Annotated in this window: 56 protein-coding genes (2 of these 56 only partly in view); 33 read left to right on the top strand and 23 right to left on the bottom strand. The window is 59.1% G+C overall.

What is annotated here, in order from left to right; all coding sequences use genetic code 11:
• The 6 genes from bamA to lpxB all read left to right on the top strand — a co-directional run.
• On the top strand, positions 1-742 hold the end of the coding sequence (gene bamA, locus TRM7557_RS18640; RefSeq protein ID WP_058291736.1) for an outer membrane protein assembly factor BamA. The gene continues 1,643 nt to the left of window position 1, outside the view; only the last 742 of its 2,385 coding nucleotides appear in the window; its start codon lies off the left edge, out of view; it ends in the stop codon at positions 740-742.
• A gap of 5 nt (positions 743-747) precedes the next feature.
• Complete coding sequence (locus TRM7557_RS18645; RefSeq protein WP_235811515.1) at positions 748-1,401, top strand: OmpH/Skp family outer membrane protein; 654 nt, start codon at positions 748-750, stop codon at positions 1,399-1,401.
• 87 nt (positions 1,402-1,488) lie between these two features.
• A complete protein-coding gene (gene fabZ / locus TRM7557_RS18650; RefSeq protein ID WP_058291738.1) occupies positions 1,489-1,971 on the top strand; it encodes a 3-hydroxyacyl-ACP dehydratase FabZ in 483 nt (160 codons plus the stop codon).
• A complete protein-coding gene (gene lpxA / locus TRM7557_RS18655) occupies positions 1,971-2,756 on the top strand; it encodes an acyl-ACP--UDP-N-acetylglucosamine O-acyltransferase (RefSeq protein ID WP_058291739.1) in 786 nt (261 codons plus the stop codon). The genes fabZ and lpxA overlap by 1 nt, the downstream gene beginning before the upstream one ends.
• 12 nt (positions 2,757-2,768) lie before the next feature.
• Entirely contained in the window at positions 2,769-3,557 is a 789-nt protein-coding gene (locus TRM7557_RS18660) for an LpxI family protein (RefSeq protein WP_058291740.1), read from the top strand.
• Complete coding sequence (lpxB, locus tag TRM7557_RS18665) at positions 3,554-4,726, top strand: lipid-A-disaccharide synthase (protein WP_058291741.1); 1,173 nt, start codon at positions 3,554-3,556, stop codon at positions 4,724-4,726. Before TRM7557_RS18660 ends, lpxB begins: the two co-directional genes overlap by 4 nt.
• Positions 4,727-4,809: 83 nt before the next feature.
• Here the strand turns inward: lpxB and mnmA are convergent, their stop codons facing one another.
• Positions 4,810-5,970 (bottom strand): tRNA 2-thiouridine(34) synthase MnmA, encoded by a 1,161-nt coding sequence (gene mnmA, locus TRM7557_RS18670; protein ID WP_058291742.1) that lies wholly within the window; start codon positions 5,968-5,970, stop codon positions 4,810-4,812.
• Positions 5,971-6,124: 154 nt separating this feature from the next.
• On the opposite strand from mnmA, the gene sciP reads away from it, so the two are divergent.
• The 5 genes from sciP to TRM7557_RS20400 all read left to right on the top strand — a co-directional run bounded on the left by sciP (position 6,125) and on the right by TRM7557_RS20400 (position 12,021).
• Positions 6,125-6,403, top strand: a complete 279-nt coding sequence (gene sciP / locus TRM7557_RS18675) for a CtrA inhibitor SciP (RefSeq protein WP_058291743.1) — start codon at positions 6,125-6,127, stop codon at positions 6,401-6,403.
• A 126-nt stretch (positions 6,404-6,529) separates the two neighbouring features.
• On the top strand, positions 6,530-7,249 hold the full coding sequence (ctrA, locus tag TRM7557_RS18680) for a response regulator transcription factor CtrA (protein WP_058291744.1): 720 nt from the start codon (positions 6,530-6,532) through the stop codon (positions 7,247-7,249).
• Positions 7,250-7,436: 187 nt separating this feature from the next.
• Entirely contained in the window at positions 7,437-9,680 is a 2,244-nt protein-coding gene (ligA, locus tag TRM7557_RS18685) for an NAD-dependent DNA ligase LigA (RefSeq protein ID WP_058291745.1), read from the top strand.
• Entirely contained in the window at positions 9,677-11,767 is a 2,091-nt protein-coding gene (gene recG, locus TRM7557_RS18690) for an ATP-dependent DNA helicase RecG (RefSeq protein ID WP_058291746.1), read from the top strand. Before ligA ends, recG begins: the two co-directional genes overlap by 4 nt.
• Before the next feature lie 131 nt (positions 11,768-11,898).
• Entirely contained in the window at positions 11,899-12,021 is a 123-nt protein-coding gene (locus TRM7557_RS20400; RefSeq protein WP_268873728.1) for a hypothetical protein, read from the top strand.
• 249 nt (positions 12,022-12,270) lie between these two features.
• Here TRM7557_RS20400 and TRM7557_RS18695 read toward each other — a convergent pair whose 3' ends face one another.
• Positions 12,271-13,695, bottom strand: coding sequence for a methyl-accepting chemotaxis protein (locus TRM7557_RS18695; protein ID WP_058291747.1), 1,425 nt, complete (start codon positions 13,693-13,695; stop codon positions 12,271-12,273).
• A gap of 57 nt (positions 13,696-13,752) precedes the next feature.
• Positions 13,753-14,205, bottom strand: a complete 453-nt coding sequence (locus tag TRM7557_RS18700; RefSeq protein WP_058291748.1) for an iron-sulfur cluster assembly scaffold protein — start codon at positions 14,203-14,205, stop codon at positions 13,753-13,755.
• Between the two features lie 54 nt (positions 14,206-14,259).
• Between TRM7557_RS18700 and hisI the strand changes: the two genes are divergently transcribed.
• Positions 14,260-14,655, top strand: a complete 396-nt coding sequence (hisI, locus tag TRM7557_RS18705) for a phosphoribosyl-AMP cyclohydrolase (RefSeq protein ID WP_058291749.1) — start codon at positions 14,260-14,262, stop codon at positions 14,653-14,655.
• On the opposite strand, the gene gluQRS is transcribed toward hisI, so the two are convergent.
• Genes gluQRS through trmFO form a run of 3 tightly spaced genes read right to left on the bottom strand, consistent with a single transcriptional unit; the run spans position 14,656 to position 17,485 of the window.
• A complete protein-coding gene (gene gluQRS / locus TRM7557_RS18710) occupies positions 14,656-15,504 on the bottom strand; it encodes a tRNA glutamyl-Q(34) synthetase GluQRS (protein ID WP_058291750.1) in 849 nt (282 codons plus the stop codon).
• A complete protein-coding gene (locus TRM7557_RS18715) occupies positions 15,501-16,109 on the bottom strand; it encodes a class I SAM-dependent DNA methyltransferase (RefSeq protein ID WP_058291751.1) in 609 nt (202 codons plus the stop codon). Before TRM7557_RS18715 ends, gluQRS begins: the two co-directional genes overlap by 4 nt.
• A gap of 32 nt (positions 16,110-16,141) precedes the next feature.
• Positions 16,142-17,485, bottom strand: coding sequence for a methylenetetrahydrofolate--tRNA-(uracil(54)-C(5))-methyltransferase (FADH(2)-oxidizing) TrmFO (gene trmFO, locus TRM7557_RS18720; RefSeq protein ID WP_058291899.1), 1,344 nt, complete (start codon positions 17,483-17,485; stop codon positions 16,142-16,144).
• 386 nt (positions 17,486-17,871) lie between these two features.
• On the opposite strand from trmFO, the gene TRM7557_RS18725 reads away from it, so the two are divergent.
• Complete coding sequence (locus tag TRM7557_RS18725) at positions 17,872-18,294, top strand: PaaI family thioesterase (RefSeq protein WP_058291752.1); 423 nt, start codon at positions 17,872-17,874, stop codon at positions 18,292-18,294.
• A gap of 78 nt (positions 18,295-18,372) precedes the next feature.
• On the opposite strand, the gene TRM7557_RS18730 is transcribed toward TRM7557_RS18725, so the two are convergent.
• Positions 18,373-18,606, bottom strand: a complete 234-nt coding sequence (locus TRM7557_RS18730; RefSeq protein WP_058291753.1) for a DUF1127 domain-containing protein — start codon at positions 18,604-18,606, stop codon at positions 18,373-18,375.
• A gap of 137 nt (positions 18,607-18,743) precedes the next feature.
• On the opposite strand from TRM7557_RS18730, the gene TRM7557_RS18735 reads away from it, so the two are divergent.
• The 6 genes from TRM7557_RS18735 (at position 18,744) to TRM7557_RS18760 (ending at position 23,661) form a co-directional block, all read left to right on the top strand.
• Positions 18,744-20,147 carry an aminotransferase-like domain-containing protein gene (locus TRM7557_RS18735; RefSeq protein ID WP_058291754.1) on the top strand — a complete coding sequence of 468 codons (1,404 nt, stop codon included), beginning with the start codon at positions 18,744-18,746 and terminating at the stop codon, positions 20,145-20,147.
• A gap of 164 nt (positions 20,148-20,311) precedes the next feature.
• Positions 20,312-20,770: a 50S ribosomal protein L13 gene (rplM, locus tag TRM7557_RS18740; RefSeq protein WP_058291755.1), complete on the top strand. Its 459-nt coding sequence runs from the start codon at positions 20,312-20,314 to the stop codon at positions 20,768-20,770.
• 6 nt (positions 20,771-20,776) lie between these two features.
• A complete protein-coding gene (rpsI, locus tag TRM7557_RS18745; protein ID WP_058291756.1) occupies positions 20,777-21,262 on the top strand; it encodes a 30S ribosomal protein S9 in 486 nt (161 codons plus the stop codon).
• Positions 21,263-21,447: 185 nt separating this feature from the next.
• Positions 21,448-22,083, top strand: coding sequence for a class I SAM-dependent methyltransferase (locus TRM7557_RS18750; RefSeq protein ID WP_058291757.1), 636 nt, complete (start codon positions 21,448-21,450; stop codon positions 22,081-22,083).
• 154 nt (positions 22,084-22,237) lie between these two features.
• Complete coding sequence (locus TRM7557_RS18755) at positions 22,238-22,600, top strand: group I truncated hemoglobin (protein ID WP_058291758.1); 363 nt, start codon at positions 22,238-22,240, stop codon at positions 22,598-22,600.
• Positions 22,597-23,661, top strand: a complete 1,065-nt coding sequence (locus TRM7557_RS18760; protein WP_058291759.1) for an adenylate/guanylate cyclase domain-containing protein — start codon at positions 22,597-22,599, stop codon at positions 23,659-23,661. The genes TRM7557_RS18755 and TRM7557_RS18760 overlap by 4 nt, the downstream gene beginning before the upstream one ends.
• A gap of 15 nt (positions 23,662-23,676) precedes the next feature.
• Here TRM7557_RS18760 and TRM7557_RS18765 read toward each other — a convergent pair whose 3' ends face one another.
• From TRM7557_RS18765 to guaA, 10 genes are all read right to left on the bottom strand, one after another.
• Positions 23,677-24,291 carry a TetR/AcrR family transcriptional regulator gene (locus tag TRM7557_RS18765; RefSeq protein ID WP_058291760.1) on the bottom strand — a complete coding sequence of 205 codons (615 nt, stop codon included), beginning with the start codon at positions 24,289-24,291 and terminating at the stop codon, positions 23,677-23,679.
• A complete protein-coding gene (ppk2, locus tag TRM7557_RS18770; protein ID WP_058291761.1) occupies positions 24,284-25,153 on the bottom strand; it encodes a polyphosphate kinase 2 in 870 nt (289 codons plus the stop codon). Before ppk2 ends, TRM7557_RS18765 begins: the two co-directional genes overlap by 8 nt.
• Before the next feature lie 57 nt (positions 25,154-25,210).
• Positions 25,211-26,167: an alpha/beta fold hydrolase gene (locus TRM7557_RS18775; RefSeq protein WP_058291762.1), complete on the bottom strand. Its 957-nt coding sequence runs from the start codon at positions 26,165-26,167 to the stop codon at positions 25,211-25,213.
• A gap of 6 nt (positions 26,168-26,173) precedes the next feature.
• Positions 26,174-27,112 carry a homoserine O-acetyltransferase MetA gene (metA, locus tag TRM7557_RS18780; RefSeq protein WP_058291763.1) on the bottom strand — a complete coding sequence of 313 codons (939 nt, stop codon included), beginning with the start codon at positions 27,110-27,112 and terminating at the stop codon, positions 26,174-26,176.
• A 46-nt stretch (positions 27,113-27,158) separates the two neighbouring features.
• Complete coding sequence (locus TRM7557_RS18785) at positions 27,159-28,025, bottom strand: hypothetical protein (protein ID WP_058291764.1); 867 nt, start codon at positions 28,023-28,025, stop codon at positions 27,159-27,161.
• Between the two features lie 197 nt (positions 28,026-28,222).
• A complete protein-coding gene (locus TRM7557_RS18790; RefSeq protein WP_058291765.1) occupies positions 28,223-29,371 on the bottom strand; it encodes an OmpP1/FadL family transporter in 1,149 nt (382 codons plus the stop codon).
• A gap of 118 nt (positions 29,372-29,489) precedes the next feature.
• On the bottom strand, positions 29,490-30,359 hold the full coding sequence (locus TRM7557_RS18795) for a DMT family transporter (protein WP_058291766.1): 870 nt from the start codon (positions 30,357-30,359) through the stop codon (positions 29,490-29,492).
• A complete protein-coding gene (locus TRM7557_RS18800; protein ID WP_058291767.1) occupies positions 30,359-30,634 on the bottom strand; it encodes a putative quinol monooxygenase in 276 nt (91 codons plus the stop codon). Before TRM7557_RS18800 ends, TRM7557_RS18795 begins: the two co-directional genes overlap by 1 nt.
• An 11-nt stretch (positions 30,635-30,645) precedes the next feature.
• A complete protein-coding gene (locus TRM7557_RS18805; RefSeq protein WP_082626663.1) occupies positions 30,646-31,302 on the bottom strand; it encodes a YdcF family protein in 657 nt (218 codons plus the stop codon).
• Positions 31,293-32,852, bottom strand: a complete 1,560-nt coding sequence (gene guaA, locus TRM7557_RS18810) for a glutamine-hydrolyzing GMP synthase (RefSeq protein ID WP_058291769.1) — start codon at positions 32,850-32,852, stop codon at positions 31,293-31,295. The genes TRM7557_RS18805 and guaA overlap by 10 nt, the downstream gene beginning before the upstream one ends.
• Before the next feature lie 306 nt (positions 32,853-33,158).
• Here guaA and TRM7557_RS18815 point away from each other — a divergent pair, with 306 nt between their 5' ends.
• Together TRM7557_RS18815 and TRM7557_RS18820 are read left to right on the top strand one after the other, a co-directional pair.
• Positions 33,159-33,878, top strand: a complete 720-nt coding sequence (locus TRM7557_RS18815; RefSeq protein ID WP_058291770.1) for an MgtC/SapB family protein — start codon at positions 33,159-33,161, stop codon at positions 33,876-33,878.
• Between the two features lie 187 nt (positions 33,879-34,065).
• Positions 34,066-35,610 carry a trimethylamine methyltransferase family protein gene (locus tag TRM7557_RS18820; RefSeq protein ID WP_058291771.1) on the top strand — a complete coding sequence of 515 codons (1,545 nt, stop codon included), beginning with the start codon at positions 34,066-34,068 and terminating at the stop codon, positions 35,608-35,610.
• Here TRM7557_RS18820 and TRM7557_RS20210 read toward each other — a convergent pair.
• Positions 35,565-35,984, bottom strand: coding sequence for a DUF6477 family protein (locus tag TRM7557_RS20210; RefSeq protein ID WP_207382677.1), 420 nt, complete (start codon positions 35,982-35,984; stop codon positions 35,565-35,567). The two genes, TRM7557_RS18820 and TRM7557_RS20210, sit on opposite strands and share 46 nt — an antisense overlap.
• A gap of 203 nt (positions 35,985-36,187) precedes the next feature.
• On the opposite strand from TRM7557_RS20210, the gene TRM7557_RS18835 reads away from it, so the two are divergent.
• Together TRM7557_RS18835 and lipA are read left to right on the top strand one after the other, a co-directional pair.
• Complete coding sequence (locus tag TRM7557_RS18835) at positions 36,188-37,273, top strand: DUF6456 domain-containing protein (protein ID WP_058291774.1); 1,086 nt, start codon at positions 36,188-36,190, stop codon at positions 37,271-37,273.
• Between the two features lie 115 nt (positions 37,274-37,388).
• Positions 37,389-38,339 carry a lipoyl synthase gene (gene lipA / locus TRM7557_RS18840; RefSeq protein ID WP_058291775.1) on the top strand — a complete coding sequence of 317 codons (951 nt, stop codon included), beginning with the start codon at positions 37,389-37,391 and terminating at the stop codon, positions 38,337-38,339.
• Positions 38,340-38,398: 59 nt separating this feature from the next.
• Here the strand turns inward: lipA and hpt are convergent, their stop codons facing one another.
• Complete coding sequence (hpt, locus tag TRM7557_RS18845; protein ID WP_058291776.1) at positions 38,399-38,944, bottom strand: hypoxanthine phosphoribosyltransferase; 546 nt, start codon at positions 38,942-38,944, stop codon at positions 38,399-38,401.
• A gap of 97 nt (positions 38,945-39,041) precedes the next feature.
• On the opposite strand from hpt, the gene TRM7557_RS18850 reads away from it, so the two are divergent.
• Positions 39,042-39,491, top strand: a complete 450-nt coding sequence (locus tag TRM7557_RS18850; protein ID WP_058291777.1) for a type II toxin-antitoxin system RatA family toxin — start codon at positions 39,042-39,044, stop codon at positions 39,489-39,491.
• Between the two features lie 39 nt (positions 39,492-39,530).
• On the opposite strand, the gene TRM7557_RS18855 is transcribed toward TRM7557_RS18850, so the two are convergent.
• The 3 genes from TRM7557_RS18855 to TRM7557_RS18865 are packed head-to-tail and all read right to left on the bottom strand — an operon-like array spanning position 39,531 to position 41,656.
• A complete protein-coding gene (locus TRM7557_RS18855; protein WP_058291778.1) occupies positions 39,531-40,022 on the bottom strand; it encodes a CinA family protein in 492 nt (163 codons plus the stop codon).
• A complete protein-coding gene (locus TRM7557_RS18860; RefSeq protein ID WP_058291779.1) occupies positions 40,019-40,516 on the bottom strand; it encodes a phosphatidylglycerophosphatase A family protein in 498 nt (165 codons plus the stop codon). The genes TRM7557_RS18855 and TRM7557_RS18860 overlap by 4 nt, the downstream gene beginning before the upstream one ends.
• A 3-nt stretch (positions 40,517-40,519) precedes the next feature.
• Positions 40,520-41,656: a bifunctional 2-C-methyl-D-erythritol 4-phosphate cytidylyltransferase/2-C-methyl-D-erythritol 2,4-cyclodiphosphate synthase gene (locus tag TRM7557_RS18865; RefSeq protein WP_058291780.1), complete on the bottom strand. Its 1,137-nt coding sequence runs from the start codon at positions 41,654-41,656 to the stop codon at positions 40,520-40,522.
• Between the two features lie 198 nt (positions 41,657-41,854).
• Here TRM7557_RS18865 and dusB point away from each other — a divergent pair, with 198 nt between their 5' ends.
• The 9 genes from dusB to hflX all read left to right on the top strand — a co-directional run bounded on the left by dusB (position 41,855) and on the right by hflX (position 53,780).
• On the top strand, positions 41,855-42,841 hold the full coding sequence (gene dusB / locus TRM7557_RS18870) for a tRNA dihydrouridine synthase DusB (RefSeq protein ID WP_058291781.1): 987 nt from the start codon (positions 41,855-41,857) through the stop codon (positions 42,839-42,841).
• Positions 42,838-43,926, top strand: coding sequence for a two-component system sensor histidine kinase NtrB (locus TRM7557_RS18875; RefSeq protein ID WP_058291782.1), 1,089 nt, complete (start codon positions 42,838-42,840; stop codon positions 43,924-43,926). Before dusB ends, TRM7557_RS18875 begins: the two co-directional genes overlap by 4 nt.
• 14 nt (positions 43,927-43,940) lie before the next feature.
• The gene (locus tag TRM7557_RS18880) at positions 43,941-45,320 is read left to right on the top strand and encodes a response regulator (RefSeq protein WP_058291783.1); all 1,380 of its coding nucleotides are present in this window, start codon (positions 43,941-43,943) and stop codon (positions 45,318-45,320) included.
• A gap of 99 nt (positions 45,321-45,419) precedes the next feature.
• A complete protein-coding gene (locus tag TRM7557_RS18885; RefSeq protein WP_058291784.1) occupies positions 45,420-47,699 on the top strand; it encodes a sensor histidine kinase NtrY-like in 2,280 nt (759 codons plus the stop codon).
• Positions 47,696-49,105, top strand: a complete 1,410-nt coding sequence (gene ntrX, locus TRM7557_RS18890) for a nitrogen assimilation response regulator NtrX (protein WP_058291785.1) — start codon at positions 47,696-47,698, stop codon at positions 49,103-49,105. Before TRM7557_RS18885 ends, ntrX begins: the two co-directional genes overlap by 4 nt.
• Positions 49,106-49,217: 112 nt before the next feature.
• The gene (gene trkA / locus TRM7557_RS18895) at positions 49,218-50,594 is read left to right on the top strand and encodes a Trk system potassium transporter TrkA (protein WP_058291786.1); all 1,377 of its coding nucleotides are present in this window, start codon (positions 49,218-49,220) and stop codon (positions 50,592-50,594) included.
• Entirely contained in the window at positions 50,595-52,136 is a 1,542-nt protein-coding gene (locus TRM7557_RS18900; protein ID WP_058291787.1) for a TrkH family potassium uptake protein, read from the top strand.
• A gap of 133 nt (positions 52,137-52,269) precedes the next feature.
• Positions 52,270-52,509: an RNA chaperone Hfq gene (gene hfq / locus TRM7557_RS18905; RefSeq protein WP_058291788.1), complete on the top strand. Its 240-nt coding sequence runs from the start codon at positions 52,270-52,272 to the stop codon at positions 52,507-52,509.
• Positions 52,509-53,780, top strand: a complete 1,272-nt coding sequence (gene hflX, locus TRM7557_RS18910) for a GTPase HflX (RefSeq protein WP_058291789.1) — start codon at positions 52,509-52,511, stop codon at positions 53,778-53,780. The genes hfq and hflX overlap by 1 nt, the downstream gene beginning before the upstream one ends.
• A gap of 25 nt (positions 53,781-53,805) precedes the next feature.
• Here hflX and TRM7557_RS18915 read toward each other — a convergent pair whose 3' ends face one another.
• On the bottom strand, positions 53,806-56,113 hold the 3' portion of the coding sequence (locus tag TRM7557_RS18915) for a penicillin acylase family protein (RefSeq protein WP_058291790.1). Its footprint extends 161 nt past the window's final position; 2,308 of the gene's 2,469 nt are visible here — the last part of the coding sequence; its start codon lies beyond the right edge, outside the window; the stop codon is at positions 53,806-53,808.

Here is a 56,113-nt window from a genome sequence, read left to right on the forward strand (position 1 = left end):
TTATGGCTGGTCGCAGGAAGAAATGCAGGATCGTGGCACCACCTCTACCGGTGGGTCGCGGGTGGGCTCTGTTATCAGCAGTGAAATCGCCCAAGGCGCGCTCAACAAAAGCGAAATTGGCCTCACCTATACCTACGACAGCCGTCGCACAGGTCTGAATCCTGTCGCGGGCTTCCTGATGGAAGCTGATTTCGACTACGCGGGTCTGGGGGGCGACACCGAATACCTGCGTGCGAAGTCGAAGATTGTGGCGCAGCGCCTTGTCTTCAATGAAGAAATTACACTTCGTGCGACCTTTGAAACCGGTGCGTTGCACTGGCTTGGCAATGAACCCAGCCGGACCATCGACCGGTTCCTGCTGTCGCCGTCCGTTTTCCGCGGTTTTGAGCCGGGCGGTATTGGTCCGCGCGATCAGGGCGGCGGGTTTGACGACGCCCTGGGCGGTAACATCTATGCGGTGGCGCGTTTCGACGCGGAATTCCCGCTCGGTCTGCCGGAAGAGGTCGGCCTTCGCGGTGGTCTGTTCTATGACGTCGGCAATTTGTGGAACCTTGCAGATTCCAACGCCGGCGCATCCGCCAATGTGGTGGGGCGCGACGGGTCGTTCCGCCATGTGATCGGTTTCTCGCTGTTGTGGACCACGGGCATTGGCCCGCTGCGGTTCAACTTCTCGCGGGCGCTGGTCAAAGAAGACTTCGACCAGGAACAACCGTTTGACCTGACTCTGCAAGCGCGGTTCTGATCGCGGTGCAGACGTCCTTTCGAACGGCTTTTGCGCTGGCCTGCGCGCTGTGTGCTTCGGCACCTGGCGCGCAGGAGCGCGGCACTGGCTTTGGCGCAGCTGTCCAATTGGCGCAATCCATTGGCAGCGAGGGGCTCAGCAATGGGCTTGGTCTGCCAAACAGCCTCGTTCTAACGCTTGAACCCGAGCGGTTCTTTGCGGAAAGCGATTTTGGCCGCCGGGTGGCGGAAGATCTTCAGGCCCGCAGCGCGGTGCTCACTGCGGAAAACCGCCGGATCGAGGCAGAGCTGCGCGCAGAAGAAAAAGATCTGGCGGATCGGCGGGCCTTTACGGAACCGCAGGCCTTTCGGGCGTTGGCGCAGGCCTTTGACGAAAAAGTTCAGAATACGCGCACGACGCAGAATCAAAAATTTCGTGAAATCAGTGGATTAGAAGATAAAGCGCGGGTTGAGTTTCGCGAAATTTCGCGCCCCGTTCTGGAACAGATCATGCGCGAAGTGGGGGCGGCTGTGATCCTTGAACGCGGCTCGGTTCTGCTCAGCGCCAGCTCGATCGATGTCACAGACCTTGCGATCGCGCGCATCAATGCAATGTTTGGCGAAGGCAGTCGACAATCCCCGCAATCCGGCAGCGGTCTGGAGCAGAACGCGGGCGAATAATCGCCATGGGCAGGATGCAGCCGCAACTTGCCCCGGCGACACGGCCTTGCTAGGAGTGGGAAAAACTCTTGCAAGACGGATACACCAATGACCGCCGAAGCCACCACCGATCTGAAATCCGCAGATATTCAGCTGATCCAACGCATTCTGCCCCACCGCTACCCGTTCCTGCTGGTAGACAAAGTGGTCGATATCGACGGCTATAAAACCGGTCGTGGCATCAAGAATGTCACCATGAACGAACCCCACTTCCAAGGCCACTTCCCGGGTACCCCAATCATGCCGGGTGTCACCATTGTCGAAGCCATGGCGCAGACCTCTGGGGTCATTCTTGGTGTGGGCATGGATATGGTCGACACGGACATGCTGATCTATTTCATGAGCATCGACAAATGCAAATTCCGCCGCAAAGTGGTGCCGGGTGACGTGTTGGAAATGAATGTCGAGGTTTTGCGCGGTAAGCCGGGCGGCAAGATCTTTAAATTCTTTGGCCGTGCCACTGTTGATGGTGAGGTCGCAGCCGAGGCCGAGTTTACCGCAATGGTCGACCGCAGCGGAGAGGCAGGCTGATGAGCACCATCCACCCCAGCGCCATTATTGAAGAGGGCGCACAGATCGGCGAGGGCTGTATCATTGGCCCCTTCTGCATTGTCGGCGCTGAGGTGGTGCTGGGCGACCGCGTGGAGCTGAAATCTCATGTGGTCGTCACCGGTAACACCGAAATCGGCGAAGAGACCGTGGTCTTTTCCTTCTCGGTTCTGGGCGAGATCCCGCAGGATCTGAAGTTCAAAGGCGAAAAATGCCGCACCGTGATCGGCAAACGCAACCGCATCCGTGAACATGTGACCGTGAATGCGGGCACCGAAGGTGGCGGCGGCGTGACCAAGATCGGCGATGATGGTCTGTTCATGGCAGGCTGTCACATTGCTCATGACGCGCAGGTCGGCGACCGGGTGATCGTGGTGAACTCTGCCGCTGTGGCGGGGCACTGCGTGCTCGAAGATGATGTGATCATTGGTGGCCTTTCGGGCATTCACCAGTGGGTCCGCATCGGCCGTGGTGCGATCATTGGCGCGGTGACGATGGTGACCAATGACGTCATTCCCTATGGCCTTGTTCAGGCGTCTCGCGGAGAGCTGGACGGTCTGAACCTTGTTGGGCTCAAACGCCGGGGTGTGGCCCGCAAGGACATTACCGCGTTGCGCGCCGCGTTTCAGATGTTGGCGCAGGGCGAAGGGACGTTCTCGGAACGGGCCAAACGTCTGGGCGATGAGACCGAAAGCGAATACGTGCAGGAAATCGTCGCTTTCATCACCGGTGAAAGCGATCGCCACTTCCTGACCCCCGGCAGCTAAGAGGGCCGTATCATGATTGCACTTCTGGCAGGGCGCGGCGCGCTTCCGGCCGAAATCCTCGCGCGGCTGCCAGAGCGGCCGCTGATCTGCGCGATGGAAGGCTCTGAACCCACCCATGTGGAGGCTGAGGTCACTTTTCGCCTTGAAAAGCTAGGCTCGTTTCTGGAGCGCCTCTCCAAAAGCGAGGTGACAGAGATATGCCTTGCGGGCGCTGTGACACGTCCCAGAATCGACCCGACGGCGATTGATGCGGCAACCCTGCCGCTGATCCCCGCGTTGCAGGGCGCAATTGCGGCGGGGGATGACGGCGCGCTGCGTGCAGTGATGGGTATCTTTGAAAACGCGGGCATCACGGTGCGGGCGGCTCACGAGATCGCCCCGGATCTGCTTATGGAAGCGGGCGTGCCGACCAAAATCCAACCCGGCGAAATCGACAAGGCTGACGCCCGTCGCGGCGCAGAGATTGTGGCCGCCATGGCTGCGGCGGACATTGGCCAGGCCTGCGCCGTGCGCGCGGGACAGGCGATTGCGGTCGAAGGCATCTTTGGCACCGATTTCATGCTGGGCACGTTGGCCACACGCCCTGATGGGCAGGGTGGTCTGCTGTTCAAGGCTCCGAAACCCGGACAGGACCGCCGTGCCGATCTGCCGACCATTGGCCCGGCCACGGTTGAAGCCGTCGCCAAAGCGGGCTTAAGCGGTCTGGTGCTGGAAGCGGGGGGCGTGATTGTCCTGTCGCGGGACGAGGTCATCGCCGCCTGTGACGCCCACGGCTTGTTCCTGTGGCTGCGTCCAGCATGACCCCGGCGGCGCGCCCTTTGCGCGTTTTTATCCTCGCCGGTGAACTTTCGGGCGACCGGTTGGGGGGGGCGCTGATGGCTGGGCTCAACCAATTGGCTCTGGGGGTGATCTATCAGGGGGTCGGCGGCCCCTTGATGCAGGCGCAGGGCCTGACGTCGCAATTCCCGATGGATGAGCTGTCGGTTATGGGCATTGCCGAAGTGCTACCCAAATATTTCCACCTTAAACGCCGCATTCGCGAAGTTGCAGATGCGGTGCTGGATATGAAGCCCGATGTTCTGATCACCATCGACAGCCCGGATTTTTCCCTGCGTGTGGCCAAACTGGTCAAAGAGGCCAGCACCATTCGCACCGTGCACTATGTGGCGCCCTCGGTCTGGGCGTGGCGGCCCGGGCGCGCCAAGAAGATGGCGCAGCATATTGACCACGTTCTTGCCATTCTGCCCTTTGAGCCGCCCTATATGGAGGCTGAAGGCATGGACTGTGACTTTGTGGGGCACCCGGTTGCAATGGAGCCTGTGGCCAGCGCCGCAGAGATTGCGCAGTTTCGAGCCGAGGTGGGCCTGGGCGATGCGCCTTATGTGGTGGCCCTTCCGGGCTCGCGCCGGTCAGAGGTCGGTAAACTGGCGCCGGTTTTCGGGCCAGCCCTCAAGGCGTATCTGACACAGGTGCCAGAGGCACGCGTGGTCCTGCCCGCGGCGGGCCCTGTTGCGGCGACAGTGCGCGATCAGATGGACGACTGGCCCGAAGGTACCATCGTACTGGATCCCAGCGACATGTCGGCCGAGGCCGCGCTGGCGCGCAAGCGCGCGGCCTTTGCAGGTGCAGAGCTCGCGCTGGCCGCGTCGGGCACCGTGTCATTGGAACTTGCCGCCGCCAAGACGCCGATGGTCGTGGCTTATACGTTTAACTGGCTCACATGGCAGATCATGAAGCGCATGGCGCTGATCGACACAGTGACGCTGGTCAATCTGGTTAGCGACACGCGGGTGGTGCCGGAATGTCTGGGTCCAGACTGTACGCCGGACAACATCGTTAATGCGCTGTTGGATCTGCGCGCGAATCCGGAGGCCCAGGCCGAGGCAATGGCGCTGACAATGCAAAGATTGGGGCAGGGCGGCCAAGAACCGGGGCTGCGGGCTGCACAGGCGGTGATTGACCGTCTGTAATTGCACTTACTTTGGGCGCGAAAATGCAGAAAATTTGAAAGAAACCCGCAGCATTCACCATGCTGCGGGTTTCTTTTTGGGGGTTAGTAGCCGCGCCAGATCCAGCCGCCGCCAAAGATTCGGCTGCCTTCAGGCGCATAGAACACGCAGGCCTGACCGGGCGAGACGCCTTCTTCCGGGGTCAGAAGCTCGACCTCGGCTTCGGTGGGTGAGATCGGGCGAATGATCGCTTCGCGCGGCGGGCGGGTCGACCGCACCTTGACCTTCAGATGCCATTCCTCGCGCGAGGTGAAGGGCTCATCGCCCAGCCAGTTGATCTCGCGGACGGGGATCTTGCGGGTGGCCAGCATCTCTTTGGGGCCGACCACAACCTGCTTGTTGTCCACGTCCAGCTTGACCACATAAAGCGGCTCGCTGAGGCCCCCGATGCCAAGGCCTCGGCGCTGACCGATGGTATAGTGGATCACCCCCTCATGCGCGCCCAAAACGCGGCCGTCTGCGTGTACAATATGACCGGGCTCTGCTGCACCCGGGCGCAGTTTTTCGATCACGGCGGCATAGTTGCCGTCGGGCACAAAGCAGATGTCCTGGCTGTCGGGCTTGTCGGCAACCGCCAAACCATACTGCGCCGCCATCTCGCGGGTGGCGTCCTTGGAAGGGAGGTGTCCCAGGGGAAATCTAAGAAAATCAAGCTGTTCCGGGGTGGTGGAGAACAGGAAATAGCTTTGGTCGCGGTTTGCGTCCTCGGCAGAATGCAGCTCCGGTCCATGGTCCCCCATCATCCGCTGGATGTAGTGGCCGGTCGCCATACAGTCCGCTTCAAGATCCTTTGCGGTTTCCAGCAGGTCCTTGAATTTCACCCGCTCATTGCAGCGGATGCAGGGCACCGGCGTGGCCCCACCAAGGTAACTGTCGGCAAACTCGTCGATCACCGCGTCCTTAAAGATGTTCTCATAGTCGAGCACATAATGCGGGAAACCCCGCTCTTCGGCGACGCGCCGGGCATCATGAATGTCGATCCCCGCACAGCAGGCCCCTTTCTTGGCCAGGGCTGCCCCGTGGTCATAGAGTTGCAGGGTGACCCCCACCACGTCATAGCCCTGGTCCGCCAGATAGGCGGCCACAACAGAGCTGTCGACGCCGCCGGACATGGCGACGACCACACGGGTCTCGGATGGGGGCTTGGCAAAGCCAAGCGAATTCAAAGGCGCTTCATTCACTGGGGTCTTGGTGTCCAGTGCCATGGCGGTCTCCTGACTTTGGTTTGGGCGCGGGAAAGCATCGGAGAATATAGGAAAATTCGAACTATTCTCAAGGGGGGCATTTCACCTCCCATTAAGGCTAACGGCACATTCTCCTTTCAGAACGAAAAATACGCATACCCACAAGGATATAGCGATGTACTTGAAGAAAGTGGACGGTCCGCGCGCTGTGACCCTGCCGGATGGAACTGTGATGACCCGGGCGGATCTGCCGCCGCAAAACACGCGCCGGTGGGTCGCGTCGCGGAAAGCCGCCGTGGTGCGCGGTGTTTTGTACGGGTTGATTCCTCAGGGTGAGGCGTTGAAAATGTATGGCCTTAGCGAAGAAGAATTTCGCAGCTGGATCGCGGCGGTCGCGGATCACGGCGAAGATGCTTTAAAAACAACGCGTTTAAAAGACTATCGCAAGACGTAAGCGAAAAATCTTCCGGTCATCTTGTCGTCATTTCAAAAATTAACGAACATGGTAACGGGACATTAACCTTTTCAATTCAAGGTTAACGCAACCTAAGGGAAACAGTTTACAGGCGGAGACCCAAACATGCGCATTCTTCTGGTCGAGGATGATCCCACGACAGCCAAGAGCATCGAGCTGATGCTGACCCACGCGAACCTCAACGTGTATTCGACCGATCTCGGCGAAGAGGGGATCGATCTGGCGAAGCTTTATGATTACGATCTGATCCTTCTTGACCTTGGCCTGCCGGACATGAACGGCCACGAGGTTCTGCGCCAGCTGCGCATGTCGCGCATTGAAACCCCGATTCTGATCCTCTCCGGTGCTGATGATACCGAAAACAAGATCAAGGGCTTTGGCTTTGGCGCCGATGACTACCTGACCAAACCCTTCCACCGCGAAGAGCTGGTTGCCCGTATTCACGCCATCATTCGTCGCTCCAAAGGCCATTCGCAGTCGATCATCAACACCGGCAAGATCTCGGTGAACCTTGATGCGAAAACCGTCGAAGTGGACAGCAAGACCGTGCATCTGACCGGCAAGGAATACCAGATGCTGGAGCTTCTTTCCTTGCGCAAGGGCACCACGCTCACCAAGGAAATGTTCCTCAACCACCTCTATGGTGGCATGGATGAACCGGAACTGAAAATCATCGACGTGTTTATCTGTAAGCTGCGCAAGAAGCTGTCCACGGCGACCGGCGGTGAAAACTACATCGAAACTGTTTGGGGGCGCGGTTATGTTCTGCGTGACCCGCAGGAAGAAATGGGCGGCGACGAAGCCCGCATGGCGGTTGGCGCATAAACCAGCTTTCGCCCCCAATGGTTACCTGAGCAGTTAACCATAAGCGGCTGAAACCATAATAAATAATGCCCTCGCAACGCGATTTTTCGCGTGGCGGGGGCTTTTGCACGATCTGCCCTCTGGACCTTGACGGGGTGGCGCACTATCACCCATTAAAAAGGCTTAAGCTGTGGGGATAGGAGCGACAATGTCGGAACTGGATCTGGACAATCTGGACGAAGCCACCGCGCGCACGCTTTTGGCAGACATCGGCACGCAGCTTGAAGCTGCGGATTTGGCGTATCATCAGGCCGATGCCCCTGTCCTCACCGACGCTGCTTACGATCAGCTGAAAAAGAATTACAAAGCGATCGTTGCGAAGTTCCCGTCTCTTCAGGATGTTGCGGATCGACTGGATAAAGTTGGAGCGCCTGCGGCCTCGGGGTTTGGGAAAATCACGCATGCCGTGCGCATGATGTCGCTGGGAAATGCGTTTGAAGACGATGATGTCAGCGATTTTGTGCGCGGCATCTGCAAATATCTGGGTCTTGCAAACGCAAATGATCTGGCATTTACCGCCGAACCCAAAATTGACGGGCTGTCTTTGTCCTTGCGCTACGAAAACGGGCAGCTTGTCCAGGCTGCGACCCGTGGCGACGGTGCCGTTGGGGAAAATGTAACCGCAAATGCGCTGACCATCTCGGATATTCCACAGCACATCGCGGATGCGCCCGAAATTCTCGAGGTGCGCGGTGAAGTCTACATGGCTCATGCGGATTTTGCGGCCCTGAACGCGCGCCAAGAGGCGCGAGGCGGGAAATTGTTTGCCAACCCGCGAAATGCGGCCGCAGGGTCCTTGCGGCAGCTTGATCCGGAAATCACCCGGTCGCGCCCTTTGCGATTTTACGCCTATAGCTGGGGGGAATTGTCAGCACCGATTGCAGAAACCCAGTTTGAGGCGGTCGAACAGTTCAAACGTTTCGGTTTTGCGACGAACCCTTTGACCGCCAAATGCCATTCGGTCGCAGAGTTGATAGCGCATTATCGCAGCATCGAGGCGCAACGCGCAGAGCTTGGCTACGACATTGATGGCGTTGTCTACAAAGTCGATGCGCTGGACCTTCAAAACCGGCTTGGCTTCCGGTCGACAACGCCGCGGTGGGCAATTGCGCATAAATTCCCCGCCGAACTGGCCTGGACGCGGCTGGAGGGGATCGACATTCAGGTGGGGCGCACAGGGGCATTGTCACCCGTCGCGCGCTTGCATCCGGTGACCGTTGGCGGGGTGGTTGTGTCCAACGCGACGCTGCACAACGAGGACTACATTCGCGGTTTTGACTCCAAGGGCGGGTCAATCCGCGACGGGAAAGACATTCGCGTGGGCGACTGGGTGCAGATATATCGCGCGGGGGATGTTATCCCCAAAGTCGCCGATGTGGACTTGAGCAAGCGCCCGGCGGATGCGGCTGAATATGACTTTCCCACCAGTTGCCCCGTTTGCGGCAGTCCGGCGTTGCGCGAGGAAGGTGACGCGGTGCGTCGCTGTACGGGGGGGCTGATTTGTGACGCACAGGCCGTCGAAAAGCTGCGGCACTTTGTGTCGCGCGCGGCCTTTGATATCGAAGGCATGGGCGCAAAACAGGTGGAGCAGTTTCACGCTGATGGTTGGGTCAAAGAGCCTGCGGATATCTTTACGCTGGAAGAGCGCTTTGGAAGCGGGATGCAGCAGCTTAAAAACCGGGAAGGCTGGGGCGAAAAATCGGCCAATGCCTTGTTTGCAGCGATCCGCACAAAATCCCGTATAGAGCTCGGTAGAGTGATCTTTGCTTTGGGAATTCGCAATGTCGGTGAGGTGGCTGCCAAGGATCTCGCTTTGCATTTTCAGACGTGGGATCGGCTGTCTGAGGTGGTTGATCTTGCGTTTTTAGCGGCGGCCGCATTTCGCAAATCGGATGAGGCTGAATCCGCAGAGCGCATTGCAGCCATGCAAGGAAGCCGCCGGGCGCGTGTCTCTGAAGTTCGGAAATCCGCATTGGCCGAAGCCGCGGTTCCGGCCGAGTCCCAGGCCGCTTGGGACGCGCTTGTAGAGCTTGACGGACTGGGGCCTGTTCTTGCGTTGTCCTTGTCCGATGCTCTGTCCAATCCGGAAGAACGCGCAGCGATTGACCGTTTGATCGCGCATCTGACAATCCTCAGCCCGGAAGCCCCTGTTTCTGAAAGCGTGGTGTCCGGAAAAACCGTTGTTTTCACAGGAACTTTGCTGCGATTGAAACGGGCAGAGGCCAAAAAGCAGGCCGAGGCTTTGGGCGCGAAAGTCGCCGGATCTGTGTCGAAGAAAACCGATATTCTTATCGCCGGCGAAGGGGCGGGGTCCAAAGCCGCAAAAGCCGCGGAGCTTGGTGTGGAAATCATCGATGAAGACAGCTGGCTGGCGCTGATTGGCCAAGGATGAGCGGGCGCCCCGAAGTTCTTTTCCCGCTTTTTGCGGATCTTGAAACCCTGCAGGGTGTAGGGCCAAAAACGGCTGCTAATTTTGCGCAGATGCAGATCGCAGCTCCGGTTGATTTGCTCTTCACTTTGCCCCATGGACTTGTGGATCGGCGGCGGCGCGAGAGCATTCGCGGCGCTGATTTTCCTTCGGTTCTGACGGTCGAGGTGACCGTTGGTCGTCATCAGCCCGCGCGCAATCGTGGGGGCGCCTATCGTATTCACGTCAGCGACTCCGAAACCGAGTTCCAATTGGTTTTTTTCCACGGACGCAGTCGTTACCTCGAGGCGCAATTGCCGGAAGGCAGCCGACGCGTGGTTTCTGGAAAGGTTGAGCTGTTCGATGGAATTGCCCAGATGGTGCATCCCGATCACATGGTTCCCGTCTCAGAAGCTATTGATATTCCAGAGTTTGAGCCGGTCTACCCCCTGACACAGGGGATCACGCAGCGGACCATGTTCAAAGCGGCGCAAAGTGCTTTGCAACAGACACCTGTGTTGGAAGAATGGGCCGACCCGGCGTTGCTGCAACAGAAAGGCTGGCCCAGTTGGGACGCGGCGATTGCCGGTGTGCACAGGCCCAGCAGCCAGGATGCGGTGGCCACCACTGACCCGAACCGGGCGCGATTGGCCTATGATGAATTGTTCGCGCATCAACTGACGTTGGCCATTGCACGGTCGGTAGAGCGGAACAATCCTGGACGTAGATCGACTGCTACGGGAAAACTGCAAAGCAGAACCTTGAAATCCCTCCCGTACAAGCCCACAAATGCACAGGCTCGGGCCATTGAGGAAATCACGCAGGACATGGGCTCTGACCGGCGCATGAACCGACTTTTGCAAGGCGACGTGGGCGCGGGCAAGACGCTGGTGGCCTTTATGTCGCTGCTGGTCGCGGTCGAGGCGGGTGGGCAGGGCGTGCTTATGGCGCCGACAGAAATCCTTGCACAGCAACACCTTGAAGGGCTTCAGCCGCTGGCCGAGGACGCCGGTGTGGTGATTGCCTTGTTGACGGGGCGGGATAAGGGCAAAGAACGTCAGTCCAAGCTCCAGGCGCTTGCGCGGGGTGATATTCACATTCTGCTCGGCACGCATGCGGTGTTTCAGCCGGATGTGGTGTTTTCGGATCTGCGGCTGGTGGTTGTAGATGAACAGCACCGGTTTGGGGTGCGTCAGCGGATGGAGCTGGCGGAAAAAGGCGACAAGGCGGATGTTCTGGTGATGACCGCGACGCCGATCCCGCGGTCTCTTGCTTTGGCGCAATACGGCGATATGGATGTGTCCATCCTCGATGAAAAGCCGCCTGGGCGCAAACCGATCCGCACTGCGATTGTCAGTACGGACCGTCTGGCCGAAGTTGTCGGCCACCTCCAAAAGGCCATTGCGGAGGGGAAGCAGTGCTATTGGGTGTGCCCGCTTGTGGGGGAGTCTGAGGTATCGGACCTCACCGCAGCGGAAGAACGGTTCAAACAGCTGCGTGCGGTTCTGGGCGAGGGCGTTGTTGGACTTGTGCACGGGCAAATGCCGCCGTCAGACAAAGACGCCGCCATGCAGGCGTTCCAGGACGGCAAAACCAGCGTGCTGGTGGCAACAACCGTGATTGAGGTTGGCGTCAACGTGCCCAATGCGACGATCATGGTGATTGAGCGCGCTGAAATTTTTGGGCTGGCACAGCTGCACCAGCTGCGGGGGCGGGTGGGGCGCGGCAGCGCGGCCAGCACCTGTCTTCTGATGTATCAACCACCGCTGTCCGAGGGGGGGCAGCGGCGGCTCGAGGTTCTGCGCGAAACTGAAGATGGGTTTCAGATCTCAGAGACCGATTTGCAGATGCGCGGGGCTGGCGATGTGATCGGCACGGCGCAATCCGGTTTGCCGCGCTTTAAAGTGGCGGATCTGGAACGTCAGGCAGATCTTATGGCCATTGCTCAAACCGATGCGCGCGCCCTGTTGGAACGCGATCCGGCGCTGAACAGCCCGCGCGGCAAGGCGGCGCGTGTTCTCCTTTGGTTGTTGCGGCGGGATGAGGCAATCCGTTTGATTTCAGTGGGTTAATCACGTTCCGCACAAGTGTTCTCAATTTTGTTCGCAAATGTTCCTAAAAAGTTCTTTACTCGAATCGGGGTAAATGAGAACAAATAGGCAACAAGCGGCACAGCCGCCCGACAGAGCAGAGGAGAGAGAGTATGGTGGCCCAGATCAAATCGACCGTTCGCAATGCACAATCCACATTGCTGCAGGATATTGCCGGCGCTGCTGCGCTGGTGGTGATGCTTGTCGTGGCGCTGCATTTGCCGAGCCTTGTGTAAACAAAGTCGACGGCACGGCGTCTTTGGCATGCCGATATGCCTGCGATGGCCCTTTGCGGCTGCTAATTGATTTTCTTCATTAGTTTCTTGGTTCTTCGCGTTTTCATGCCGGGCGCGCCCTGCCTATGTCCCAAAGGGATCTTCCGCCCGTGGATCCCGCATCAGTCATGCTGATGTTGGCGCGACCCGGGTCCCGCATGAAGTCGCTGCACTGCCGCCGCCATCTGCCCGGATGCGCGGCGGCTTTTTTTACTGGATCTTATAGGCCAGCCGCAGGCCACCCCAATGGCGTCCTTCCACTTTGATTGGGGCGGAAAGGTCTTTCATCAGGACAAATTCGCCGCCCCCCATATCGCGTCGGTAGACCTGCAACAGGAAGGCACCGGTGCTGCGCCCGGCCTTTAGGCCGACACGGTCATCAAAGATCCGCCGGTTGCGGCAATTGGCCATGTTCCACACTGGATCAGCCGAGGGGGGGTGCGAAAATTTCTTGTTATGCGTCGGCAGATAGCCATTTGTGTCAACGGCGGCGCTGAACACCACGCGCGGGTCAAGATCGAGGGCTTTTTCCAAAATCTCTGGTAGCAGCCGATCCGTAAGCGGGGTGAATTTTGCCATGAGCTGCTGTGGATCGGTGCCGCCAATGGGTTTGTATTTGCGGTCGAACAGATCATCCCGGCTGATCGCGCCTTCCGCGACGGCCTGCGAAAATCTTTCGCTGATTTCCTGAGCAGAGGCGATTACATGGTCGATGAACTTCCCATCCGAAGAACGGCCCCCCAAAGCCACCGTGCCCTGAACCAGTTGCTCTGACACGCTGATCAGCTGCTCCACCCGTTCATGTGTCGCGTGGATGCCGGTGCTGGTCTCATCGACGGAGGCGCCAATGGCGCCGATGTCGGTTTGAAAGGCCTCAACCGTGCCCTGAACACTCTGCGCCTCGCTGCCGATTTCGGTATTGCGGCTGGCGACCTGCTGCATATGTGTTTCAATGTCAGCCAGTGCCCGATCCGTGTCCTGGGATTGCTCCAGAACGGTTTTGGCGGTTGCGGCGACTTCAAAGGACTGTGTTTGCAACCCTTCGATCCAATCGGCCAAAGTATTGATATTGCCGCTGATCTGTTCGGCTGCGGTCTGGGTGCGCAGGGCCAGTTCGTTGATGGCCTCTGCCACGACCGCAAAGCCACGCCCGGCCGCGCCGGCGCGGGCGGCTTCGATTTTGGCATTGATGGCGAGGATGTTCACTTGCGACGCGATAGAAGAAATCTGCGCATTGTCGGATCGCATGGCTGTGACCGCGTCGGTGACGGCCTCGGTCCGTCCGCTCAGGTCATTGACCCATTCCGCCATTTCCGTGGTGCTTTGACTGCCGCTGCGCACCGATTGCGCAGAGTGTTCCACAGAGGTGATCATCTGCGTCACCGCGTCAGAAACCTCCGAGACGGTCTGCATCATGCGCCCGTTTGACTCGACCACTTTGGTGGCGCCCTGTTTCAATGCGTTAAGATTGGTTTTCTGCGTTTCGGCCTTGGTCTCAAGATCATCCAGAAACCCAGCGACATCCGCAATCTCGAAGCCAAGCTGGGAAGACAGCTTGGCAATGTCATTCAGGCCGTCTTCCTGTGCCAGGGTTTCGGCGGGCACAGTGTCGGAAAAGTCGTGACGGGCGTGCATTTGGGCTCCACTCTTTACTTCTACCCATCAGGGTGGAGCCTAAAGTTTTACATTCAATTAAGCGCAATTTGCCTGTTTTGCGGTCTCAACGGCCTCAACCGTGGCGTCCAGCGCCAGCAGGATGGAGGCATGGCGATTGCGGAATTCCCGTGCGGGCGACAGCACTTCGAGCCCGTCAAAAGGGGCATCCGGGGTCGGGCCATCTGCGGTGAGCATGGCTTTCAGCTGGTCGCGGGCCGTGGACAGTTCTTCCAGTGATCGGCCAATAACTGCACCGCCCACAACCGACGCCGCCGCCTGACCCAGCGCGCAGGCCTTCACGTCCTGCCCAAACTGCGCCACGCGCCCGTCGTCCAGAACCACATCCACCGTCACTGTTGACCCGCACAGGGGCGACCGGCGTTTTACTGTGGCATCCGGGCTGTCCAGCCGCGCCTGATGGGGGATGTCCGCAGCGAGCCCCAGAATTTTTGTCGAATAGAGCTTGATCAGGTCGGTTTCGCCAGACATATCCGGTCCCTCAGGGTTTTTCTTTCTTGCCGTTCCCCTTACATAGGGCGCGAGATGAAAGAGCAAAAGGTCTTTGCTATGGAAAACGCCACGAAATTCGATGTGTCCTCGTTGAAGTATAACGAAGCAGGATTGGTGCCTTGCATCGCGCAGGATCACAAAAGCGGCGAGATCCTGATGATGGCCTGGATGAATGCCGAAAGCATCGAAAAGACTCTGGAAACAGGCGAGGTCACCTATTGGTCGCGGTCTCGTCAGGCGTTTTGGGTCAAGGGCAAGACCTCGGGCCACGTGCAGCACCTTGTGGATTTCCGCGTCGATTGCGACCGCGACGCGCTGCTGGCGCTGGTCACGCAAAAGGGCCCTGCCTGCCACACCAACCGCCGCAGCTGTTTCTACACGGCCGTGCGCGCCGGTGATGAGGTCGAGCTGATGAAGCCGATGGTCTGATCAGGTTAGACCGACCATTTCACGAATGTCTTTGGGGCTTGCGCCGTCGTCGCGGAATTTGGCAATGGCGCGGGCGTCGTCACGTTTGGCCAGCCGTTTGCCTGCCTCGTCCCGGATCAGCGGATGGTGATGGTAGACGGGTGTCGGCAGCGCCAGCAATTTTTGCAGCAGCACATGAACTTGCGTGGCCTCAAACAGATCCGCGCCGCGGGTGACGTGGGTGATCCCTTGGTCGGCATCATCGACCACGACGCTCAGATGGTACGAGCTGCCCATATTGCGGCGCACCAGAATAATGTCGCCGACCTCGGTCAAAAGTTGCTCAGCTGAAATTTCATAACGACCTGCAAGCCCTTCACCTTCCTCGGTAAAGTTTACTTTTCCCACCTGCGTGAGGGCCTTCTCGAGGTTGAGGCGGATAACATCGTTTGCCCCCGGTTCTTCGCCTTTGCGTCCCCGACAGGTGCCGGGATAGATCCGCCCATCGGGGCCAAACTGCGGCACGCCTTCCTGCGGTGCGCCAGCGGCGGCCTCAATATCCGCGCGATTGCAGCGGCAAGGGTAGGTCAGCCCCATCTCGGTCAGCTGAGCCAGCGCTGATCTGTATCGCGACAGCCGGTCTGATTGCCGCATCACGGGCGTCGGCCAGCTCAGCCCCAGCCACGCCAGATCCTCGTAAATCTGCGCTTCCCACTCTGGGCGGGCACGCGACTGGTCAATGTCCTCGATCCGCAGCAGAAACTGGCCGCCGGCACGTGCGGCAAGGCTCTGTGCCAGCAATGCAGAATAGGCGTGCCCCAAATGCAGGGGACCGGTCGGTGAAGGGGCAAATCTGGTGGTGAATGTCACGCTTTTTCAATCACATAGACTTCGGATTTCAGGTCCGCACCGGGCAGGTGCGCGCCATAGTCCTTAAATAGCAACCGCGCCGCCCCACAATCAAGCCACTCATTGATGGCTTGGGTATAGGCCGGGTCTGCAAGCGCATGATCATTCAGGGAAAAAGCAAACAGCCCACCGCGCGGAAGGGCTTTCATAATCGTCGAAAAGGTTTCCGGCGGCGCGGCCCCGGTGCTGAGCACGCCGCAGCCGACAATGACCGGATAGGCGCCATCGGTCAGCGGCTTGTTGATGTTCAGCGGCGTGAGCGTGCGATAGGCCTCTTTGGCCTTGGCCTGGGCCAGCATCTCGGGCGAGGGATCCGTGCCATCCACGGTCTCAAATCCCACCGCGCGCAGCGCCAGACCGCTCAGCCCGGTGCCGCAGCCAAAATCCAGAATGTCCAGAAAAGGATCAGGGTATTGCGCCCAAAGCGCCGCTGCAATGCGGCCGGGCGTGGCATAGCCATTGTCGCCCACTTCGGCATCATAGCTTTCGGCCCAGGCGTTATAATGCGCCAGAAGATCCTCGGGCGTGGTCAGCCCATAGGTCTTGTTCAGGAATTTTTTGGTCATGGCCCAAGCCTAGCGGGCCATGACCGGATGCGTCAATTAAAGTGCGCGAGCCAGGCCGACCACTCGGCTTTTGCGCGGTCGGTATAGGCTTTGTAGCGGTCCTTGCGGCCGCGGCGTCCCCCCTTGAGGCCATCCACCGGGCGGAACAGGCCAAAGTTCACATTCATCGGCTGGAAGGTTTTCGCCTCCGCACCGCCGGTGATGTGGTGGATCAGGGCGCCCATGGCGCTGTCTTGCGGCACGTCGGGGATCTCTTTGCCCAGCATCTCAGCCGCCGCCATCCGGCCGGCCAGCAGCCCCATCGCGGCACTTTCCACATATCCCTCAACACCCGTCACTTGCCCGGCAAACCGAATATGCGGTTTCGACTTCAGGCGCATTTGATTGTCCAGAAGTGTGGGGGAGTTCAGGAAGGTGTTGCGGTGAATGCCGCCAAGGCGGGCAAATTGGGCATTTTCAAGGCCGGGGATCATCCGGAAAACCTCGGTTTGGGCGCCGTATTTCATCTTGGTCTGGAAACCTACGATATTGAACAGCGTTCCCAGCGCATTGTCGCGGCGCAGCTGCACCACGGCCCAGGCTTTTTCGTCAAGTTTATGCGGATTGGTCAGGCCCACGGGTTTCATCGGGCCATGGCGCAGGGTTTCACGACCACGTTCTGCCATCACCTCGATCGGAAGGCAGCCGTCAAAGTAACCTGCGGTTTCGCCTTCGTGGAACTCGGTCTTATCCGCGGCCAGAAGCGCGTCGATGAAAGCCTCGTATTGGTCCTTGGTCATCGGACAGTTGAGGTAAGCGGTGCGCTCTTCCTCGGTTTCGCCCTTGTCATAGCGCGACTGCATCCACGCCTGCGACATGTCGATGCTGTCGGCATAGACGATGGGGGCGATGGCATCAAAAAACGCCAGACGCTCTGCGCCGGTTTCCGCCTGAATGGCTTCCCCCAGCGCCGGAGAGGTCAGCGGGCCGGTGGCAAAGATCCAGTGGCCATCCTCGGGCAGGTCAGTGATTTCTTCATAAGAAACAGTGACATTGGGCAAGGATTTCAACTTCGCGGTCACAGTTTCCGCAAACGGGTCCCGGTCCACAGCCAGCGCGCCACCTGCGGGCAGGCGGTGTTCTGCAGCGGTGTTCATAATAATGCCATCTGCGGCGCGCATTTCCCAATGCAACAGGCCAACAGCGTTCTGTTCGTCATCATCCGAGCGGAAGGAGTTCGAGCACACCATCTCGGCCAGATTGCCGGTCTGGTGGGCAAAGGTTTCCACCTTGGGGCGCATTTCGTGGATCACCACATCAACACCCATTTTGGCCGCCTGCCAGGCGGCCTCCGCACCGGCCATGCCGCCGCCAACAATATGAAGCTTTTTATCCATGCGCTGCACATAGGGCAGGGCGCGCATGCGCGCAACATTTCACAGGCCGATTAAGGGGGATTGAGGGGATATTTTCGGGCCGCAGCGTCAAGGATTGTCAGAACCGGTGAGAGAGATCCGGTAGGAGGGACGATCCGACTGCCGCAGCCCGTAAATGTGGCCGCCGTATGGCGTGCCCCACTTTTGCCATGGTCTTGCCCATATTCATAGCCTCAATATGGAAACAATAAATCGCGAGTGGTAAACAAAGCCTGAATTTTCCTAAAATTCTCAGGGTTTTTTTACGGATCCTCCTGTTTAAGCCATCGCAAAAGCCGCGACGTCCTCGTTGCCACCCCGTCTCTAACTTGGGCAAACTGGTCAAAATTGCGCAGGAGGGGCCGTAAATGGAACTGAAGCTAACGGGTGCAGATTTAACGACCTACCTGGCCGAGGTCTTTCCACAGATCGACGGTCAATTCGTTATTGAGTCGCTTGATCCTGGGGGTGTTCGGATGCGGATGCGGGTGCAAGAGCAGCATTTGCGTCCCGGCGGAACGGTGTCGGGGCCGTCGATGTTCGGGCTCGCTGATGTGACTGTCTATGCCCTGGTGCTGGGGCATCTGGGGCGCGAGGCGCTGGCGGTGACCACCAATGCAAGCTTTGACTTCATGCGCAAGCCGGAGGGCGGGCGTGATCTGATCGCAGAGGGGCGCCTGCTTAAACTTGGGCGCAGCCTGGCGGTGGGTGATGTGCTGATCTATTCTGAAGGCGGCGCGGCGCCGGTTGCGCGCTCAACCATGACCTATTCGATCCCGCCGAAACGGTGATCTTGGTCTGAACAGTGGCGCTGAAAAAGGGCCGGGTGCAGGACCCGGCCATAAAGTTGGTTCTGGAAACCGGGGATATCAGGGTTTCCAGAACGGAAGAGAGGCTTCGATGTGGGCTTCCTTGGCGGTCACCCCGATGTCCCGGAGCTGTTCCGGGCTGAGCTCTGCAAGCGCGCGGCGCGACCGTTTTCGCGCGGACCATTTCGTCACCAGTACCGCAACGCTGATCGCCATCTGTGCGGCAACCGGCAGAACCGGCTGGCTGGTCAGATAGGTCAGGTTCGAAGGCGGGGTACGGAGTACATTGGTCATGGTCTTGCTCACTTAATGTCTAAGGTCTGAGAAATCTCTGTGCATGTTGCTTTGTGTGTTTTGTATTGATACAATGCGGTTGCATTGATGCAATTCATGTACTAATTTTGTTACGATCTGTCTAACTGGGGATTGTAATGGGTACAATTTGGACCAGCACATTGGCCGAAAAACCGGGGCCAAAGTACCGCCGTGTGGCGGATACAATACGTTCGGCGGTGGAAAATGGTACATTGCAGATCGGCGCAAAACTGCCGCCGGTTCGGGAACTGGCCTACCAGCTCAAGATCACACCGGGCACCGTGGCGCGGGCCTATACCATTCTGACAGATGAAGGCGTGCTGATGGCCGAAGTCGGCCGCGGCACCTTTGTGGCAGAGCGCGAAACCGCCGTGCAGGACGACGTTTGGTCCCGTCAGTTGCATTTGCTAGAGGCCGCAAACCCCGACCATGTCAGCCTTTTTTCCCCCAGGCTGGTGGATGTGGGGCAGGTGGGGCTGATCCGGGAAATCCTGCGGAAGACTGCGGATATGGATCGGCTGTCATTGCTCAACTACCCGACCCGCGACGCCTATGCGCCGGTGCGCGAGGCCATCGTCGACTGGTTGGCGGACTTGCCACTGGGGCCGTTGACGCAGGAAGATATTGTTATGACACATGGCGGTCAGAACGGGATCATGACCGTCCTGCAGGCCATTCTGCGCGAGGCGCATCCGGTTATTCTGGTCGAAGACCTGTCCTACGCGGGCTTCCGCCGCGCCGCTGAGATGCTGCGGGCCAAGGTTCAGGGCGTGGGGATGGATACACATGGGATTGTACCCGCCGCGCTTGAGGAGGCGATCCGCAAGTCCGGCGCCACAGTTCTTTGTACCAGTCCGGAAGTGCACAATCCGACCGGCACCTATACGCCACTGGAACGCCGTCAGGAGATCCTCGAGGTCTGCCGCAAGTATAATGTGCAGATCGTCGAGGACGATTGTTACCGCATGGGCGTGGCCCGGGCCCCCAGCTATCGCGCATTGGCGCCGGATATTGGCTGGCATGTGACCTCGATCTCGAAATCTCTGACGCCGTCGCTGCGGGTGGGCTTTGCTGTGGCCCCCAAAGGCAAATCTGCAGATCTGCGCCGGGCGGCGGAATATGGCTATTTCGGCCTGGCGCAACCGCTGGCCGAGGTCACCCGCCTGTTGCTGTCGGACCCGCGTGCCCGTCAGATGGTGGTCGAGGTGCGCGAAGAAATGGCCAAATACGTGCGCGTCGCGGTGAATGCTCTGGGCGGTTACGAGCTGACCTGGGATGATCAGGTGCCGTTTCTGTGGCTGCGGCTGCCGTCGGGCTGGCGCGCCGCCGCCTTTACCCGCGCCGCCGAAGCCCAAGGGGTGCAGCTGCGGTCGGCCGATGAATTTGCCCTGCGCGATGGTCGTGCGCCCAATGCCGTGCGGATTGCCGTCAACGGTCACGTCACACTAGAGCGGTTCGAGACCGCAATGCTGCGTCTGCGCAGCCTTTTGGCCAATCCGCCAGAACAAATCAGCGTTTGATGTGGGGTAAAATAATACCTATTTTATAAACCGGTGAAAACAAACGATTATTTATGTTTTCCACGTGTTGACCTTACCCGCGTCCGGCTTTAGACACCCTCCATCGAATTCGGACAGGGCGCCTTTGGTGACTCGGTCCATCACCCAAACAGGATTGACCTGACATGAAAACCTTCTCTGCTACTCCGGCAGACATCGACAAGAAGTGGATCATCATCGACGCCGAGGGCGTGGTGCTGGGCCGTCTTGCTGCGATCGTTGCCACCCGCCTGCGCGGTAAGCACAAGCCTTCCTTCACTCCGAACATGGACATGGGCGACAACGTCATCGTGATCAACGCTGACAAGATCCAGATGACCGGCAAGAAGCGTGAAGAAAACTTCTACTGGCACACCGGTCACCCGGGCGGCATCAAATCCCGCACCAAACAGCAGATTCTGGACGGCGACCACCCTGAGCGCGTTGTCTACCAAGCTGTGAAACGCATGCTGCCGGGCAACCGCCTGGCGCGCAAGCAAATGACCAACCTGCGCATCTACGCCGGCACCGAGCACGGCCACGACGCACAGAGCCCCGAAGTTCTGGATGTGAAATCCATGAACAAGAAAAACACCCGGAGCTAATGACAGATGTCTGATCAGATCACTACTCTCGAAGAGCTGGGCGCTGTCGCAGGCGTTGAAGTTGCAGCCGAAGAACTGGCCCCCCGTGAGCCGGTTCGTGACGAACTGGGCCGCGCATACGCGACCGGTAAGCGTAAAGACGCTGTTGCCCGTGTTTGGATCAAGCCGGGTTCCGGCAAGATCGAAGTGAACGGCAAAGAGATGAACAAATACTTCGCTCGTCCCGTTCTGCAGCTGATCGTGCGTCAGCCGTTCGGCGTGGCCGGTGTGGAAGGCGAATTCGACGTCTACGCAACCGTCAAAGGCGGCGGCCTGTCCGGTCAAGCGGGCGCGGTCAAGCACGGCATCTCCAAAGCTCTGCAGCTCTATGAACCGTCCCTGCGTGGCGCTCTGAAAGCCGCTGGCTTCCTCACCCGCGACTCTCGTGTGGTTGAGCGTAAAAAATTCGGCCGCCGCAAAGCGCGTCGTTCCTTCCAGTTCTCCAAGCGTTAATTCGCTGTCGAGACCTGCACAGGTTTTCGAAAGGGTCCGCAGTTTGCGGGCCCTTTTTCTGTTGGGGGTTAAGTTTTTTTGCCCGTGACGGTGCAAGCAATTTGAAACGAATTCCTCTTATCCCTGTTGCGACAGCCTTTTGAGCGCATGCGCTAGGATGACAGACTTGGACAGAGGACAGCAAAATGGACGGCTCCACCCCGAACTTTGAATTCACCAACAACTGGTTCTCTCTGACGGCCCTGCAAAACTGGAAGAGCTTGATTCCGCAGGTGAAACCACAAAAGGTGCTCGAAATCGGGTCCTACGAAGGGGCCTCTGCCAGCTATTTGATCGGCACCAACCATTGGTGCGAAAAGATGGCGCTGTTCTGCGTCGACACCTGGGAAGGTGGGGTCGAGCATCAGGACGCCGCCGTAGACATGGTGTCGGTCGAGGCGCGGTTTGACCACAATATTGCGCAGGCACAAATGCTGGCGTCCAAGCCCAGCACCGTGACCAAGCTCAAGGGGACATCAGATATTCAACTGGCCAGATTGCTGGCGGACGGCCACGGTGGGACGTTTGATTTCGTCTATGTGGATGGGTCCCATCAGGCGCCGGATGTGATGCTGGACGCACTTCTGGCGTTCAAGCTGTGCAGGATCGGCGGGTGCATTGCCTTTGATGACTACCTCTGGGCCGAAGATCTGCCGCAGGGGCGCGACCCGCTGCGCTGTCCCAAAATGGCGATCGATGCTTTTACCAATATTTTCTTCCGCAAGGTGCGGCTTCTCAGTGCGCCGCTTGGGCAGGTCTATGTGACCAAGGTGGCGGATTAATCCTTCGGTGTCGGGCAGCCCGATACAGAGGCGGGGCGCCCAAATCGGCGGCCCTTTTTCCGTGGGCCGCTGGTCTGCTGGCCGCGTGCATTAACAGGGTGCATGAAATAAGGTATCATTAAGCTATCTGTTTGTGTTTCAAGGTAGCGTTTTCATGTCTCAAACCCTCTATGACAAATACGGCGGGTTCAAAACCGTCAGCCGCATCGTCATGACGTTTTATGATCTGGTGTTGGATTCCGACGAGGTCGGCGGCTTTTTTGAGGACGTGGATTTGCCACGTTTGGTCGACCACCAGACCAAATTCATATCGTCTTTGCTGGGGGGGCCGGTGTCCTTCAATGATGACCGGCTTTTGGCTGTGCATCGCACGCTGGACATAGGTCACGCCGATTTCGACTTTATTTCAAACCTCTTATGCGAGGCTCTTGAAGCGCATGGCATGAGCGAGGCCGATATAAAGACGACGCTGGCTGCTGTGGACAGCAAGCGTCATGTCATTGTGACCACCTCATGAGCATCACCGCAATCAATGAGCAATTGTTGCGGGCCATTGGCGTTGGCGTCGCCTTGGTGCGCCAGCGCGACCTGCAGTTTGTGTTCTTCAATCAATCCTTCGCGGAATGGTTCGGAACCCCGGACCCCGAAACCCGGCTCGACCAGGTGCTAGAGGGTCTGGATGTGGAAATGCTGAAAGAGCAGGGTGAGGGTGCCTTGCGGTTTTCCTCTGAGATCACAATCAAACGCAAGCGGCGCACCTTGATTTTTGCAGTGAACATCTCTGGCGCGGATGAAACCGGCGAACCCCTTCTGGTCGTGGAATGTCAGAACATCACCCGTATCCGCGAACTGGAAAGTATGATCGACAGCTATTCCACCATGGTGGAGCGCAATACGCGGGAGCTGGAGCGGGAAAAGGACCGGGTGGAACGTTTGCTGCTGAACCTGATGCCGCGCAGTGTCTACGAAGAGTTCAAGACGTTTGGCGTGGTCACGCCGCAGCTCTATCAGGATGTGTCGGTGGTGATGCTGGATTTTGTGAACTTTACCGATTTCGCCTCGCGCACGGATCCCACGGTTACCCTGTCAGAGCTGAATGACATCTTTACCGCCTTCGACCGCATCGTCGAACAATATGGCTGCGAGCGGATCAAAACGATTGGCGACGCTTATCTGGCGGTCTCTGGCATGCCGCGACCGACGCCGGATCATGCCTCATCCGTGGCCCATTGTGCGATCCGATTTCTGCGTTACCTCGAGCGGCGCAACCAAAGCCACCCGCACAAGTGGCAGGCCCGGATTGGTCTGGCCAGCGGCGCGGCTGTTGGTTCGGTGGTTGGCATCCAGAAATATGTTTACGATGTTTTTGGCCCGGCGGTGAACCTCGCTGCGCGGCTGCAGGTCTATGCACATCCGATGAAAATTGCAGCGCCGCTGACAATGGAGGACGCGTTGCTGGACGAGTTTGATGTCAAAAGGATCGGTTCAGCGGATCTGAAAGGCATTGGAGAGGTCGAGCTGATCAATGTGGTAGGCGAACATCCTTCCGCAAAAAGGGCAGGAAAATCAATTTTCTAATCCACGAAGCTGCGCTTAATCCGGGTCAATCAAGCCAAGGCCGCGCAGGTAAATCCCAATGCCACTTTCCAAAAGATCCTCTGGCGCATAAGGGGACTGGGCGCCGGGATCACCGCGCGAAAACAGCTCTACGACGCCATGGCTCATGGCCATGACATGGGCGGAAAACATTGACGCGGGCGGGCGGCGATCGGCGGGGATGTGCTGGCTCAGCTCTGCGGCGGCGCGTTCCAGAATGCCGCGGGCCCGCGCCGAAGCTTCGGCCAGTTCCGGCGTGCGGTTCACGGAAATTCCGCTTTCAAACATGGCGATGTAGTGGCCTGGATGTTTGCGCGCAAACGCCAAATAGGCCCGCCCCGTGGCCTCAAACGCAGCCAGAGCCGAGGGCTGATATTTCTCGTAGGCGTGTTGCATCAGATCGGCAAACATCACAAAGCCCTGACGCGCTGCCTCTGCGATCAGGTCCTCGCGCCCTTCAAAGTGACGATAGACCGCAGCCGGGGTCACGCCCGCCCGTTTTGCAGCCTCGGACAGGGTGAAACCGGTCGGGCCCTTGGTTTCAATCAGGCCAAGGGCGGCTTCGACCAGCGCCTGCCGCAAATTGCCGTGGTGGTAGCCGCGTTTAGCCATCCCAGATCTCGGGGCCTCCGCAAATCTTGTCGTCCTGCGTGCCAATGGCGTCTTCGTTTTTGTTCGCGTAATCAACATTGTGCAGCACATGGCGAATGGCGGCGAGGCGCGCACGTTTCTTGTCGTCAGACCGCACAACCGTCCAGGGGGCGTGCAGGCTCTGTCCCCGAAGCAGGGTTTCGCGGATCGCGTCGGAATAGGCATCCCAGCGTTTCAGCCCCTCAACATCGATCCACGACAGTTTCCACTGCTTCAGCGGATCCTGCTCACGGGCGAGGAAGCGGCGCAGCTGTTCGGCGCGCCCAACATTCAGCCAAAATTTGAAGACCATAATGCCTTCGTCGCTTAGCATGCGTTCAAAATCAACAACTTGCGAGAAGAAGTGTTCGCGTTGATTGTCAGTGCAAAAGCCAAAAACTTTCTCCACGACGCCGCGGTTGTACCAGCTGCGGTCAAAGAACACGATCTCACCGGCGGCGGGCAGATGTTTGATATAGCGCTGGAAATACCATTGCGTCGCCTCGGTATCCGAAGGTTTGGACAGCGCAACAACCCGTGCGCCGCGCGGGTTCAGGTTTTCGCGAAAGCGTTTGATGGTACCGCCTTTGCCAGCGGCATCACGGCCTTCAAAGACAATTGCAATCCGCGCGCCCGACGCTTTGGCCCAGGCCTGAAGCTTGACCAGTTCGATCTGCAGCGCCTCGATCTCGCGCTCATAATCCTTGCGGGACATGCGGTCGTCGTGCGGATAGCTGGGGGTCAGGATGTCGTCTTTATCGGCCTTCTCGATGGCTTTGCGCACGTCTTTTGGGGCCTCACCCTCGAAATAGGCGCTGATCGCCCCGTCAAATGGCAATGTCATGCCTGAGCCCTCCGGTTTTGCTGTTTTGTTACTTGGCATTATCCGATGTTAATCGGCTTAACGCAATTGCGCACGTTGGGCGGCGCGGTCGACAGCTGCGGCCACCTCCTGCGGGTGGGTCTGATGGGGCATGTGGCCCACAGCTTCCAGCCGGGTCAGATGCGCGCTGGTCGTGTCCTGGATCAGCTTTTCACCGTGAATTTTCACACTGACGGTGACATCAGCGGTGCCATGGATGATTTCAATCGGCAGGGTGAGATCCCGGTAGTGTGGTTGCAGATCTTGGATTTCTGACAGCAGATCAGCGCGTTGTCGGGCATTATTGCGCCAAGACGACCGCCGCAGGCTCATCCCCAGCCCAAAATGTTCTGCATAACCGTCGGGCACCGCTTGTGGCGCATAGACCGGCGCCAGCGCCGATCGGGCGTAGGCATCACTGACAAAGGCCGTCAGCAGCGGGACAATAAATTTTGCGCCCAGTTTGCCAGAGGTCAGCCGATAGAGCGGATCCAGCGGCGTGTCCCACGGGTGCGACGGGCCTGAAACCGAAATCACACCGGCAATATGGTCGGGGTGGTGAACGGCCCAGGCCAGCGCCACCGCGCCACCATAGCTTTGACCCAGAACCAGCGGGCGATCTGCGCCCATGGCGGCGGCGGCCTGTTGCAACACGTGGGCCTGCGCCGCAAGGCTGGCGGCCGGCAGCGGGTCGGAATAGCCCAGCCCCGGCCGGTCGAACATGAGGATGCGGTAGCGATCTTCCAGTGCGGGCGCCAGTGCAAAGCTCATGTCGCGCGTCGACCCGTTTGATCCGTGGATCAGCACCAGATCAGGCGCGGTGCCTTGCGGCTGTCCGCGCTCCACCACGTGGATACGGCCCATGGGCAGGTCAAGGAACTGCCCCTCGGGTGGGTAGGCGGCCATAACGCGGGCTTCGCGCTGGCTGGCCAGCACGCTTACCGTCAAAGCCGCACCAACACTCGCCGCAAACCCTGCTGCCAGCACCACCCGCATTGGGATTTACGCCCGCAAATCCGTGGTTTCCATGCCGATCTTCGACACGTCATAAGGCGTGGTCAGGTAAAGCTCGGACAGCCAGTTGCCATAAAGCAGATGCGCGTGGCTGCGCCAGCGGTTGGTCGGCGCCTGAGAGGGATCGTCGTGCGGATAATAGTTCACCGGCACGTTGATTTCGGTCCCGGCTTCCACGTCGCGGTCATATTCCTGCTTCAGCGTGTCGCTGTCGTATTCAAAGTGGTTGAAGATATAAAGCGCGCGGTGCGCGGGATCTTCGACCAGACAGGGGCCGACCTCTTCGCTGCCCAGCAACGTCGTCAGACCCTCTGCCGCGTCGATTTCAGACTGGTGCATTTCGGTCCAGCGGGACACGGGGATCACGCAGTCATCCGAGAAGCCCCGCAACAGGCGCGAGGTCGGCTGCAGGTTCTTGTGCCGGAAACAGCCAAAGGCCTTGGCGTCCAAAATGTGCTTTTTGATGCCGTGGAAATAATTGATCATCGCCATGCCACCCCAGCAGACGCCAAAGGTGGAGTGCACATTGGTCTGGGTCCACTCGAAAATCTCGCGCAGCTCGTCCCAATAGGTGACATCGCCGAACTCCAGATGTTCGATCGGTGCGCCGGTGATGATCAGACCATCGAACTTCTCGTCCTTCACCTCCTGAAAGGGGCGATAGAACTCTGCCATATGGGCGGCAGCGGTGTTCTTGGTCTTGTGCTCGGTCATGCGGATCAGCGTGAGCTCAATCTGCAGCGGCGTGGCACCGATCAGGCGGGCGAATTGGTTTTCGGTCTGGATCTTCTTGGGCATCAGGTTCAACAGACCGATGCGCATTGGGCGAATATCCTGACGTGCCGCCTGATCCGGCGACATCACCATCACGCCTTCGTTCGTCAGAACGTCATAGGCGGGGAGGTCGGCTGGAATTTTAATAGGCATAGGGGGTCCTTTAGCGGCACGAAGTTAAAGAACCCTGTAAATAGGCCTATGTGGCGCGGGCCTCAAGGGCCGATGCGATCAAGTCTTCGAAACCGGCTTCATCTTTCACTGCCGCGATCTGATCGGCGGTCACGGTGACGCCCCAATGGTCGGCAATTGCCTGATAGCGCGGCTGACGGTGCGCAAGCGCCTGCGCATAGGTCCAGCGCAGGAAAGCTGCCGGGTCAACCGCGTCTTCTTTCAAGTTGTTTTCGCTCAGATATTCGTTCCAGACACGGTCCAGAAATTCGGGCTGATAGGCCATCGGCTTTGGCGCACGGTCAAAGCGGCGGATCAGTTCGGCGGTGTGATCATCCGTGCCTTTGATCCAGACCAGCAGCGTCTGTTCCGACAGCGCGTTCAGGATGCGGTCATTGGGGTCGCTTGCATCGACCCATTCGCAGAGCGACCCGCCGGTGTCACAGATGAAATTGTTGTAGCCATAGATGTGGTCGGCGCGGTCAATGAAATAGCCGGTGTCCAAAAGGGCGTCGATCTCGGCCCGGCGGAACTGGTCCTGACGGCGGCGGTATTCCTCGATGCACATGCCGCCCTTGGCGCGGTCGCCGGGCATGCCCAGATAAGCCGCCACAGCGCCCAGATTTTCAAAGGTGATGTTCGAGGTGATGTGGATCGAGTCGTTCAGCAGGAGATTGCGCAGGAACGGCACCTGCATCGCCTCGGCCTTGGCGTTGTCGGCGATGTATTCGCCCATGTAGCGCGTGCCAATGCGGTAATCGATCGAATAGTGAAACCAGCTGCCCGCGCCGCGCAGGATATTGCTGACATAGGTCTTGCCGAGGCCAGACATGCCAAAGAAGAGAACGCGTTTGCGCGGGGCGTCACGCCAATCCTGCGGGGTCGGGTAGAGCATTTGGTGCACCTTGAGGTTCTTGGTCTTTTGCAGCCTTGCTAGGAAACCATGCGCCCGCCGTCAATCGCGAGGAGCGGCAAAGCCATGTCCGTTTTAACCATCTGCCCCCGGTTGGCGCAAATCGTTGGCCCGGGCAGGAAAAGAAAAAGGCCCCGCCAAAAAAAGGCGAGGCCTGTCAGGTCTTTTCGGGGACCGACTTAGAAGTAGTAGCCGACCTTGAAGCCAAGGCTGAGCACGTCATTGTCGCGCATATTTGCCGCCGCGGTGTCACCGGGGGCTGCAATTGCGTCGCCCACTTTGGTGTAGCGCAGGCCGCCCTGAACCTTGATCTTGTCGGTCTTATATTGAACGCCAAGGCGGATGGCTTTCATGCCATTTGTCGGGGCCAGCGGCGATACCAGATCGTCTTCGCCTTCATCTTCATAGATGACTGCCAGCGAACCGGACCAGTTTTCATTGAAGCGACGACCAACACCCAGCGTGTAAGTGTAAGTGTCATCCAGGCCGATGAGATCGCGGCCGAAGGCTGGCGGGATCAGATTGGTTTTGGAATGTTGCGCCCAGCGGACACCGCCAAAGACCAGGGTGTCCTTTGCGATGCCGGACTGGAAGTCCAGATTCACAGACTGTGGCGTTTTAGTTTTTGTGCTGGTTGGAAACTCGTTCGTGCCGCCGGGAAGGAACGGGGCCAGAATGGCCGGAAAGGTTTCGTTTAGGGCAAAGTCGTGCTCGATTTCAGAGCTATAGGTCAAGGCCACCCGCAGGGCGATTTCAGGCTTTTCATAGGCCGCACCAGCCACCCAACCCAGCGCGCCGTCTTTGTTGACTTTGACATTATAGCCGGAGGCAGGCTGCATTGTATTGTAGGCGTCACCGGACAGGGTCACTTCGCCATCCACTTCTTGGTATCGAATACCACCGTGAACGCTGACGTTGTTGTCAAACTTGTAGCGCAGCAGGGCGGTAATCGAGTTGGAGTCCGCGCGTGCCATGGTGCCCTGCAGAAGCGGGTCGTCGCCGGGTGTCGGAGTGATGCCGGTGCCGCCGGGATATTCGACATCCACGCCAAAGGGCTGGTCAAAAATCAGCGACACAGACATTTTGTCGTTCAGGTCGGTTTTATAGCCACCCGAAATGGACGAAAAATTATTTGCAACATTGCCGGTTTCGTTGCCCAGAAGATCGGTGCCAGACACATCCGGGTTGCTGATGGCAAAACCAAATTCGGCATAGGTGCCTTCTTCAAAGATGATGCCAATTGGCTGGCCACTGCGATCCAGACCGCCGGCGAGCGCAGTGGTGGACATCAGTGCAAGTGCTGCGGAAGCAGCTGTGACGTTTTTCATAATTTCCTCCCTCGTGGCCGGGGCGCGAAAGATTGTTGCGCGTAGCCTTGGCACACGACAGTATTCAGACTTGCGAATGGAGCAATGTTGACCAAACGTTAGCTGTGTGACGTTTGTCTCAGGAGGCGCGAACTTGTTGCCGAGAAGATACAATATTAATGTAGTTTCCAGCCAAGATCATTGAACCGCCCAAGATCAACCCCATATTGATCGGCTCCCCGTACAGAACCAGACCAAGAAGTGCAACCAGTGGCAGGCGTGCAAAATCGATTGGAATGATCGTGGCCGCCGGGGCAAGGCTGAGGGCCGTGGTCAGGCAGTAATGCGCGCTCAGACCTGCAAGGCCGACCATCAAAAGGGGCAGGGCATAGGCCCATTTCAGCGGCTCCATCTCGCCATCCCAGCCCGCCATCACCAGACCAAAGACCAGCTGCATGGTGGTCAGCCAGAGCAGGATAGAGGCGGTTTCCTCGTGTTTTGTCAGGCGTTTGGTGGCAATATTTGTGATCGCAAAGAAGATCGCGCAGGCCGCGGCTGCCAGGGTGCCCAGATTGAGCGTCGCCGTGTCAGGTCTGGCAACCAGCACAACCCCGACAAAAGCCAAAGCCACCGCAACCATCCGCGCAGGGGTCAGGCGTTCGCCCAGAAACAGCGGCGCCAGCAGGATCAGCCAGATCGGCGAGGTGAATTCAAGCGTGATAACCTGTGCCAAGGGCGCCAGCGAAATGCCCAGAAACCAAAGGTTTTGTCCGGTGAAATGTGCGCCATTGCGCAGCAGGTGCAGGCCCAGCCGGTCCGTTTTCACCTTCCGCCAGCTCTTGGTCAGGCTCAGTACCACGCAGACGACAAGTACCCCCACCATGCTGCGATAGGACATCAGCTCGAATGTGTCATAACCCGCCATGGCTTCGCGCCCGGCAATGGCCATGGTGGTAAAGGACAGGATTGCGCCGATCATCCACAAGGCGCCACGTGTCAGATCCGTCATCAGAGCCCCGTCACCCGATAGTGCCGTTCAATCCCGGCGCTGATCCGGCCCCAGTCCGACGCTTTTATCCGCGCCTGATGGGCTTCAAAAGCAGCCGCGTCCGTGAAGGTTTCACTGACATGGAACCGGCCCGGCACATCCGTGTCTTCGGTGACGTCAAACCGCAGGCAGCCGGGTTCTGCGCGGCTGTGTTGGATGTGGTCGGGCAGGGCGTGTTTTATCGCAGATCTCCGGGGTTCGGGCACGTCGATGTAGCCTTCAAGTGTGACGGTCATCTGTCTGATCTCTAGTGTAAAATCTGAATTTTGGTGCTGTCGGGAATACCCAGAAGGCCAGCCATGGAATAGACCTGTGCCCGCAGCGCATTGGCCCAGAGCTTGACCGCTTCCATTGCAATTGTCCAATGACCGGGCATCAAAGTTTGTGATGGGTCATATGCCGGAAACAGCTGAATGTCGCGCGCACCGGCCCAAAGAAAGGACAGGCCTGATCGGGGCAGGTGAAAACTGTCAGTGACAAGGATCACGCCCCGCACGGATTCAAGCTTTGGCAGTGTGAACAGGGCGTTCTGGAGTGTGGATTCGGATTGGTTTTCGATCACAATGGCCGAGGCCGGAACCCCTTCGGCCAGAGCCAGTGCAGCCATCTGCTGGCCGGTGGGCGGTGCCGCGTGGGTCGAGTTCCCGCCCGTGAATGCAATCTTGGGCGCAAGTCCCTGATGATACAAGGAAATGCAGCTTCGCGCCCGTTGTTCGGTAAAGCGACCAAGGCTGCCGTCGTCCTGTAATCCTGCGGCTAGGCAGACAATCGTATTTGTCGCGCGCAGATCGGACCGCGCGGGGTAGAGATCCAGAAAGGTCCAGCCATAAACCGCCCCAACGGACAAAAGGCCGAGGAAAACCCCGGCCTTTGTCAGTCGCGCTGTGACGCGTCTTATTCCCACTCGATCGTGCCCGGAGGCTTCGAGGTGATGTCATAGGTGCAGCGGTTGATGCCCTTGACTTCGTTGATGATCCGCGTCGCCGTTTCGCCCAGGAATTCATGGGTGAACGGGTAGTAATCCGCGGTCATGCCATCGACCGAGGTCACAGCCCGCAGGGCGCAGGCGTAGTCATAGGTGCGGCCATCGCCCATCACACCTACGGTGCGCACGGGCAGGATCGCAACAAAGGCCTGCCAGATCTCATCGTACAGACCGTGTTTGCGGATCTGGTCGATGTAAATGGCGTCGGCTTCGCGCAGGATGTCGAGCTTTTCGCGGGTGATCTCGCCGGGGCAGCGGATCGCCAGACCCGGTCCGGGGAAGGGGTGGCGGCCAATAAAGCTCGCGGGCAGGCCCAACTCGCGACCCAGGGCGCGGACCTCGTCCTTGAACAGTTCGCGCAGCGGCTCGACCAGCTTCAGACCCATCTTTTCAGGCAGGCCGCCCACATTGTGGTGGGATTTGATGGTGACCGATGGGCCGCCAGAGAAGGACACAGATTCAATCACATCCGGGTAAAGCGTGCCCTGCGCCAGGAACTCCGCGCCCTCAATGGTGTCGGCGTGTTTCTGGAACACGTCAATGAACAGCTTGCCGATGATCTTGCGCTTGGTTTCCGGGTCAGACTGGCCATCCAGTTCTCCCAGGAACAGCTCTTGTTCGTCGGCGTGGATCAGCTGCATGTTGTAGTTGTCGCGGAACATGGTGACGACCTCTTCGGCCTCACCCTTGCGCAGCAGACCGTGGTCGACAAACACACAGGTCAGCTGGTCGCCGATCGCCTCGTGGATCAGAACCGCCGCAACCGAGCTGTCAACTCCGCCCGAAAGACCGCAGATGACTTTCTTGTCGCCAACCTGCTCGCGGATCTTTTCGATCATTTGCTCGCGGTAGGCGCCCATGGTCCAATCGCCTCCGAACCCTGCCAGTTTGACAAAGTTCTCGTACAGCTTCGCACCGCGCGGGGTGTGGTGCACCTCGGGGTGGAACTGAACCGCATAGAAGTTGCGCGACGTGTCCGCGGTGATGGCATAAGGCGCATTGGGAGAGGTGCCATAGACCTCAAAACCCGGTGCGATTTCAGAGACATGGTCGCCGTGGCTCATCCAGACCTGCTCGTCCCCTTCGGTGAACCAGCCATCCAGAATGGACAGATCGCCCTTGGGCGTCACAAAGGCGCGGCCAAATTCGGCAGTGCCGTGGCCCGATTCCACCTTGCCGCCCAGCTGGTGCATCATCACCTGCTGGCCATAGCAGATGCCAAGGATCGGCACGCCAAGGTCAAAGATCTCTTGCGGCGCGCGGGGGGAGCCCTCGCGTGTCACACTGTCTGGGCCACCAGAGAAGATCACCGCTTTGGGCGCAAAGTCACGCACAAATTCGATGGTCACATTCTGGTAGGGGTGAATTTCACAATAGACGTTCAGCTCGCGCAAGCGACGCGCAATCAGCTGCGTCACCTGGCTGCCAAAGTCTATAATCAGAAGGCGGTCATGGGCTGTCTCGGTCATGTCAGGGCCATAGGGGAGCGTGGGTCATTTTGCAATGGGTTTGGTGACCTTGGGAGAGGTCTGGGGGCGAAAAAGATCGCGAACACCGGCAGAGCCGCCTTTGGACCATAATCTGTCGCGGATCGACAGGAGCTTTGGCGCCGCCGGGGTGCATAACACAGACTTCTAATGTAACAGATTTATGACGGTGTGTTTTGCGGTCTCGCCGTGGCTTCGGGGTGCCGTGGCTTCGGGGTATTGAAACGTATCTTTGGCGCTGCACGCCGGAACCGGCGGCTTTAGCGCCGTGAAGAGGGAAGACCATAAATGTTGGACAGCCTTGTGGAACTGGAAGTCTTGGACCTTTTGACCGGACCTGCATTCAATATGCTCATGGCGGTTCTGTGCGGTGCGTTTATTGGGTCCGAGCGGCAGGTGCGCCAGCGGCTTGCGGGCATCCGCACCAATGCACTGGTGGCATTGGGGGCCGCTTGCTTTGTGATTTTCTCGGCCATGTATGACGATCTGAGCCCGACACGTGTTGGTGCGCAGGTTGTATCTGGCATCGGGTTTCTGGGCGCGGGCATTATTTTTCGCGACGGGTTCACAGTGCACGGGCTTAATACGGCGGCCACGCTTTGGTGTGCCGCGGCGGTTGGGGTGATCTGCGGGGCAGGCGGTCATGCGGTTGCCGCGATTGCGACCGGCGTGGTCATCTTTGTCAATCTGGGTCTGCGCCCACTGGTCAAATGGGTCAAGCGCAAGACGCGGGCAGGGCTGCCGATGGTGCAGGAATATCGAATTCTGATGACCTGTCGGCCTTCAGATGAACAGGCGGTGCGTAATAGTATTCTGGCTGCGTTGTCGGCCTCTCCGGCGCATGCGCAGGGCTTTGATGTGGAAACTTCAAAAGAAGACGAAATGCGTCTGGATCTGACTTTGGCCATCAACGACAGATCCGAAGAATCGATCAACTCGGTGATTTCGCCGCTGCTGATTGACCCTGCGGTGCTGAGCCTGTCTTGGGAAGCAGGGGCGGAAGGCTAACCAAAGCCGTCCAGTGAACGCTCGCAGGGGGTCTCTGGCGTGACGCTTTTTCGGGCGCTTTGTGAAGAGCCGGCGAGTTTGTACCTGTTTATGTCGCATTTATGTTTCAAAGGCCGCAAATATCACTCGGGTCCGCGCGTGATTTCACTAACGTCCAATCAAACAAATTGAGTTGTGAGGACTATCCATGACTGAAGCGGCCCCGCGTCGCCGCAGCCGGGGGGGCGGAGGAGCCGCCCGTCGCGCTGAGCGTACAAGCACCAAAATCGAAACCGCCAAGTTCATTGAGCGCAATATCCCCAATTTCGAGGTCCTGACCACGGAAGCACTGGAGATCATTGAGGCCAATGCCGAAGCGATCCTTGAAGAAGTTGGTGTAAACTTCGTCGACAACCCCGCAGCCCTTGACCGCTGGCGCGAGGCCGGCGCGGATGTGCAGGGCGAACGCGTGCGCATTCCGCGTGGTCTGGCGCGCAAGTTGTGCGAAACGGCGCCCTCGAGCTTTACCCAGCATGCGCGCAACCCCGAGAAATCGGTGGAAATCGGCGGCAAAAACCTGGTTCTGGCCCCGATCTATGGCCCGCCCTTCGTGCGCGACGCGCAAGGCGGTCGCCGCTATGCAACGCTCGAGGATTTCCAGAAGTTTGTGAAGCTGGGCTATATGTCCAAATGGCTGCACCATTCGGGTGGCACCGTATGTGAACCGACCGATGTGCCGGTGAACAAGCGTCACTATGATATGCTGCTGGCGCATATGGAGCTGTCCGACAAACCCTTCATGGGGTCGGTCACGGAACCCAGCCGCGCGCAGGATTCGGTTGAGATGTGCGAAATCCTGTTCGGCAAAGAGTTCGTTCAGGACAACACCGTGATGACCTCGCTCATCAACATCAACTCGCCGATGACCTTCGATGACGTGATGATGGGTGCGCTGGAAGTTTACGCCAAAAACAATCAGGCCTGCATTATTTCTCCGTTCATCGTAGGCGGTGCGATGGCGCCGGTTTCGGTTGCGGGCACGCTGACACAGGTTCTGGCCGAAGTGATGGCCGGTATCGCCTATAGCCAGCTGATCCGTCCGGGTGCGCCGGTGATCTTTGGCGCCTTTGTGTCTTCGATTGATATGAACTCTGGCGCGCCGACCTTTGGCACGCCCGAGGCGTCGATGGTCACCTATGGGGCAGGCCAGCTGGCGCGCCGTCTGGGTGTGCCGTTCCGCTCTGCGGGGTCGTTCTGTGGGTCCAAACTGCCCGATGCGCAAGCGGCCTACGAGACCGCAAACTCGCTCAATATGGGTCTGATGGCAGGCGTGAACTTCATGCTGCACTCCTGCGGCTGGCTCGAAGGGGGGCTGGTTGCGGACTTTGAAAAGTTTGTGATGGACGCCGATCAGCTCGGTGTGCTGCACGGCCTGGCCAAGGGCATCTCGGTCGACGAGAACGCGCAAGCCATGGATGCAATCCGCGAAGTGGGCCCGGGCGGTCACTATCTGGGCTGCGCGCACACGCAGGCGAACTTCAAATCGGCGTTCTGGAAATCCGACCTCTTGGATTACAAGCCGTTTGAAACCTGGGAAGAAGAAGGCGCGCGCGACACCCGTCAGTTGGCGTCGAGCCGGGTTGAAACCCTGCTGGCGGCCTATCAGCAGCCCGCTCTGGACCCGGCAATCCGCGAAGCGCTCTATGCTTACGTGGCAAACAAGAAAGAGTCCGTGCCAGACAGCTTCCTCTGATAGTTATCTGACAACACGACGTTTTTATCGGGCGCTCCGGCTTTGGAGCGCCCGTTTTTATGTGCGGATGTGCGCGCCGTTGCCTGACTGGCCAGAAACAGTTGCCCTTCAGCCGCAATCGCGATTAGCGTTTCAAGGTGGCGCACAAGTGAATAGCCTGGGTGTTGATTTTGGCGCGCCTGTTCCTGCTGGCGTTCGCGGTCCAGCAATTTCACCAGCACCGCGCCAGCACTCAGATCAACGGCCTGCTGAAGGGTGCCCAGAATCCGGGGCAGATCCCGCTTGCGCGTATAGTGACCAATACCTGCGCGCGCCGCCTGCGACAAAAGCCGGGGGCGGGACAGCGATTTGAGTTGGGTTCCCAGATCTTCCATCGCAAACATCTCCTAAATTTCAAAAATCTGGATCATAATAAAACAACCCATGCGGGTGTTGCGTCTGTGGGGCACGCGGCGCGCGGTGGTTTTTACTGTTGTTGATGAATGGTGAATAAATTTCGTGGAGATCCTCGCTATTGGTCCAGAAAATCGGATTGGGCGCGGCGGGGAATTGATGCGTAGAAACAAGGAGGCCCTGCATGTCCGACGCGGTTGCGCCCTGTCTGCCCAATTGGGTTCCGGAAGATATTGTTCGTTATCTGATGCATACAGAGTGTGGTGTTTCGATCCGGCAATTGGCAAAGCAAGCCGATTGCCACCCCTCGACCGTCCTGCGGCAAATACGGCGTCTGGAAGAATGGCGCGACGACTTTCTGATTGACGGCGCATTCCGCGCCCTTGCGACGGAGGTCTCCGGTGAAAACGCCACAGGCGCTGCGGGTGATTTCTTTGCCGGTGACGGAGAATTGGCGCGAAATAAAGAACGTCTGTTAACGGTGCTTGCTCAACCCAAGGCAGTTTTAATTGTTGGCGCGGGTTTCGAAAAAGGCGCGGTTCTGCGGGGGGATGCAGACGATCAGGAACGGGACCAGATTTCGGTCGAGATGTCATTGGCGCAAATCCTCGCGGTTGAAGGGGCGATTGCAGGGGGCGGCACGGGCCAAATCCTCAAGTACCGGATCACGCCCGAAGGCCGTCTGGCGCTGGCAAAACTGGCCGCAGATCGCGAACAATTGGCCCGTGTGCGCAGCGAAGGCGTGTCGCAGTCCGCCATTGGCGCGGTGCTTGGGCTGGCCCAGATGCAGGCAGCACGCCGGGCCGAACAGGACGCCGCCGGGGCGGGCCCACGTCGTGCCCGCTATGGTGTTCAGGAGACGCCATTGCAAATTCTCTCGCGATTTACCAACCGCGATGGCGACCCATTTCTCACGCCGGAAATGGTCAGCGCGGGCGAACGTCTGCGCGAGGACTACGAGCTGGCGCAGATCGGCGTGCATCTGAACCGCGAGGCAGACCAGTTCCGCGAACCGGGCACCGCGCCGGAAATGGGGGGGCAGGAAATGTCACGCCGCGCGCTGGAGCGGGTCAATAAGGCGATGATGGCGCTGGGGCCGGGGCTGAGCGATATTGCCATGCGCTGCTGTTGCCACCTCGAAGGGCTGGAAGCGGCGGAAAAAGACCTTGGTTGGTCGGCGCGGTCTGGCAAAGTGGTGCTGCGGATCGCCTTGGAGCAGCTGCAGGCGCATTATGGCAAACAGCCCACCGTGTTGCGGATGATCGGCTGAATGCGACAGCTTGCTTATGGGTCGCGACAAAGGGGGCAGAATTGCACTGGTGGCCGTCCCGTCAGGCTGATAAGGTCCGGCCAGCCGTGAACAGCAAAAATTGAAGGATCGTCCTGTGCGAGATCTGAAGATCCCCGAGCAGCGCCACCCGGAAAAAGCGCATCGTCCCGACAATGCCCAGCCCAAAAAACCGTCTTGGATCCGTGTGAAAGCCCCCGGCGGGGCGGGATATGCGGAGACGCATAAGATCATGCGTGAAAACAACCTTGTGACGGTCTGCGAAGAAGCGGGCTGCCCCAATGTTGGCGAATGCTGGAGCCAGGGTCACGCCACCATGATGATCATGGGGGAAATCTGTACGCGCGGTTGCACGTTCTGCAATATTGCCACCGGCAAGCCCGACACGCTGGACGCGTTTGAACCCGGCCGCGTGGCCCATGCAGTGGAAAAACTGGGTCTCAACCACGTGGTGATCACATCTGTGGACCGGGATGATTTGCAGGATGGTGGCGCGGAACATTTCGCCCAGACCATTCGCGCCGTGCGCCATCGCAGCCCTAAGACCACGATTGAGATCCTGACCCCGGACTTTCTGAAGTGTTCGCCGGAAGTGCTTGATATTGTTGTGGAAGCAAAGCCAGACGTCTTCAACCACAACCTTGAAACCGTGCCTGGCCTCTATCCCGAGGTCCGCCCCGGTGCGCGTTACTTCCACTCCCTGCGCTTGTTGCAGCGGGTGAAGGAACAGGATCCGTCGATCTTCACCAAATCCGGCATTATGGTCGGTCTGGGCGAGGACGAAATGGCGGTGAAGCAGGTGATGGACGACATGCGCGCCGCAGACATTGATTTCCTGACCATTGGTCAGTATCTGCAGCCGACTCCGAAACACCACGCCGTGGACCGGTTCGTGACGCCGGAAGAGTTCGCCTCTTATGAGAAAGCCGCCTTTGGCAAAGGGTTCCTGATGGTCTCTGCGACGCCGCTGACGCGTTCGTCGTATCACGCAGGTGATGACTTTGCCCGTTTGCGGGATGCCCGTGAAAAGGCGCTGGCCAAAGGCTGAGCTGGAAAACAGTCTGAATGAAATGAAAAGCCGCGCTGGTGTCAGCGCGGCTTTTTTGATCAGGCCTCGTCGGTGAAGCGCACCTTGCCGATGTGGGGCAGGTTGCGGTTGCGTTGGGCAAAGTCGATGCCGTAGCCCACAACAAATTCATCCGGGATTTCAAAGCCAATGTGATCGGCGCGGAAATCCACCTCGCGGCGCGACGGTTTGTCCAGAAGCGCAATGGTCTTCAGGCGCGCAGGATTGCGGCTTTGCAGCAGCTTGCTGACGTGCGACAGGGTGTGGCCTGTGTCGACAATATCTTCGACCACTAGCACGTCGCGCCCTTCAATGGCGCCGCGCAAGTCCTTGAGAATACGAACTTCCCGGCTGCTTTCCATGCCGTCGCCATAAGACGAGGCCTCGAGGAAATCCACCTCGATGGGCAGGTCCAGCTCGCGCACCAGATCAGCGATGAACACAAAGCTGCCGCGCAGAAGGCCCACAACGACCAGCTTGTCGGTGCCCTCAAATTCGGATGCGATCTCTTCGCTCAGTTCTTCGATCCGTGCGGCGATGGCTTTGGCCGAAATCATCACATCTATGACATACGGGCGATCAGTCATGGCTTTCCCCTTGGCTTCCTACGTGAGTTGCCTCTTGAATTTTCGTTGCGTTCATAGGACACCACGCGCCAGCTGTACAGGAAGCAGATCAAAGACGATGCCGACCCATTCTGAAACCCGACCCATGCCGTACACCGCCCAGCAGATGTATGATCTGGTGGCAGATGTGGCCAACTACCCAAAATTCCTGCCCTGGTGTGCTGCTGCGCGCATCCGCAGCCGGGTGCCGCAAGGCACGTCCGAGCTGATGGAAGCGGATCTGGTGATTTCCTTCAAAGTGTTCCGCGAACGGTTCGGCAGCCGTGTGGTGTTGCATCCGGGTGAACATAAGATCGACACGGAATATCTGGATGGTCCGTTTCGCTATATGAAGTCCAACTGGGCCTTTCAGGACCGCGCCGACGGCGGCTGTGATGTCAGCTTCTTTGTGGATTTCGAATTTAAGAACGCGGTGTTGCAGAGCGTGATTGGCCTGGTGTTCAACGATGCCATGCAGCGTATTGTGCGGGCTTTTGAACGTCGCGCCGAAGATCTGTATGGCGGGTGACATGTGGCTCTAATCTGCGGATTAGAGCCTGAATCCGCGTCAGGTCCGAATGGGAAGTTTGGCGACGGCGGTTGCGATCAGCATCAGCGCGTGGTCTCGCGTCGCAGCGCGCACCTTGTCGCGACCCAAAGCGCCGAACTCTTTGGTTTCCACAAATGTCGGCAGGCCTGTTGCCGCAAGACCAAAGCAGACGCGCCCTTCGGGTTTGAACTCTGACCCGCCGGGGCCCGCAATGCCGGTGACGGAGACCGCAATATCGGTTCCCGCGCTGTCCAGCGCCCCGTCGGCCATTTCCGCGGCGACCTCTTCGCTGACCGCGCCATGGGTGGCAAGCGTTGTCGTCAGGACGCCCAGCATCTCGGTCTTGGCCTGGTTGGAGTAGGTCACAAACCCCCGGTCCACCACAGCGGAGGAACCGGGGATGTCGGTCAGGGCGGCGGCAATCATGCCGCCGGTGCAGCTTTCGGCGGTGGAAACAGTCAGGCCCTTGGCCTGCGCATCCCGAAGAAGAGCTGCAACATCAACCGTCATAGACCAAGCACCCCGTGGAAAAAGCCCGCCAGCAGGACGACGCCGCCCGCCGCCATGGCTCCTGCGATGATGTCATCCATCATGACGCCAAAGGGGCCTTTCTTGCGATCCGCCCAGCCAACAGGGCCGGGTTTCCAGATGTCGAACAGTCGGAACAGAACAAACGCAGCGATCCAGCCGGGCCAGAGCACGGTAATGCTGAACCCATGCAGCCACGCGGGCAGCGACAGCGCCCAGAGCGCCAGCATTTGACCGGCAAATTCATCCAGCACAAATTCGGACGGATCCAGATCCTCTTGCCCCTTTGTCATGTCGGCTGCGGCCCAGAAGCCGATGCCGGTGGCGGCGAGTGTTGTGGCGGCCACAAGCGGGAAGCCGCCCAGCATATGGAGGCCAAGTGTGGCGGGCAGGGTGACGAGGGACCCCCAAGTTCCGGGCGCAGGTTTCAAATAGCCCACACCGCCGCAGGTGCCGAGGATCTGAGAGAGTTTCATCACTTATCCTTTGAACAGCGCGGCGGTGGCCAGCGCGGCAATGCCTTCGCCACGACCCGTAAATCCAAGCCGTTCCGAGGTGGTGGCTTTGATCGACACACGCGCAGGCTCAATCCGCAGGATTTCGGCCATTTTTGCTTGCATTGCAGCGGCATGGGGGCCGACCTTCGGGTATTCGCAGACCAGCGTGCAATCGATGTTCGAGAGGGTAAAGCCGCGGTCGCGGGCCAGATCGGCAGCGTGGCGCAGGAAGATTTCCGACGCGGCGCCTTTCCATTGCGGGTCGGACGGCGGGAAGTGGCGGCCAATGTCGCCTTCGGCCAGCGCGCCGTAAATCGCATCCGTCACGGCGTGCATGCCCACATCGGCATCCGAATGGCCCTGTAGGCTGCGGTCATGGGGCACGGCCACACCGCACAGCATCACATGATCGCCGGGGCCAAAACGGTGCACGTCGTAGCCATTGCCAAGTCTGATATCCATGTTCTTTCCCAGAATACGTTCGGCGCGGGCGAAATCCTCGGGCCGGGTGATTTTGATATTGTCGCTGCAGCCTTCGGTGATGGTAACCGGCAGGCCAGCGGCGCGGGCGACCTCTACATCATCCGCGGCCAGCCCTTGATGGGCCTCATGTGCGGCGAGGATCGCGTCAAAGTGGAACCCTTGCGGTGTTTGCGCGGCAAACAGCCCGTTGCGGTCCTGGGTTCCGGTCACTTGATCGTCTGCTCCAGTCCAGAGCGCATCTGTGACCGCCACCCCAGGTGCCGCCGCAGGAGTGTTCGTCAAGCCGTTGATCACATTTGTAATTACGTCTTTTGACACGCAGGGTCGGGCGGCGTCGTGGATCAGGACCAGATCGGGTTTATGTGCGGCAAGGGCCAGAAGGCCATTTCTGACAGACTGCGACCGTTCCGCCCCACCATCCGCAAGGATGAGATCGGGCTGCGCGGCCAAGGCTGTATCGGCATCTGCGTCCTTCGGGTTGCGCACAACGGCAATCAGGTCGTGGCCTGCGTCGCGAAACGCCTGTAGGGTCCAGTCAATCACACGGCGACCGGACAGGGGCCGCCATTGCTTGGCCAGCCCGCCGCCCGCGCGGCTGCCGCGCCCTGCGGCAACGATGAGAACCGCTGTTTTCATGGCCAACTGCCTTCGCCTGTAAGAAGCCTTAAAACCTGCCCCGTCTTTACGGTGCCCCCCGGAAAAGCGCAATCCACCTGGCGCTAGTGCTTAAAAAATAAGCACCAGCGCCGGGAAAACAGGCTGGAAGGGGCGCTTGGGATGGAGCATACCGGGTTCTCGGTCTAAAACGCTCATATATGCACAAGGATTAAGCAGTTGTCCTTCACCATCGGAACCACCTCATTGGAGCCCCCAATCGCGCTTGCCCCTATGGCGGGCATCACGGACCGTCCTTACCGGGATCTGGTCCGGTCTTTTGGTGTCGGCCTGATGGTCAGCGAAATGGTGGCCAGCCAAGAGATGGTGCAGGCCAAACCCGGCGTGCGCGAACGGGCCGAGCTGAGCGCGGATGTGGAAAACACCGCGGTACAGCTGGCGGGGCGCGAGGCCACCTGGATGGCCGAAGCCGCACGACAGGTTGCAGACCGTGGTGCAAAGGTGATCGACATCAATATGGGCTGCCCGGCCAAGAAGGTGACCAATGGTTATTCGGGCTCTGCCTTGCTGAAAACGCCGGACCACGCCTTGAGCCTGATCGAAGCGGTGGTCGCGGCCGTTGATGTGCCAGTGACCCTGAAAACCCGGTTGGGCTGGGATGACAATTGCCTGAACGCGCCGGATGTTGCGCGCCGGGCGCAGGACGCAGGCGTGCAGATGGTGACCATCCACGGCCGAACACGCTGTCAGTTTTATAAGGGATCCGCTGACTGGCAGGCGATTTCACAGGTGCGCGCGGCGATTGATGTGCCGCTTCTGGCCAATGGCGATATTGTTGACACGGCCACGGCGCGCAGTGCGCTGGAAAAATCCGGCGCAAATGGCGTGATGATCGGCCGTGGCGCACAGGGCAAACCCTGGCTTCTGGCGCAGGTCGCCCATGACATCTGGGGCAGTGCGGCGCCGGAGATCCCTGAAGGTAGTGATCTTGTTGACATGATTTCAAAGCATTACGAGGCGATGTTGGACTTTTACGGTTTGGACCTGGGTCTGCGCGTGTCGCGCAAGCATCTGGGCTGGTACATGGATGAGGCAGAAACCCCTGCCGCGCTGCGCCGTCAGGTTCTGACGGCCAAAACCCCGGCGGAGGTTCTGGCGTTGCTGCCCGAGGCGATCCTTGGCGCCGACAAGGAGGTCGCAGCATGATGGATACGCTCGCGCAACAGGCCGAAAACAGCGCCATCTGGGCGTCGCTGCCGGTGCCGGTGTTTCTGATTTCGCCGGACAACAGCATTCTGGATGTGAACTCTGCCGCCGAGGGCTTTGTAAACACGTCCAGAAAGTCGCTTCTGGGCAAACCGATCTGGAGACAGGTCGCGATTGAAGAAAGTGTCGAAAACGCTTTTGAGAAGGCGCGCAAGCAGGGCACGCCGTTGTTTGTGAACGACATTGATGTGGGCGCGCGTCAACGTGCGCCGCTGCAATGCGGCGTTCAGATCGCGCCGGTCCACGGTCACGACGGCTTTATGCTATTGATGGTCTCTCCGCGTGAATTGGCGGGGCGGATGACGCAAACGCAGTCGGCAAAATCGGCTGCGCAGTCGGCGATTGGCATGGCGGAAATGCTGGCCCATGAGATCAAGAACCCGCTGGCCGGCATCACCGGTGCGGCGCAGTTGCTGAGCATGAACCTCGCGCCCGAGGATCTGGAGCTGACCGATCTGATCGTGTCCGAGAGCCGCCGGATCGTGAAGCTTCTTGAACAGGTGGAACAGTTTGGCAACCTGTCTGAACCTGACTTCCGCGAGGTGAACCTGCACGATGTGCTGGACCGGGCGCGTCGATCTGCGCTTCTGGGTTTTGGCTCGGAAATGAAGATTATTGAGAAATACGACCCCTCACTGCCAGTGGCCTGGGGGGACCCGGATCAATTGCTGCAGGTGGTTTTGAACCTGCTGAAAAACGCATCCGAAGCGGCCGGTAAAAAAGGTGGTACAATCATCATCCGGACCTTCTATGAACACTCTTTCCGTCTGCGTCGTTCGGACGGGACGGGGCGGCTTTTGCCGCTGCAGATCGAGATCATTGATGATGGTCCCGGCCTGCCTGACAGAATTAAAGATGATATTTTTGAACCCTTTGTCTCGGGACGTGAAAACGGCACCGGTCTGGGGCTCGCATTGGTAAGCAAAATCATTTCCGACCATAACGGGTGGATCTCGGTCCGGTCTGAACCGGGCAATACCGTGTTTCGCCTTTCCCTCTCGCGAATGCCGCGAGAGAGCAAGTAAGCAGGAGTTTCCAAATGGATGGCACCGTTCTCGTTGCAGATGACGATCGCACAATTCGCACTGTTCTGACCCAGGCGCTGACGCGCGCGGGGTGTAAAGTGCACGCCACCTCCTCGCTGACCACGCTGATGCGCTGGGTCAGTGAAGGCAAAGGGGATGTGGTGATTTCGGACGTGATGATGCCGGACGGGAACGGGCTCGAGATGCTGCCGAAGATTGGTCAGGACCGCCCCGGCTTGCCCGTGATTGTGATCTCGGCGCAGAACACCATTATGACCGCGATCAAGGCGGCAGAGGCGGATGCCTATGATTATCTGCCCAAGCCCTTTGACCTGCCTGAACTGATGAAGCGCACCGCCAAGGCGTTGTCGGAAAAGCGCACGGCCTCGGCCACCAGCCGGGTCGAAGTGCCGGAAGAGCGCCCCGATGAGCTGCCGCTGGTTGGCCGCACCGAGGTCATGCAGGCGCTGTATCGTCTGATTGCGCGGGTGATGAACACGGATATGCCGCTGTTGATCACCGGTGAAAGTGGCACCGGTAAGAGTTTGATTGCACGGGCTATTCACGATTTCTCGGATCGCCGCACCTTGCCTTACGTCTATGCGGACGCGGCCACCTTGGCAGAGCTTGAGGGACCCGCGCGTCTGCTGGCCGAGGTCAAAGGCGGCACGCTTGTGGTTGACGAGCTGATGGATCTGCCCGACGAGGCTCAGGCCCGTCTGGTGCGGATGATGGACACGCCCGGTGATCACGCGCCGCGCTTTATTGCCACCACCTCTCAGCAAAATCTTGCCGATGGGATGGAAGAAGGCCGCCTGCGTCAGGATCTCTACTACCGGGTCTGTGGCACCGAACTGCGTGTTCCGGCGCTGCGCGAGCGGGTCGAGGACATTGCGCTTCTGTGTGAACACTTCCTGATGCGTGCCGAAAACGATGGCGCCCCACATCGCACACTCAGCGAAGAGGCCCGCGAGCTGCTGCGGCATCACGCCTGGCCGGGCAATGTGCGTCAGCTTGAAAATATCATTAAAAGACTGGCGCTTACCGCACGCAGTGAAGAGGTCGGCAAGGCCGAGGTCGCGGCGGCACTGGGCCCGCAGTCCACCGGCGTTGAACCGGTGATGGGCGCAGGCGCAAGCAATGAAAAACTGTCGGATGCGGTGGCGCGCCATCTTCAGCGTTACTTCGACCTGCATGGCGAAGAGCTGCCACCGCAGGGGCTCTATGCGCGTCTGCTGCGGGAAGTTGAAACCCCGCTGATCGAAATTGCGCTGTCTGCGACGGGCGGAAATCAGGCAAAATGTGCCGATCTTTTGGGAATCAACCGCAATACCCTGCGCAAGAAGATCACTGACCTCGATATTGAGGTGACACGGCGTCGAAAACTGATGTAATATCGCCACATAACCGTGACCCCCGAGTGAGAACGCTTGGGGGAACCACGAGATCATGTGGGGGAGTGCAGTTGCTCCTCATGTTATTGGGGGCAGTAGGTGGCGCATAAGTCACATATCCGAACGGCCTATTCTGGTTTGATGGCCTTGGATGCATGGCGCAAAACGCGCCGGGTCCGAAATTTCACCACCTTTGGGCTGGTGATTCTGGGGCCGGTGATGGCGCTGGTGACATTCATTGTCATTGGTCCATTGGGGGAAGGCGCGAGTTCTCCGACGATGCGGCTGGTCCTGCTGGCTGACCTTATCTATGTGCTGGCCATTGCCACGCTGGTGATGAGCCAGATTGCCAAGCTGATTGCCGCGCGCCGTGACAAATCAGCGGGCTCCCGGCTGCACCTGCGGCTGAGCGGTGCCTTTGCCTTCCTTGCGTTGATGCCGACCGTTTTGGTTGCCGTCTTTGCGATGCTGACCGTCAACCTTGGCCTCGAGGGCTGGTTTTCGGAACGTGTGCGGGATGTGATCGGCAATTCGCGCACCGCGGCCGAGGCCTATCAGAACCAGCAACGCGGTGACCTGCAGCAGGATGCGGTGTTGTTGGCGCGGTTGCTGGACCACAGCCGCACCGTTGATTTCTTTATTGATGACGGGAAGTTGCGGGAGGTTCTGGTCCAGGGGCAGTCGCAAATTCAGCGTGGTTTGCAAGAAGCCTATATCATCGACGGCAGCGGTGAAATTCAGGTGCGGGGCGACCGGTCTTACGAGTTTGATTTCGAACGCCCCAATGACGAGGATATCCAGGCCGCCGCCCGCAGCGGTATGCGGATTATTCAGGACTGGGAAAACAATGAGTTTCGCGCCCTTGTGAACCTCGACGCGTTTCTGGATCGCTATCTCTATGTCAGCCGTGATGTGGATGGCGAACTGCTCAACCTGCTGGATGACACGCAGGAAACGGCCGATCTTTATGTGCAGATGGAAAGCGAACGCGGCCGAGTGCTGTTCGAATTTGGCCTGCTGTACCTCGGCTTTGCTGTGATCCTGATCCTTGCCTCCATGTGGCTGGGTCTTTGGTTTGCCGAACGTCTGTCGCGTCCGGTCGGGCGCTTGACTGTGGCCGCGCAGCGTGTTGGCGCCGGCAATCTGAATGTGCGGGTCATGGAAGAGCAGGGCGATGATGAGATCGCGCAATTGGGGCGTTATTTCAATCAGATGACGCAGGAGTTGAAACTTCAGCGCGAAACGCTTCTGGACAATACACGCCAGATTGAAAGCCGCCGTCGCTTGTTTGACTCGGTTCTGTCCTCGGTGACCTCGGGGGTGGTTGGGCTTGACGAAGATGGCCGCGTGACTTTCGTGAACAAATCGGCGCAACGTCTGCTGGACTGGCAGGGCGAACAGAAATCGCTGGCGCTGGCGGTTGCGGTGCCAGAGTTTGGGCCGCTGTTTGATGAACTGGTGGAAGGCGGCGCGCAGGTGGTGCAGGGCGAGGTCAAAGTGTCCCGTCAGGGCCGTCTGGAGAACTTGCTGGTTCGGATGACCCCGCGCGAATCCGGCGACAACAGCCTTGAGGGCTATGTTGTGGCTTTTGAAGACGTGACCGATCTGGTGAGCGCCCAGCGGATGGCCGCCTGGGGCGATGTCGCGCGCCGGATCGCCCATGAAATTAAAAACCCGCTGACCCCGATCCAGCTGAGTGCGGAACGGATCAAACGCAAATTCTCGCGCCAGCTTGAAGAGAAAAACGCCGAAGTTCTACAGGACATGACGGATGTCATCGTGCGTCAAACCAATGACCTGCGCCGCATCGTGGATGAGTTCTCCAAATTCGCGCGTATGCCCGAACCAGAGCGCCGCGAAGAGGATCTGGGCCGTCTGGTGCAGGAAGCCGTGCTGCTGCAGGAAGCGGGGCAGCCGGATCTGACGATTACATCCGACATTCCAAAGGTGGACATGCCGGTGGATGTGGATGCAACGATGATTGGACAGGCGCTGACCAATCTGATCAAAAACGCAGGCGAGGCCATTGGCTCTTTGCGTGCGAAGGGCGCGCCCGAGGGATTTGTGCCTGAAATTCAGGTGACGGTGTCTGCGTCGGATGCGGGCTTTGTCATTACAATCGCTGACAATGGTATTGGACTGCCCGAAGATCGGGCCCGGCTGTTTGAGCCTTATGTGACCACGCGCGACGAGGGCACCGGGCTGGGGCTGCCGATTGTCAAAAAGATTATTGAAGAACATGGTGGGACGCTGACGCTCGAAGATGCGCCGGTGTTCGAAGGAAACGCGCATCATGGCGCCATGGCGATTGTTCGTCTGGCACCGGCCGCCCCGCGGGCAAATGCGCAGAGACAGATGGTGAAAGCAGGGCTGACATGAGTGATATTCTTGTTGTCGATGACGAACGCGATATTCGCGAGCTGATCTCGGATATTCTGGAAGACGAAGGCTATTCCACCCGGAAGGCCGCCAATTGCGATGAATGCATGGCCGAGTTTGAGGCAGAGCCGCCTGCGCTGCTGATCCTCGATATCTGGCTCAAAGACAGCGAGATGGACGGGATCGACATTCTGAAGACCGTCAAACGGGATTTCCCCGAAGTCCCGGTCGTCATCATCTCGGGTCACGGCAATATCGAAATCGCGGTCGCGGCGATCAAGCAGGGCGCTTATGACTTCATTGAGAAGCCCTTTAATATTGACCAGTTGATGGTGGTGATCCGCCGCGCGATGGAAACCTCGCGACTGCGTCGTGAAAACACCGATCTCAAGCGCAAAGACAGCGGTGCCAGCGATATGGTTGGCAGTTCTGCGCCGTTTAAAACGCTTGTGTCGCAGCTGGAAAAGGTCACCAAATCCAACGGTCGCATTATGCTGAGCGGCCCGGCAGGCAGCGGCAAAGAGGTGGCGGCGCGCTATGTGCATGCGCACTCCAACCGCGCCTCTGCGCCGTTTGTGGTGGTGAACTGCGCCAGCATTGAACCCGACCGGATGGAAGAAGAGCTGTTTGGCCGTGAAAGCCGCGAGCAGGGGGTGGAACCCGGCCTGCTGGAGCAGGCTGACGGCGGCGTGGTCTTTTTTGACGAGGTGGCAGATATGCCGCTTGGTACACAATCCAAGATCCTGCGCGTGCTGGTCGACCAACAATTCACCCGCGTTGGCGGCAGCGAGCGGGTCAAGGTGGACCTGCGGGTCATTTCCGCAACGAACAAAGACTTGGAACAGGAAATTGCCGAAAACCGCTTCCGCGAGGAACTGTTTCACCGTCTGAACGTGGTGCCGATTCAGGTGCCGTCGCTGGCCGATCGTCGCGAGGATATTCCAGAGCTTTGCAGCCATTTCATTTCGTATTTCAACGAAACCCAAGGCCTGCCGCTGCGCGACCTGACCGAGGATGCTTTGGCTCTGCTGCAAACCATGGTCTGGCCGGGCAATGTGCGTCAGCTGAAGAACATGGTGGAACGCATTCTGATCCTTGGCGATGGCACCGGGCCGATCAATGCCAAAGACCTGCCGCGCGACGAAGAAAAGGTCGACGTGGAGGGCCGTGTGGTGCTGTCTGGTGCGCTGGCAACCCTGCCGCTGCGCGAAGCCCGCGAAGCCTTCGAGCGTGAATATCTGCTGACGCAGATCAACCGCTTTGGCGGCAATATCAGCCGGACAGCGGCTTTTGTGGGCATGGAACGCTCTGCGCTGCACCGCAAGCTGAAATCCTTGGGCGTTGTGACCTCCAGCAAGGCCGGTGGCCGTGTTGCACGGGTGGAAAACGAAGAAGACTTGGTCTGACCACGGACCAAAGAACAGGATCGCGGGGTGGGACATTTGAATTGACCCATCCCCGGTCATCTGTCACTGAGCACCCTGCAAGCCGACGGTTACGGGCCCAAGGACAAAGATCATGAAAGTAATTATCTGCGGCGCGGGCCAGGTTGGCTGGCAAATCGCACGCCATCTTTCCGGTGAAGCAAACGACGTCACAGTGGTTGACAGCAACCCCGACCTCGTGCGTCGGGCGACGGATACGCTGGATGTTCAAGGCGTTGCGGGCTTTGCCTCATATCCTGATGTGCTGGACCGGGCGGGCGCGCGGGATGCGGATATGATTATTGCCGCCACCCATTCCGACGAGGTGAACATGGTCACCTGTCAGGTGGCGCATTCGGTGTTCTCAATCCAGCGCAAGGTGGCGCGGCTGCGCTCCAAAAGCTATCTGACGGCGATCTATTCCGACCTGTACCGCCGCGATCACCTGCCGATTGACGTGGTGATCAGTCCCGAACGCGAAGTGGCGGCTGCGGCAATGCAGCGCCTGCGCGCGCCTGCGGCCTTTGACACCGAAGTGTTCATGGAGGGCAAAGCGCAGCTTCTTGGCATTATGATCGACGAAGACTGCCCGGTGGTGAACACCGCGCTGCGGCAGTTGACCGAGCTGTTCTCGACGCTGCGGGCGATTGTTGTGGGGGTGCGGCGCGATGGGTCGCTGTTTGCGCCCGAACCCGGCGATCAGCTGTTTGTCGGCGATGCGGCCTATATCTTCTGCCACGCAGATGACGTGGGCCGCACCATGGAAATCTTTGGCAAGAAAGAGAAACGCCAGGATCGCGTGGTCATCGTTGGCGGTGGCAATGTGGGTCTGGAGGTTGCCAAGGCGCTGGAGGGGCGGTCTGGCCGTAACCGCGCCAAGGTGATCGAGAAGGACCGAAAATGCGCCGAAAAGGCCGCTGAAACCCTTGAGCGTACAATTGTGCTGAATGGCGACGGTCTGGACCGCGGATTGATGATCGAGGCCGGCATCGACAAGGCGGATGCCATGCTGGCGGTCACCGACGACGACAAGACCAATATGCTGGCGGCCGTGCGCGCCAAGGCCGAGGGCTGCCCTTTTGCCATTGCGCTGATCAATGACCCAACACTGGTGCCCTTGTTGTCGCATCTAGGGATCGACGCCTATATCAACCCGCGGTCGACCACGGTGAGTTCGATCCTACGGCACATCCGCTATGGTCGGATCCGTCAGGTCTATTCCATTGGCGATGCCGAAGCCGAGGTGATCGAGACCGAGGTTCTGTCTACCTCGCCTATGGCGGGGCAAACCATTGGCGAGATTGATTTTCCCGAAGGGGTGCTGGTGGGGGCGGTTGCCAAGGACGGCAAGGTGGTGCGCCCGGCAGCCAATCTGCGGATCGAGGCAGGCGATGTCATTGCCCTGTTTGCAATGGCCGACGATGTGCCAGAGGTCGAGCGCCTGATGCAGGTCTCGATCGATTACTTCTAGATGCCGCGCCGGTCTCGTCAAACGGGTCCGTGGATCCTGCGGCTGCCGCTGTTGCTGCTGATCTGGGGCGGGTTTTCCCTGGCCATGTGGGTGCCAGCCATCCATGCGGTGATCACCGACGACCACAAAACCTCGCAAAGCTTTTTCTATGCAGGCCTTTTGGGGCTGATGCTGGTGTCGTTTATCGGGCTCTCGGTGGCGAACCATGTGCCACGTTACGGGATGCCCGGGCAGCTGATGACGCTGCTTGCGACCTTTGTGTTCCTGCCGCTGTATCTGGCCATTCCGTTGCAGGATGCGCTGCAGAACACCAGCTATCTGAATGCTTATTTCGATATGGTCAGCGCTCTGACCACCACAGGCGCGGATATTTATGCAGATCCGGGGCGGCTGTCGCCCAGCATCCATCTGTGGCGCGTGATGGTGGCCTGGCTGGGTGGTCTGTTTATGTGGATCGCGGCCTCGGCCGTTCTGGCACCGCTTTCGTTGGGCGGGTTTGAGGTCACGGCGCGGGCGGAACCCGGTGACGGGCAGGGGATCGGGATCCGTCAGGTGCACCGTCCCGGCAGTCGACGCAAGCTGATCAAAGTGGCCGCAACCCTCGCGCCGGTGTATTTTGGTCTGACACTGGCGCTGAGCATCCTGCTGTTGTTGACCGGTGAGGTTGGTTTTGTGGCCGTCTGTCACGCGATGTCGATCATGGCGACATCTGGCCTGTCGCCGGTCGGCGGGCTGGAAAACGCAGGCAGCGGGCTGGCCGGTGAAATGGTGATGTTCCTGTTCATGCTGTTTGCCCTGTCGCGCCTGACCTTCTCCAGCGACACAGTGGCGCATGGCCAGAACAGGTTGGACAAAGATCCCGAGTTTCGCACCGGTCTTTTGATCATTTTTGCCGTGCCGGGGCTGTTGTTCCTGCGCCACTGGCTGGCCGCTTTTGAGGTCGACACCTCTGATGATCTGTCGATGGCGCTTTCGTCGTTCTGGGGCGCGGTGTTTACCGTGACCTCATTCCTGACCACCACCGGGTTTCAAAGCATCGACTGGGAAAGCGCGCGCCAGTGGTCCGGGCTCAGCACGCCGGGGATGATCCTGATGGGGCTTGCAGTGATGGGCGGCGGTGTTGCCACCACGGCAGGCGGGGTAAAGCTGCTGCGGGTTTATGCGCTGTACCTCAATGGGTTGCGGGATATGGAGCGGTTGGTTCTGCCAAATTCGGTCTCGGGTATGACACGGGGCACGCGGCGCTTGCAAAGCAATGGGGCCTTTGTGGCCTGGATCTTTTTCATGCTGTTTGCCTTGTCGCTGACCGTGATTTCGATCGCGCTGTCCGCCGCGGGTCTGAACTTTGAGGATGCGCTGATCCTGACCGTTGCAACCCTGTCCACAACCGGCCCCCTGACCGAAGCCGCCGGGGCCAGCCCTATCGATCTGGGTCTTCTGACCACACCGGCCAAGCTGATCCTCTGTGGCGCGATGGTTCTGGGGCGGCTTGAAACGCTGGCAATCATCGCATTGTTGTCGCCAAACCTTTGGCGGAATTGACACGCTGGCGCTAACCCGCGTTAAAAAATAACGTTTTCGGCTGGAATCTGTCGCCAACTCCGTTCATAGTTCGAGAACAATGAGCGCGTTGAGCCGCAACGTGCATAAAAAAAGCAAGGCGAGATAAAAACAAATGGCTTCGGACAGACAGAATCTTCAGGACGCATTCCTGAATCACGTTCGCAAAACCAAAGTCCCGGTGACGATTTTCCTGATCAATGGTGTGAAACTGCAGGGTGTCATCACCTGGTTTGACAACTTCTGTGTCCTCCTGCGCCGCGATGGTCAGTCGCAACTCGTGTACAAACACGCGATTTCGTCTATCATGCCGGCACAACCAATCAGCCTATATGAGGGTGAAGACTCCAATTGATGGAGCACGAAAGGAAGCGAACCCGCGCCTGGGTTCTGCATCCGGACATCAAATCTGATAGGGCGCGCCGCGATCCCGAGGCCGCCCGCGCGGAAGCTGTGTCTCTTGCGGCAGCTTTGCCCGATCTCGATGTGATCGGGTCAAATGTTGTGCGCCTGCCAAAAGCGCACCCCGGCATGCTGTTCGGCTCTGGTAAGATCGACGAACTCGCCGCGATCTTGAAGGCCGAAGAGATTGAGCTTGTCCTGATTGATGGTCCGGTCTCCCCCGTACAACAACGCAATCTGGAAAAGGCCTGGAAGGTCAAACTTCTCGACCGTACCGGGTTGATTTTGGAAATCTTCTCTGACCGCGCGCGCACCCGCGAGGGTGTGTTGCAGGTGGAAATGGCAGCGCTCAGCTACCAGCGCACGCGGCTCGTGCGCGCCTGGACCCACTTGGAACGGCAGCGCGGTGGTCTTGGCTTTGTTGGTGGTCCGGGGGAAACCCAGATCGAGGCCGACCGCCGTGCCATTGACGAACAGCTGGTGCGCCTGCGCCGTCAGCTGGAAAAGGTGGTTAAAACCCGCACGCTGCATCGCGCCGCGCGGGCCAAGGTGCCCTATCCGATTGTCGCGCTTGTGGGCTATACCAACGCCGGGAAATCGACGCTGTTTAACCGGCTGACGGGCGCCGAAGTGATGGCCAAAGACATGCTTTTTGCCACGCTGGACCCGACCATGCGCCGCGTTGTGCTGCCCGATGGGCCTGAAGTGATCCTGTCCGATACAGTGGGCTTTATCTCGGATCTTCCGACCGAACTGGTTGCCGCCTTCCGGGCGACGCTCGAGGAGGTTCTGGCCGCTGATGTGATCCTGCATGTGCGTGACATTTCGCACGAGGAAACGGAAAATCAGGCGAAGGATGTGGAGGCCATTCTGGCCTCGCTTGGCGTGGATGAGCACCGCCCGCAGATCGAGGTCTGGAACAAGCTGGATCAGCTGTCTGACGAAGAGGCCGAGGCCTGCCGTCAACGGGCCGACCGTCTGGACGACCTGCACGCCATTTCGGCGCTGACTGGCGAAGGGCTTGACCCGCTGCTGGAAGATATCGCGACAAAGCTGCAAGGCGTACGCCGCGAAGAAGTCCTGACCCTTGGGTTTTCGCAAGGCCGCGAACGCGCCTGGTTGTTCAAGCAGGATGTGGTCCAGTCAGAGGACCAAAGCGAAGAGGGCTTTGTCCTCACGGTGCTTTGGACCGACAAACAGAAAGCAAAATTCGAGGCGCTCTGATCAGAGCGCCTCTTTTCTTTTGGGATTAGCGCGGGGTGATCTGCGTGATCCCCACGGCGGCGGCGCGCGCCAGCTCTTCATCCAGCGACATTGGAATATATTCGCCGCGGCGCCACAGCTGGGACATGTCATCGTAGTGGCGCGACAGGAAATGGCCCGACTGGCCGGTGGCCGCAATAAAAACAGAACTGTCTGGGTCGTCAAAATCATAGACGCCACGGTAGCTTGCTGAGTGAACGTTCTGATAGGGGTTTGGGCCATCGCCCGAGGTCAAACCGCGTTGCAATGTGTTGTCGCCGCCGCTGGTGGACTGGCGGATGTTGACAAAGAACCGCAGCAAGGGGACCTCACCCAGAACCGGATGGTCGTGAGTGGCCTGATGGGCATCCCCCCAGCGCAGCGCTTCCAGATTGCGGCCGTAGGTTTCCCCGAGTTCGACCAGCGCATCGTCCAGAGACAGGCGGGCCATGTCGGTGCAGCTTTCGGTGCGCGCGCTTTGCCGGATGTCACACCAGACGGCGGCCCCTTCGACATTTCGGAACACCCGTTCCAGAAACAGGGGGTCAACATGGCGATACGCATCCGCGAGCAGGCCTAGATCATCGGCGATCAGGCGTTTTTGCAAGGCCCGGATCCAGGCGGCATAGATCAACGGTTCGGGAAGATGTTCGTTCATCTCGCCATTCCATTCAGCCAGAAGCGCCAGCGCGTCGTGACGCAGGCGTTCGGGCGTGCCGTCGGGCGCTGCCTCTCCGCTGTACCACAGGTCCGCCCCAATCAGCGGCAGCAGGGTGCGCGCGGAATACGACACGGTGTCCAGTTGCGCCTCAATAAAGCTGTCCCGGGTGTGCACCTCGCGCGCCTGCATCAGGCGACGCCAGCGGTTGATGCGCTGGGTGTCGCCCCATTCAAAGGACACGTGGTTGGGAAAAGGGCGATCTACCGTTTTGTTGTTTGTATTGCCCAGAATGCCGCCGGTTGGCGCGACAAATTCCGGATTTGCAGCATAGTTGAACGTGCCGTTCCATTTGTTCTCGCGGCGCCAGCCGGGGTTGGGCAGGCGCCCCTGGCTTTGGTTTCGCGCGTCCCGGCGGGGCATGGCCCCCATGGTTTTCAACGCAATGGTGCTGCGGTCGGCAAGGGTCAGATTCTGGGACGGCGCGACAAATTTCTCGCCCGCTTTCAGACCATCCGCGACCGTCTGCGCGCGCATCAGATCCAGCGCTGCGGTCATAGAGGTGTCTTGATCGGACAGGGCGGTCCACGACAGGGACACCACATGGCCCGGCGGGGTGATCCTGTCCAGATCAAACAGCGAACCGGGCAAAACAGGGCCGTTCTCGCTCCAGCGCAGGGTCAGCGTAACGGGCGGCTGATCTTTAATCTGGATGATCGACGGGCGCGACAGGAATTTCTTGTGGCCCGTCGGGCTGAGGTATTCCTGCGGGTTGTCTGGATTCAGTTTTTCGATGAACAGATCCTGATCATCCAGATAAGAGGACGTCACCCCCCAGCCCATAACCTGGCTGCGGCCTGCGATCACGGCGGGCATGCCGGGAATGGTGCCGCCGATCACGCCGCCAGTCGCCAGTTCCAGCCGCGCCAGATACCAATATCCCGGCGCGGTCAGGCCAAGGTGCGGATCATTGGCAAGCAACGTGCCACCCGCAGCAGATCGGCTGGGGGCGGCCGCCCAGGCGTTGGAGGCCCCCGCAAGCCCGCGCGGTGCAACGGGCATCCAGGGATCTTCTGGGCTTTGGGCCTGTGCAATGCGCGGCAGTTCTGGAAACAGGGCTGCATATTCCGGCAGGGCTGTCACGCCCTTGCCCGGCGCATCCGGCAGGATATCGCGCAGGCGGTCTGGGTCCTCCAGCGCCAGTGCCGTTTGCGCCCGCAGGATTTCCTCGCGCATATGGCCGGACAGCTGCAGCGCCATCAGCTTCATGATGGCCAGACTATCGGCGGGCTGCCACGGGGCGATTGGCATATTGACGAGGAACATCTCGGGCGCGCCGCGACCAAGGGCCTGTTCATTGATCTCCAGAAGGCGGGCGTTGATACCGGCAGAATAGGCCTCGAGCGCGGCCATGGTCGCAGGCGACTGGACCGCGACAGAGCGTTGGGCCAGACGGTACATGTCAAGGCGCCGCAGGAAACTGTCGGTTTCAACCGTGCGGGTGCCAAAGACTTCGGACAGGCGGCCCTGAACGGTGCGGCGCAAGACAACCATCTGCCACAGGCGATCCTGCGCATGGGCATAGCCGAGGCCAAAATAGACATCTTCGTCACTGGCGCCAAAACTGGGGAAGATATGCGGCACATTGGCATTGTCG

This window comes from Tritonibacter multivorans (assembly GCF_001458415.1).
Lineage (GTDB): Bacteria > Pseudomonadota > Alphaproteobacteria > Rhodobacterales > Rhodobacteraceae > Epibacterium > Epibacterium multivorans.

Excerpts from the sequence above, each read along its gene's own strand:
- ligA (WP_058291745.1), top strand. The coding sequence starts at position 7,437 with ATGTCGGAACTGGATCTGGACAATCTGGACGAAGCCACCGCGCGCACG.
- trkA (WP_058291786.1), top strand. The coding sequence starts at position 49,218 with ATGAAAGTAATTATCTGCGGCGCGGGCCAGGTTGGCTGGCAAATCGCA.
- TRM7557_RS20400 (WP_268873728.1), top strand. The coding sequence starts at position 11,899 with ATGGTGGCCCAGATCAAATCGACCGTTCGCAATGCACAATCCACATTG.
- TRM7557_RS18730 (WP_058291753.1), bottom strand. The coding sequence starts at position 18,606 with ATGACCAATGTACTCCGTACCCCGCCTTCGAACCTGACCTATCTGACC.
- mnmA (WP_058291742.1), bottom strand. The coding sequence starts at position 5,970 with ATGGCACTGGACACCAAGACCCCAGTGAATGAAGCGCCTTTGAATTCG.
- TRM7557_RS18785 (WP_058291764.1), bottom strand. The coding sequence starts at position 28,025 with ATGCTCTACCCGACCCCGCAGGATTGGCGTGACGCCCCGCGCAAACGC.
- metA (WP_058291763.1), bottom strand. The coding sequence starts at position 27,112 with ATGCCTATTAAAATTCCAGCCGACCTCCCCGCCTATGACGTTCTGACG.
- rplM (WP_058291755.1), top strand. The coding sequence starts at position 20,312 with ATGAAAACCTTCTCTGCTACTCCGGCAGACATCGACAAGAAGTGGATC.
- sciP (WP_058291743.1), top strand. The coding sequence starts at position 6,125 with ATGTACTTGAAGAAAGTGGACGGTCCGCGCGCTGTGACCCTGCCGGAT.
- TRM7557_RS18750 (WP_058291757.1), top strand. The coding sequence starts at position 21,448 with ATGGACGGCTCCACCCCGAACTTTGAATTCACCAACAACTGGTTCTCT.
- TRM7557_RS18880 (WP_058291783.1), top strand. The coding sequence starts at position 43,941 with ATGGATGGCACCGTTCTCGTTGCAGATGACGATCGCACAATTCGCACT.
- TRM7557_RS18715 (WP_058291751.1), bottom strand. The coding sequence starts at position 16,109 with ATGACCAAAAAATTCCTGAACAAGACCTATGGGCTGACCACGCCCGAG.
- TRM7557_RS18850 (WP_058291777.1), top strand. The coding sequence starts at position 39,042 with ATGCCGACCCATTCTGAAACCCGACCCATGCCGTACACCGCCCAGCAG.
- fabZ (WP_058291738.1), top strand. The coding sequence starts at position 1,489 with ATGACCGCCGAAGCCACCACCGATCTGAAATCCGCAGATATTCAGCTG.
- TRM7557_RS18760 (WP_058291759.1), top strand. The coding sequence starts at position 22,597 with ATGAGCATCACCGCAATCAATGAGCAATTGTTGCGGGCCATTGGCGTT.
- hisI (WP_058291749.1), top strand. The coding sequence starts at position 14,260 with ATGAAAGAGCAAAAGGTCTTTGCTATGGAAAACGCCACGAAATTCGAT.
- TRM7557_RS18765 (WP_058291760.1), bottom strand. The coding sequence starts at position 24,291 with ATGGCTAAACGCGGCTACCACCACGGCAATTTGCGGCAGGCGCTGGTC.
- guaA (WP_058291769.1), bottom strand. The coding sequence starts at position 32,852 with ATGACCGAGACAGCCCATGACCGCCTTCTGATTATAGACTTTGGCAGC.
- TRM7557_RS20210 (WP_207382677.1), bottom strand. The coding sequence starts at position 35,984 with ATGGAAGATCTGGGAACCCAACTCAAATCGCTGTCCCGCCCCCGGCTT.
- TRM7557_RS18735 (WP_058291754.1), top strand. The coding sequence starts at position 18,744 with ATGGGTACAATTTGGACCAGCACATTGGCCGAAAAACCGGGGCCAAAG.
- TRM7557_RS18860 (WP_058291779.1), bottom strand. The coding sequence starts at position 40,516 with ATGAAACTCTCTCAGATCCTCGGCACCTGCGGCGGTGTGGGCTATTTG.
- TRM7557_RS18775 (WP_058291762.1), bottom strand. The coding sequence starts at position 26,167 with ATGCGGGTGGTGCTGGCAGCAGGGTTTGCGGCGAGTGTTGGTGCGGCT.
- TRM7557_RS18875 (WP_058291782.1), top strand. The coding sequence starts at position 42,838 with ATGATGGATACGCTCGCGCAACAGGCCGAAAACAGCGCCATCTGGGCG.
- hfq (WP_058291788.1), top strand. The coding sequence starts at position 52,270 with ATGGCTTCGGACAGACAGAATCTTCAGGACGCATTCCTGAATCACGTT.
- TRM7557_RS18795 (WP_058291766.1), bottom strand. The coding sequence starts at position 30,359 with ATGACGGATCTGACACGTGGCGCCTTGTGGATGATCGGCGCAATCCTG.
- hflX (WP_058291789.1), top strand. The coding sequence starts at position 52,509 with ATGGAGCACGAAAGGAAGCGAACCCGCGCCTGGGTTCTGCATCCGGAC.
- TRM7557_RS18900 (WP_058291787.1), top strand. The coding sequence starts at position 50,595 with ATGCCGCGCCGGTCTCGTCAAACGGGTCCGTGGATCCTGCGGCTGCCG.
- ctrA (WP_058291744.1), top strand. The coding sequence starts at position 6,530 with ATGCGCATTCTTCTGGTCGAGGATGATCCCACGACAGCCAAGAGCATC.
- TRM7557_RS18660 (WP_058291740.1), top strand. The coding sequence starts at position 2,769 with ATGATTGCACTTCTGGCAGGGCGCGGCGCGCTTCCGGCCGAAATCCTC.
- TRM7557_RS18835 (WP_058291774.1), top strand. The coding sequence starts at position 36,188 with ATGTCCGACGCGGTTGCGCCCTGTCTGCCCAATTGGGTTCCGGAAGAT.
- TRM7557_RS18800 (WP_058291767.1), bottom strand. The coding sequence starts at position 30,634 with ATGACCGTCACACTTGAAGGCTACATCGACGTGCCCGAACCCCGGAGA.
- TRM7557_RS18725 (WP_058291752.1), top strand. The coding sequence starts at position 17,872 with ATGGAACTGAAGCTAACGGGTGCAGATTTAACGACCTACCTGGCCGAG.
- trmFO (WP_058291899.1), bottom strand. The coding sequence starts at position 17,485 with ATGGATAAAAAGCTTCATATTGTTGGCGGCGGCATGGCCGGTGCGGAG.
- lpxB (WP_058291741.1), top strand. The coding sequence starts at position 3,554 with ATGACCCCGGCGGCGCGCCCTTTGCGCGTTTTTATCCTCGCCGGTGAA.
- TRM7557_RS18865 (WP_058291780.1), bottom strand. The coding sequence starts at position 41,656 with ATGAAAACAGCGGTTCTCATCGTTGCCGCAGGGCGCGGCAGCCGCGCG.
- lpxA (WP_058291739.1), top strand. The coding sequence starts at position 1,971 with ATGAGCACCATCCACCCCAGCGCCATTATTGAAGAGGGCGCACAGATC.
- TRM7557_RS18755 (WP_058291758.1), top strand. The coding sequence starts at position 22,238 with ATGTCTCAAACCCTCTATGACAAATACGGCGGGTTCAAAACCGTCAGC.
- TRM7557_RS18820 (WP_058291771.1), top strand. The coding sequence starts at position 34,066 with ATGACTGAAGCGGCCCCGCGTCGCCGCAGCCGGGGGGGCGGAGGAGCC.
- TRM7557_RS18855 (WP_058291778.1), bottom strand. The coding sequence starts at position 40,022 with ATGACGGTTGATGTTGCAGCTCTTCTTCGGGATGCGCAGGCCAAGGGC.
- TRM7557_RS18815 (WP_058291770.1), top strand. The coding sequence starts at position 33,159 with ATGTTGGACAGCCTTGTGGAACTGGAAGTCTTGGACCTTTTGACCGGA.
- TRM7557_RS18700 (WP_058291748.1), bottom strand. The coding sequence starts at position 14,205 with ATGTCTGGCGAAACCGACCTGATCAAGCTCTATTCGACAAAAATTCTG.
- hpt (WP_058291776.1), bottom strand. The coding sequence starts at position 38,944 with ATGACTGATCGCCCGTATGTCATAGATGTGATGATTTCGGCCAAAGCC.
- recG (WP_058291746.1), top strand. The coding sequence starts at position 9,677 with ATGAGCGGGCGCCCCGAAGTTCTTTTCCCGCTTTTTGCGGATCTTGAA.
- TRM7557_RS18695 (WP_058291747.1), bottom strand. The coding sequence starts at position 13,695 with ATGCACGCCCGTCACGACTTTTCCGACACTGTGCCCGCCGAAACCCTG.
- rpsI (WP_058291756.1), top strand. The coding sequence starts at position 20,777 with ATGTCTGATCAGATCACTACTCTCGAAGAGCTGGGCGCTGTCGCAGGC.
- ntrX (WP_058291785.1), top strand. The coding sequence starts at position 47,696 with ATGAGTGATATTCTTGTTGTCGATGACGAACGCGATATTCGCGAGCTG.
- TRM7557_RS18790 (WP_058291765.1), bottom strand. The coding sequence starts at position 29,371 with ATGAAAAACGTCACAGCTGCTTCCGCAGCACTTGCACTGATGTCCACC.
- ppk2 (WP_058291761.1), bottom strand. The coding sequence starts at position 25,153 with ATGACATTGCCATTTGACGGGGCGATCAGCGCCTATTTCGAGGGTGAG.